This window comes from Mesorhizobium sp. B2-4-6 (genome assembly GCF_006442775.1).
In the GTDB taxonomy this organism is placed as follows: Bacteria; Pseudomonadota; Alphaproteobacteria; order Rhizobiales; family Rhizobiaceae; genus Mesorhizobium.
Map to the genome: position 1 here is coordinate 226,969 of NZ_VFVI01000006.1, position 57,671 is coordinate 284,639.

Genomic DNA, 57,671 nt, shown 5'->3' on the forward strand with positions numbered 1-57,671 from the left:
TTCAGCGCCGGCAGCTTTTCGAACAAGCCGATGAACGGCCGGCCGAGCCCGGCAAGCTTCAACGCGGCGCGGAAGCGGGTCGGGTAAGGCAGCACGAAAGCCAGCATGGCACGCGTCAGCCGGTCGAGCAGCGGCCGTTTGTAAGTCTCCTGGATATGCGCGCGGGCATGGTCGACCAGATGCATGTAGTTCACGCCAGAAGGGCAGGTCGTCATGCAGGCAAGGCAGGACAGGCAACGATCGATATGGGTGACGATCTCCTTGTCCGCCGGCCGACCGTTCTCCAGCATATCCTTGATGAGGTAGATGCGGCCGCGCGGCGAATCCAGCTCGTTGCCGAGCGTCACATAGGTCGGACAAGTGGCGGTGCAGAAGCCGCAATGCACGCATTTACGCAGGATCTTTTCCGCTTCCGCGACATGCGGGTCGGCGAGCTGCGCTGCTGAGAAATTGGTCTGCATGTCGCGGTCCTAAGCCATGCGGCCGGGGTTGAGAATCTGCTTGGGATCGAACTCGGCCTTCAGCCGCGCCGACAATGCCGCAAGATGCGGCGGTTGCGGCTCGAACACCGGTAAGGCCGCGCGATGCGGGGCGGACGCCCGCACCAGCGTCGCGTGGCCGCCGCCATGCTTGCGGATCAATCCGCGCAGCAACTCGGCCTCCGGATCGTCCTCGCGCATCGACAGCCACGCCAGGCCGCCCTGCCAGTCGTAGAACGCGTCGACCGCCGCTTGCATGCGCAGCGCCATCACCATGTGATGCGCCTCAGACGGCGCCATCGAGGCGCGCCAGACCGGCCGCGCGCCGCCATCGGCGAAGGGCCGGCAATCGCGGATGTCGCGCCAGATCGTCTTCGACGCTTCGCCCGCGATCTCTTCGAGCGGACCCGCCTTGCCGAGCAACTGCTTCAACGCCTCGATGCGATAGACGACCGAAGGCCCAAACCCCTCGACCCGCAGCAGCGTGGCGGCATCGCTGCCGTGCTTGCCGCTGGCGACGCGCGCGGCGATGCGCTCCGGCAGATGCGCGGCGCTCGACACTTCGGCGCTGGAGCCGAGCGCCAGCGCCATGGCCGCGACCGCTGCATCGTCGAGCAGGCCGCGGATGGCCAGGGTCACTTCGGTTTCCGCCGCCGGCAGGACTTTGAAAGTCACGTCGGTCAGCACGGCGAGCGTGCCCCAGCTTCCCGCCATCAGTTTTGAGAGGTCGTAGCCGGTGACGTTCTTGACCACGCGGCCGCCCGATTTGAACGCCTCGCCGCGCCCCGAAACAGCGGCAACGCCAAGGATATGGTCGCGCGCCGCGCCCGACTTGAGACGGCGCGGTCCGGACAGGTTCGAGGCAAGCAGGCCGCCGATGGTGCCTTTACCCGGCTCGCCGCCGTGCAGCGGGCCGTAGTCCATCGGCTCAAACGCAAATTGCTGGCCGTTTTCGGCAAGCAGTTTTTCGAGTTCGGCGAGCGACGTGCCGGCGCGCGCCGACAGCACCAGTTCGGCCGGCTCGTAGAGGGTGACGCCGGTGAGCTTGGAGAGGTCGAGTGTATGCTCGGTCTGCAGCGGACGACCGATGCCGTGCTTCGAGCCGTGCCCAAGGATTTCCAGCGGCGTTTCTTCCGCCGCTGCCCATTGGACCGTGGAGAGGACTTCGGCGGGTGTGGATGGGGTGAAGGTGGTCATGGCTCCAGTTCCTCGCTCCCCGCAAAGCGGGGGAGAGGTGGCTCGGGCGAAGCCCGAGACGGAGAGGGGGCCTTCATAGAGCGTCGCCTCCGGTCTTCCTGGCGGCAAAAACAAACCTCAAATCGGCAGCGACGATGTCTTCGGCCAGCCGCCCGTCCAACACCGCCAAGATCGTCTCACAAACGCTCTTTGAATTCTTCAGAACATCGACGTTCCAGAATCGTAACACCGAGAAGCCTTCGCCGCGCATAAACTCGTCGCGTCGTCTGTCATAGGAGCTTTCGGCATGCTGGCTTCCATCCAGCTCAATGATGAGCTTTTTGCTTCGGCAAGCAAAATCCGCGAAGTAAGGCCCGATCGGCATCTGACGGACAAATTTGTAGCCGCCCAGCTTTTTGCCCTTCAGCTCGGTCCAGAGAATTGCTTCCGCCTGATTGTCACCGCGGCGAAGCTCCCGCGCTCGGGCGATCCTTTCGGGCGAGCGGCGGCTTGGCTGAGAGGGCGTCCCCCTCTCCGTCTCGGGCTTTGCCCGAGCCACCTCTCCCCCGCTTTGCGGGGGCGAGGAACTTTGATCCCCAGCCCTCATCAAAACCTCGGAATGTCCGGAAACGCCACCTGCCCCCGATGCACATGCATGCGCCCCAGTTCGGCGCAGCGGCGCAGTTGCGGAAACACTTTGCCGGGGTTGAGCAGATGTTTGGGGTCGAAGGCGCATTTCACCCGCATCTGCTGGTCGAGGTCGACCTGATTGAACATTTCCGGCATCAGGTCGCGCTTCTCGACGCCGACGCCATGCTCGCCGGTCAGCACGCCTCCGACCTCGACGCAAAGCCGCAAGATATCGGCGCCGAAACTTTCGGCCTTGCCGAGCTCGCCCGGCACATTGGCGTCATAGAGGATCAGCGGGTGCAGATTGCCGTCGCCGGCATGAAAGACGTTGGCGACGCCAAGGCCGTATTTCTGAGAAAGATCGCGCATGCCGGCCAGCACACGCGGCAGTTCCTTGCGCGGAATGGTGCCGTCCATGCAGTAATAGTCCGGCGAGATGCGGCCGACCGCCGGGAAGGCGGCCTTGCGGCCGGCCCAGAAGCTCAGCCGTTCCTCCTCGGATTGCGAGATGCGGCAGGTGGTCGAACCATTGCGATAGGCGATCGCCTCGACTAGGCCGATCAGGTGATCGACCTCGACGCCCGGACCGTCGAGCTCGACGATCAGCAGCGCCTCGACATCGAGCGGATAGCCGGCATGGACGAAATCTTCCGCCGCGTGGATCGCCGGGCGGTCCATCATCTCCATGCCGCCCGGGATAATGCCGGCGCCGATGATATCGGCGACGCACTGGCCGCCCTCTTCACTGGTCGGAAAGCCGATCAGCAGCGCGCGCGCCGTCTCCGGCTTCTTGAGGATGCGCACCGTCACCTCGGTGACGACGCCGAGCAGGCCTTCGGAGCCGGTCATGACGCCGAGCAAGTCATAGCCTTCCTGGTCGAGATGGCTGCCGCCGAGGCGCACCACCTCGCCATTCATCAGCACCGTCTCGATGCCCAGCACATTGTTGGCGGTGAGCCCGTATTTCAGGCAGTGCACGCCGCCGGAATTTTCCGCGACGTTGCCGCCGATCGAGCAGGCGATCTGGGAGGATGGATCGGGGGCATAGTAAAAGCCCTCCTGCTCGACGGCGGTGGTGATGCCGAGATTGGTGACGCCGGGCTGGGCGACCACGACGCGGTTCGGATAGTCGATCGCCAGGATGCGGTTGAAGCGGCTCATCACCAGCAGCACGGCATCTTCGAGCGGCAGCGCGCCGCCCGATAGCGAGGTGCCGGAGCCGCGCGGCACGACGCGAATGTTGCGCTCGTTGCAGTATTTCAGGACGCGGGAGACCTGCGCCACCGTCTCCGGCAGCACGACGACCAGCGGCAGTTGCCGATAGGCGGTGAGGCCGTCGCTTTCGAAGGCGCGCATTTCATTGGCCGCGTCGACGACCCCCTCGCCCGGCACGATGATGCGCATGTCGGCGACGATCTCGGCGCGACGGCGCAGCGTTTCGGCATCTGGCTTGGGCATGGCTAGGCCGGACATCGGGCAGCCTCATCTGGCTTTGACTGGTCAAAATCTTTTACCAGCCTGACGCATCCGTTGCAAACGCTGCTTTGGTCGCGCTCCATGCCAACCGTAAACGCAAGCTTCCGCAGCGGCAATCTGCCGCTGCGGCCCGGGTCGCGCCCGAATGGAGCTTGGCTGCTTATTCGCCCGGATGCTTCGCCGGCTCCGAATGCATCTTGCGTACGCGGCGTACGCCCCACCATACAAGCAGGATGGCGACCGGCACGGAGGCCGCGGTAACGACTTCCGGCGCGAAAGCGTGGCCGAAGACCGAGGCGCCCTTGGCGAGATAGCCGATGAGGCCGACGACGTAGTATGACACGGCGGCGACCGAGAGGCCCTCGACGGTCTGCTGCAGGCGCAGTTGCAGCCGGGCGCGATTGTTCATCGAAGCGAGCAGGTCGCGGTTCTGCTTCTCCACCTCGACATCGACCCAGGTGCGCAGCAGCGTGGTGGCGCGGGTGAGTTTTCGCGACAGGTTGGCCTGGCGCTCCTCGACCGAGCGGCAGGTGCGCATGGCCGGCGCCATGCGCCGCAAGAGGAAGCCCGCCCAGGTGTCGTAACCCTGCACCGGCTCTTCATCCAGTGCTTCCAGTCTTTCGGTGACGATGCCGTCATAGGCGCGGCTGGCGCCGAAGCGATAGAGGCTGGATGCGGCGTCGGCCTCGAGCTCCGCGGCAAGTTCGGTAAGATCGGCGAGCAATGTCTGGCTGTCGCGGGTTTGGACCGCCTTCATTTCCAGCGTGGTCTGCGCCAGGCGGTCCTCGATGCGACGGGCGCGGCCGGACAGCGTCAACGCCATCGGCAGGCCAAGCATGGCGAGCGTGCGATAGGTCTCGATGTCGATCAGGCGCTGCGACAAGGCGCCGGTGCTGGCCGGCGTCAGGCCGCGATCGAGCACCAGCATGCGCGTCAAGCCGTCGCCGTCCTGGCGGAAATCAGTGATGATGGCGGCGGCGCCTCGCTCGACCAGCGAATAGCACAGGCTGGTCGGGTCGAAGCCGGCAACCAGTCTTTCGCTCGTCTGCGTCCATTTGCGGATTTCGAGGCGGATGCCGGAAATCACGGTGCCCGGTGGCGAAAAACCGTTGCCGAAGGGCGAATCCTCCTGCGCTCGGGCGTTTTCGGCCAGCGGCCCTTCCCAAAGATAGGTCGAGAATTCCGTGTGCCGCTCCCAGCGCAGCGTGCCCTTGCCCCATTTCATGGCATGGTGGCGCGCATTGCGCTCGGGCGCGGCGATACCCAGCCGCCGCGACAGCTCCGAAAGCACGGCATGGTCGACAGCGGCGCCGCCCTCGGTCATGAAGGAAAGCTGGATCAGCACCCGCGGTTTCTCGATCAGCGGGTGCGGGCGCGCGTGGACTTCGCCCAGCGCGCCAGGTCGCCCCTCATGCGCCGGAAAGCCCATCACGCTGCCTTGGGCGCGCGGCTGGAATTCGAGTTTGGACGTCTCGTCCGACACGGCTGGTCCCCCTGGTTTCGACCCATCGTGCAATCCGGTCGTCTTGCGGCAATCGGCGGGACGCGTAAACAGCAAATATTGGCGTCCGGGGAGGCCGACGCGCTACGAACTCTGCGACCAGACTGGACGAATTGGATAAATAATTTGACCAGTTGGCAACAGAGGCTTTAATCTGGATCATCTCCATCCCGTTCTCCAGGCGTCTCTTTGAGCGACATTTTCTCCAGGATCGAACATTCGCGCACCGCCGACGAGGTGGTGCAGCAGATCGAGAGCCTGATCCTCGAAGGCGTGCTGCGCACCGGCGACCGGCTGCCCGGCGAGCGCGAGCTGGCGCGCCAGTTCGACGTGTCGCGGCCGATCCTGCGCGACGCGCTGAAGGCGCTGGAGGGCCGTGGGCTGCTGACGACCAAGGCCGGTGGCGGCACGCATGTCGCCGACGTGATCGGCCAGCTCTTCACCAAGCCGGTGACGGACTTGATCTCCACGCACCGCAAGGCGGTGACGGATTATCTGGAATACCGGCGCGAGATCGAGGCGGTGGCGGCCGAGTATGCGGCTCGCCGGGCGACGCCGGAGGATCTGGCCTTGCTCGACCGCATCATGGCGCGCATGGACGAGGCGCACCGGACCGGCGACTTCGACGACGAGGCGGAAATCGACGTCGAGTTCCACCATGCGGTGTGCGAATGCGCGCACAACATCATCCTGCTGCACACGCTGCGCTCCTGTTACCGGCTGCTCTCCGAGGGCGTGTTCCAGAACAGGCTTCTGGTGTTCGGCGTGCCCGGCGCGCGCGAGGCACTGCTCGCGCAGCACCGTGCGATCCATATCGCGATCAAGACCGGCGATCCGATCGCGGCGCGCAAGGCGGCGATGGACCACATCACCTATGTCGAACGCTCGATGGCGGAAGCCGAGCGCAGCGGCGACTGGCAGCGCGTGTCCAGGCTGCGTCTCAGACAGCGCTCGGACGCCGGCGACATCGAACCCACACGAAAACGCTCCTAAGCACAGATTAGCGGGACAACCATGAGCGAAATCCTCACCATCGCCGACCTCAAGGACCTGGCACGCCGCAAGGTGCCGAAGATGTTCTTCGATTACGCCGATTCCGGCGCCTGGACGGAGAGCACCTACCGGGCCAACGAAGAGGATTTCGGCAAGATAAAGTTCCGCCAGCGCGTGCTGGTCGACATGAGTAACCGCTCGCTGGAATCGACCATGATCGGCGAGAAGGTGGCGATGCCGGTGGCGCTCGCCCCGACTGGGCTTACCGGCATGCAGCATGCCGATGGCGAGATGCTGGCGGCGCAGGCGGCGGAAGCGTTCGGCGTTCCGTTCACGCTATCGACCATGAGCATCTGCTCGATCGAGGATGTCGCCTCGGTGACCAAAAAGCCGTTCTGGTTCCAGCTCTACGTGCTGCGCGACAAGGATTTCGTGCTCAACCTGATCGACAGGGCCAAGGCGGCGAAATGCTCGGCGCTGGTGCTGACGCTCGACCTGCAAATCCTGGGACAGCGCCACAAGGATGTCCGCAACGGGCTTTCGGCACCGCCCAAGATGACGCTTGCCAACATCATCGACCTGGCGCTGAAGCCGCGCTGGTGCCTGGGGATCGCCGGCACCCCGCGCCGCACCTTCCGCAACATCGTCGGCCACGCCAAGGGCGTCGGGGACGTCTCTTCGCTGTCGTCCTGGACGAATGAGCAGTTCGATCCGCAGCTGTCGTGGAAGGATGTCGCCTGGATCAAGGAGCGCTGGGGCGGCAAGCTGATCATGAAAGGCATTCTGGACAAGGAAGACGCCTTGATGGCGGCGCAGACCGGCGCCGATGCCATCGTGGTCTCCAACCATGGCGGGCGTCAGCTCGACGGCGCCGCCTCCTCGATCTCGGTGCTGGAAGAAATCGCCGATGCGGTCGGCGACAAGATCGAAGTCCATATGGACGGCGGCATTCGCTCCGGCCAGGACGTGCTCAAGGCGCTCTGCCTCGGCGCCAAGGGCACCTATATCGGCCGGCCCTTCCTCTACGGCCTCGGCGCGATGGGCAAGGACGGCGTCACCAAGGCGCTCGAAATCATCCGCAAGGAAATGGACATCACGCTGGCGCTCTGCGGCAAGCGCCTCGTCACCGAGATGGGCAAGGATCAGCTTCGGCGCTAGCGCGCGGCGAGCGCCTCATCGCGGACATGGCAAGGATAAGCTGCAGCGCTAGGGCGTTGTTCATCGATTGGTCCTAGTTTGCCCGCGGCGACGAACACGAAAAGACAGGTTCCTTGACCGAAACCGGCATCCACTACCTCGACGCAAGCGGGCCGGAAGGCATGCGGCTTTACGCCATCGGCGATGTGCATGGGCGGCACGACCTGCTCGCCGCCATGCACCGGCGCATCGAGAGCGAACTGGAATATGCGCCTGGGGCGGACTGGCGCATCATCCATCTCGGCGACTATGTCGACCGCGGACCGGACTCCAGGAGCGTTCTCGATTTCCTGATCGAGGCGCAGAAACGCGATCCGCGCAATATCATGCTCGCCGGCAACCATGACATCGGCATGCTCGAATTCCTTGCCGATGCCGAGCCGGACGGCCTGTTCATGAATTACGGCGGCGTGCAGACGGCGCAATCCTATGGCGTGGATCTGCTGCGCGACGGCCATTGGTTCGGCAAGGCGGAAGCGATCGCGCGGGGACATATGGCCCTGGTGAAAGCGGTGCCACGCAGCCATGTCGATTTCCTGCAATCGCTGGCTTTTTCGGTGAGTTTCGGCGACTTCTTCTTCTGCCATGCAGGGATAAGGCCGGGCGTGCCGCTCGACCGTCAGAGCCAGCAGGACCTGATCTGGATCCGCGATGCCTTCCATGACCACCCCGGTCTCTTTCCCAAGGTGATCGTGCATGGGCACACGCCGGTACCCGTGGCCGAGGTCAAGGCCAACCGCGTCAATGTCGACACGCTTGCCTGGAAATCCGGAACGCTGAGCGCGCTCGCCATCGATGGCGGCGACAAACGCATCATCGCCGTGCAGGGAAAGGCGTCTTAGGCGCTACCCCCGGCGCGGATGTGCCTCAGATTCCGGATCTAGTTCAGCGAGGCGGTGACGCCGTAGCCGTCGACGGCCCGGTGGTTGGTCGCTGCGTCGGCGGCATAAATGCCCAGGCCGCAGAGCACGATGGCAGACAGCATGACAAAAGACAGGAGAGCTGCTTTCACGGACGTCATCTCTGGTTAAGCTTTCTGCATCTGGGCACGAGGCGGTTACCAATGCGTTGAAACGATAAAATGCGTCTCAATGTTTCGACGATTTCGCGCTTCTAAGCAGATTCTGTATCGCCGGTGTGTCGGCTGGATCACACAAAAGGTTCATGGCGGTTGCACCGACGATACAAAGCGCGCCCTCTTAGGCGAGCGGCCGGACACAAACCAAGAAAGAAGAATGTTGTCCCCAGGCGGAAACCAGCAAGCGTGCCAATTATGCCACGCCTCGTCCAAGGATGGGCTTGGATCAGATCGTGGCCACCCAGGCGCGGGCAACTGCCAGCCCGGCAGCGTCGGCGTCGGCGCCATTGCGGGCCAGTTCGTCGTCGAGCCGGTCGTTCCAGTCGGGATGGCGCTCGGCGATCGTTGCCGCGAAGGACGTGCTCCAGTCGCGCACCATCGGCGTATCCGCCTCGAAGTGGAACTGGAAGCCATAGACGGCGCGGCCGAGGCGGAAGGCCTGGTTTTCGGCGATTGAGCTGCCGGCCAGCCGCACGGCGTTTTCCGGCAGGCCGAACGTGTCGTCATGCCATTCGAAGATCGGGAATTTCTCGGGCAGCGCCGCAAGGACCGGATCCGATTTGGCGGCCGGCGTCAGCGACACCTTATGCCAGCCGAACTCGGTGGCGCCGCCGATCTGGTTGGCGCCGCCAAAGGCGCGCGCCACAAGCTGGCTGCCAAGGCATATGCCGAGCACCGAACGATCCTTGTCGGCGAAATCGCGGGTCAGGTCGAGCAATGCAGGGAAATAGGGACAAATCTCGTCGTCGAGCGCGTTCTGGGCGCCGCCCAACATCACCATGGCGTCATGCTCGCTGCTGTCCTGCGGCAGCGCTTCGCCGTGGTAAGGCTTGCGCAGATCGATGTCGGCGCCGGCTTCCACAAGGGCCGCGCCGATCTGGCCAAGGCCCTCATTGTCGAAATTCTGGACGACCAAAACCCGCATCGAAAACCTGCTGACATGAAAATGCTGGGGCGAGCGATATCATGCGGCCCGTGTTTCAGCCAAGATGCGCAGCGGAGAGAAAGATATGCCACTGCAGAACCGGGTCGATCCCTTCGGCGCTATCCACGCCGTGCCGGAACGTGGCCTGTTCACCGGCAATCGCGGCATTATCCATGACCCCGAGACGAAGACGCTTCTGAAGAAGCGTTGGGCCCTGCCGGCCTGGATCATCTGCGTCTGCCAGTTCCGCAATGTCCGGCGCGAGCCGATGGGCCGCAATCGGCCTGGCGGCAAGGCCGGCTGGACCGAGCTCTTCTTCCTCGACGAGGTGACGGCATTGGCCGCCGGCCATCGGCCCTGTTTCTTCTGCCGGCGCGAACGGGCGACCGATTTCGTGAGCCGCTTCGGCGAAGCATTCGGCATTGAACTCCCCCGCGCGCCGATGGTCGACAAGCGGCTGCACAAGGAGCGGCCGGCTTCGGGCGGACAGCCGCCCGTCGTGACCACATCGCAGCTTGGCGCCCTGCCTGATGGCACGATGATCGCGGACGGCGACGTCGCTTATGCGCTGCGCGCCGGCGCGGCACGTAAATGGTCGTTCGCGGGCTACGCCAGTCCAATTGGCTTCGATCGCCTGGACGACCGGCCACTGCGCCTGCTGACGCCGGCGACCAGCATCGCGGTGTTGCGGCAAGGCTTTGCGCCAGCCTGGCATCCGACCGCCGATACTTGACGACGCCCAGCGCCTCGCCCATTGCCAGGCAGATATTGTGGGATGTCCCGTGAATATCTGCTTAGATTCCCTTGTTTTTTGCAGGTTCTGATCGCAAAACCGCGAGACACTTTTGCGGAACCTGCTTGGGCCATGCGCGCCAATTACAAAATGCAACGCCTGTTCGTGCCGGACGATCTCGGGCCCGGCCTCGAATTCGACGCTGGACAGCAGCAGAGCCACTATCTCGCCCATGTGCTGCGGCTCGGCGAAGGCGCCGAGGTCCTGCTTTTCAATGGCCGCGATGGCGAATGGTCGGCTTCGATCGCCGCGAAGTCCAAGAAGGCGGTCCGGCTGAAGGTGCTCGAGCTGCAGCGGCCGCAGCCGCCGCTGCCCGGTCTCGTTTATTGCTTTGCACCGCTGAAGCAGGGCCGGCTCGATTACCTGGTGCAAAAAGCCGTCGAGATGGGGGCTGGTGAGTTGCAGCCGGTCATCACCCAGCACACGCAGGTGGCAAAGCCCGGCATCGATCGGCTGCGCGCCAATGTCGTCGAGGCGGCCGAGCAATGCGGGATCCTGGCGGTGCCGGAGGTGCGCGAAGCCGAAAAGCTGGAACGGCTTCTTGCCAATTGGGACAAGGAGAGGCGGCTGATCTTCTGCGACGAGGATGCCTCGACCAACAATCCGCTTCCGGCCTTGCAAGCGGTAAGTGAGAAGAAACTTGCGCTTCTGGTCGGACCCGAGGGCGGATTTTCCGACGACGAGCGCAAGATGCTGAGGGCCTTGCCTTTCGTCACCGTCATTCCGCTCGGGCCACGCATCCTGCGCGCCGATACGGCGGCGGTGGCAGCATTGGCCGCGATCCAGGCGACGATCGGCGACTGGTAGGATCTTTCCTTCTCCCCTCGTGGGAGAAGGGAAGGCGAGCCACGCAGATCAAATCCAGTTGAGCCGTGGCTCAGGATTTTTCGCTTGATCGGCTACTGACATTTCGTCCATCTAGCGCCCGGCGGTCGACCGACCGCTGCGGAGGGCATTTTTTATGGCGCGCGACACAACCGATACCCAACCCATCGAAGGCATCGACGAACTGGTTGGCTATCTGGCCGCCGGCAACAAGCCGCGCGACAAATGGCGCATCGGCACCGAGCACGAAAAATTCCCCTTCTATGTCGACGGCAACGCGCCGGTGCCCTATGGCGGCGAACGCGGCATCCGCGCCATCCTCGAAGGCATGCAGCAAAAGCTCGGCTGGGATCCGATCATGGATGCCGGCCGCATCATCGGCCTGGTCGAGCCGACCGGCCAGGGCGCGATCTCGCTGGAGCCCGGTGGACAGTTCGAACTGTCCGGCGCGCCGCTGGAATCAATCCACCAGACCTGTCGCGAGGGCAATGCGCATCTGGCGCAGGTGCGCGAGATCGCCGAACCGATGGGCATCCGCTTCCTCGGCCTTGGCGGCAGCCCGAAATGGTCGCTTGCCGACACGCCGAAAATGCCGAAGTCGCGCTACGAGATCATGACCCGCTACATGCCGAAGGTCGGCACCAAGGGCCTCGACATGATGTACCGCACCTGCACGATCCAGGTGAACCTCGACTTCGAGAGCGAAGCCGACATGCGCCGCAAGATGCAGGTGTCGCTGAAGCTGCAGCCGCTGTCGACGGCGCTGTTTGCCAACTCGCCCTTCACCGAGAGCCGGCCGAACGGCCTGCAGAGCTGGCGCGGCGACATCTGGCGCGATACCGACAACCAGCGCTCCGGTATGCTCGAATTCTGCTTCTCGCCCGATTTCGGCTTCGCCGACTACGTCGAATGGGCGCTCGACGTGCCGATGTATTTCGTCATCCGTGACGGCCATTATCACGACATGACGCGCTACACGTTCCGCCAGTTCATGGAAGGCGCCGCGCGCAACGAGATTCCCGATGGGCTGCCGACGATGGGCGATTGGGCAAACCATCTCTCGACCCTGTTTCCCGACGTGCGCTTGAAGCGTTTCCTCGAAATGCGCGGCGCCGACGGCGGCCCGTGGCGGCGCATCTGTGCCCTCCCCGCCTTCTGGGTCGGGCTGCTCTATGACGAGCAGGCGCTGGATGCCGCCGAGGCGCTGACGGCGAGCTGGACCTACGAAGAAGCCCTGGCGATGCGCAACGCCGTGCCGGAGCAAGGCATTGCGGCGCCATTCCGCAATGCCACCTTGCGCGACGTCGCCCGCGACGTGCTCGCCATCTCGCGCGTGGGGCTCAAGAACCGCGGCAAGAAGAACCGCGACGGCTATGACGAGACCTCGTTTCTCAACACACTCGACGAAGTGGTCGCGCGCGGTACGACCAGCGCCGAGGAGATGCTGTCGGCCTATCACACGCGCTGGGGCGGCTCGATCGAGCCGGTGTTCATGGAGTATGCCTATTAACCGTCCGGGTTCCGCGTGACGGTGGCGCGACGAAAGCCGCTTCAATCAGGAATGGAAACGAACTAGGTTTCTTCCACGAGGATGTTCTCGGAGGAGATGCCAATGCCTTCCTTGTTCGACATATTCGCTCAAGCCCAGAACGGCGCCGGCATGCAGGCGCTGGCCCAGCAATACGGGCTTTCGATGCAGCAGACGCAGGCCGCGGTGCAGGCGTTGCTGCCCGCCTTCTCGCAAGGGCTGCAGCGCAATACCGCCGATCCCTACGGGATGGGCGCCTTCATGACGGCGATGGCAAGCGGCCAGCACGCCCAGTATTTCGAGGACGCCACGAGGGCCTTTTCGCCGCAAGGCATCGATGAGGGCAACGGCATTCTCGGCCATCTGTTCGGCTCGAAGGACCTGTCGCGCGCCGTGGCGAGCCAGGCCGCGCAGGCGACGGGACTGAGCCAGCAGGTGCTGCAGCAGATGCTGCCGGCCTTGGCCTCGATGATGATGGGCGGGCTGTTCAAGCAGACCAACAATCAATTGAGTGGGGGGCAGATGCAGGCCGCCGGCGGTTTCGGTGGCGGCAACAATCCGCTCGGCGAGATCATCGAGGAGATGATGCGGCAGAGCGGCGTTGCGCCGGCGCCGCAGCAACGCCAGGCGCCGCAACCCGCGCCCAATCCCTATGGGGAGAACCCGCTCGGCAAAGTGCTGCAGGACATGTTCGGCGGCGGCGCGCCGCAGCCGCAAAACCAGCCCCAGCAGGCGCCCAGTCCGTACGGCGAAAACCCGCTCGGCAAGGTGCTGCAGGATATGTTCGGCGGCGGCACGACGCAGCAGCCGCAGCAGACTCAACCACAGCAGACGCAAAGCCCCTATGGCGACAACCCGCTCGGCAAGATCTTCGAGGAGATGCTGCGCCAGGGCGGCGGCGGTTTCGGCATGCCTGGGGGACAACCGGCGCCCCAGCCGCAGCCGCAGCAAAGCGCGCCGCAACAACCGCAGACCAACCCGAGCGGCCGGCCGCGAAATCCGTTCGACGACATCTTCGGCAAGATGTTCGAGACCGGTGCCCAGCAGCGCGACGAATATGAAAAGAATGTCGGGACGATCTTCGATCAGTTCAAACGCGACATGGACCGGCGCTAGGTAGCGCGTCGACGGCGAGGTCGTCATCCACGGGCGGAGCGACGCGAAGCGGAGCGTAGACCCGAGGATCCATGCCGTTACCTTCGCCGAAGGGTGCAGCGGAGCAGAATTCTGCACAGTACATCAACGTCACGGCATGGATTCTAGGGTTGCGCGCGTCGCTTCGCTCCTTGCTCCGCCCTAGAGTGACGAACTAAAGAAAAATGCCCGGTCCTGGAGGAGGAACCGGGCAATGTGCAGGCTGGCCGGCGGGGAACCGGCAGGGAGTGTGGGGCCTGCATGAGACTTGGTCGCGCCGAGCCGTGAAAAGGTTCAACGCGACCGGAAATCCAGGCAACGCGGCGGTTCAGGCCACCTGACGAGCGAGATCCTCGATCGTGTCGGCGCGCTCGCTGGCGATGGCGCGCAGCTTCACCGTCGGGTCGCGGCCGAAGGGCACGGCGACGGCGACATGGAGGTCGGCGCGGGTCAGGCCGATATCGGCAAGCTCGGCGTCCGACATCTCGCCCAGGCGATAGAAGGCGCGGCGATTTTTCCAGGCGACATAGGCGTTGGCGAGAGCATTGAGCGCACGCGTCGCAACGGCCGGACGCGTGGTGATGCGCGGGGTCTCGGAAGCGAATTCAATCGTGGTCATGTCAGTCTCTCCTTCCAGGAGTCGAGCGGACGAAACCAGGCAAGCGGCGCCTTGGGAGAAGCGCCGTTCCGGTTTCCATTCATTGACGTGATGCATGTCGTTGCCGCCAAAACCGGGGGCCACTTGTGGGCGACACGCACTGCTTTCATGTGGACGATGCCAATTTGCCATCGCGCGATTGATTAATCCAACGAATGTTTTTAATCTGTAGCATCAACATCAATGATAGGTTGGACCGATGAAAGCGCCGCTCGACCTCGATCAGTTGCAGACCTTCATCTCGATCGCCGATACGGGAAGCTTCACCCGCGCGGCCGAGGAGGTCCACCGCACGCAGTCGGCGGTGTCTATGCAGATGCGGCGGCTGGAGGAGCGGATCGGCAAGCAGCTGTTCGAAAAGGACGGCCGCACCAACAAGCTGACCGAGGAAGGCGACAGGCTGCTTTCCTATGCGCGGCGGCTAATCCACCTCAACCGCGAGACCTTGGCCGCCTTCGACGACCAGCGGCTGGAAGGCACGATCCGCATCGGCACACCCGACGACTATGCCGACCGCTTCCTGCCCGAGATCATGGCGCGCTTCTCGCGCTCCAACCCGCGCGTCGAACTGACGGTCGTCTGCGAGCCGACGCCAGGGCTGGTCGAGCACATCAAGCGCGGCAATCTCGACCTGGCGCTGGTGACGCACAACGACACGCGCGGCCAGTCGGAGGTGGTGCGGCGCGAGCCGCTTTTGTGGGTCACCTCGGCCAACCACGCCACGCATGAGCAGGAAACCCTGCCGATGGCGTTCGGGCGGCCGAACTGCATCTGGCGGCGCGCCGCGGTCGACGTGCTCGACCGCCAGAGTCGCGAGTACCGCGTGCTGTTCTCCAGCTTCTCGGCCACGGTGATCACCGCGGCCGTGCTTTCCGGCCTGGCGGTCTCGGTGCTGCCGGAATGCGCGCTCCGGCCAGGCATGCGCGTGCTCGGCGAGGCCGACGGCTTCGGCCAGTTGCCGGACTGCCGCATCGGCATCATGCGCGGCCAGACATCTCAGCCGGAGATCGTCGACGCCTTGGCCCGCCACATCGCCGAGAGCCTCGACAACATTTCCGTGCCGATCAGCGAGGAGGCGGGAAGCTTCGACTTCGCCGCGCTCGCCTTCGCCAAGATGAAACGGGTCAAGGCGAACCAGATCATGCCTGGCTGGTAAAGTCAGGCGCGAGCTGCCGAAAGTTCCCGGTCGGCGGACGAAACAGCCGGCAGCGCAAGCAATTGGCCGGGCTCCAGCGGCGGCGACAGCAGATAGCCCTGCAACTGGTGGCAGCCCATGCCGACCAGCAAGGTCTTTTGCGCGTCAGTCTCGACGCCTTCAGCGGTCACCTCCACCTTGAGTGCCAGCGCCAGCTCGATCAGCGTCTTGACGATTGCGCGGGCGCTTTGGTCCTCGTCGAGCAGACGCACAAAAGAGCGGTCGATCTTCAGCTTGTCGATCGCCTGACGGCGCAGATAGCTGAGCGAGGAATAGCCGGTGCCGAAATCGTCGAGCACGAAGCGCACGCCGGACTGGCGCAGCGCGGTAATCATCCTGCCGATCGCGTCATTGTGCTCGAGCAGAACGCTTTCGGTGGTCTCAAGCTGCAGGCGAGAGGGATCGAGCCCGGCTTCGCCCAGGATCTCGGCGACCTCGTCGGCAAAGCCGGCGTCACGCAGTTGCGTCGGCGAGATGTTGACCGCGATCCACGGCAATTCGGTCGTGACGGCAAAGCGGCAGGCTTCGCTCAGCGCCCATTTGCCGAGCTCGCCGATGAGGCCGCGCTCTTCGGCAATCGCGATGAATTGCGCCGCCGGCAAGGCACCATGCACTTCATGCCCCCAGCAGATCAGCGCTTCGGCACCCAGTATTTCGCGGCCGTCGGCCCCGAAAACCGGCTGATAAGCGAGCTTGATGCCACCTTCGCCGTCGAGCGCCTTGCGGAGTTCGGATTCGACCTTGCGCTTGCGCAACAGGAGATCGTCCATGTCGCCGGCAAACAGCTCGTAGCGGCCACGACCGTTCTTCTTGGCCTCGTAAAGCGCGATGTCGGCCTTGCGCAACAGGTCGTCCGCGTCGGTGTCCGATCCGGACGACAGCGCGATGCCGACGCTGGCGCTGACGAAGACCTGGTCGTCGATCAGCCGGAACGGCTCGCGCAGCTTCAAGAGCAGCCTTTCGGCGATGTCCTCGGCACTTCCGGCGTCGGGAACGTCAAGCAGGATGACGGCGAATTCGTCGCCGCCGAGTCGCGCGACGGTATCGACTTCGCGGATCGTGTGCTTGAGCCGCGCCGCAGTCTGACGCACGAGCTCGTCGCCGGACGGATGGCCGAGCGTGTCGTTGATATGCTTGAAGCGATCGAGGTCGAGGTAAAGCAGCGCCACGCGCGTCCTGTCCTGGCTGGCGAACAGCAGCGTGCGCCGCAAGCGGTCCTCGAACAGCGCCCGGTTGGGCAGGCCGGTGAGCGTGTCGTGGAAGGCAAGATACTGCGCCTGGTCCTGACTTGTCTGCAGCGCGGCCGAGGCGCGACGCAACCTACGCAACAGGAACACCAGCACACCGCCCGCCAACAGCAGCGCGACCGCCAGGGCAGGAGCGATCTCGCGCACCAAGGCAAGGCCGGGCCGCAGCTGGTCCCAGCCGATATAGCCGAGGATGACGCCGCGCGAATCGACCAGCGGCACGGCGGCTGGGCCAGCCGCCTGTGACAAAGGCACCAGCCGCGCGCCATCAAGCAGGTATTTTCCGGCGAGCTTGCCGATCACCGCGTCGTTGATGAATTCGACGGACACATGCAGATATTCCGTACCCGGCGCCTGGGTGACCCTGTCCGAGCTCGGCACCAGCGGCATCACACTCAAGATCGCCGGCTTGCCGTCGAGCGACACCAAATCCCCGGCCACCATCTTCGCAGGCTGGCCGGACACGCCGAATTCGGGTGGCTGCGCGAGCATGCCGCGCAGTTTTTCGATGGCCGGAAGAAGGATGGGCTGATCCTCGGCATAGTCGGATGCGTCGACCACCTTGCCTTCGCGCATGGCGTGGACCGGATGGTTGGCGCTATCCAGAATGTAGACCCGGTTGTGGCCGTAGTAGGTGTACATCCAGACGCTGAGGTTGTCGGCCATCCAGCCCTGGTTGCTGGCCTTCGCGTTGATGACGGCATCGTCCCAGACCGAAACGCTTTCCTGCTCCCGCCGCACGGCCGCGATCTGGTCCTGCAGACCGTTGGCGATGAACATCTTCTGCCGTTCGAGCGAGGCATTATCGGCCTGGCCGGCCGCGTAGAAGCCGAAGCCGACGACAATGGCCAAAGCGAAGGCGGCGAGCGTCAGCACGATCAGCGTGACCTGACGCGTCAACGGACTGCTGTTGTGGCGTGCGCTCATCACGTCCCCGGCCGGCCCTCCTGGCGCGCCAGTCAAAGCAAATCGGGCTTAAAATCGCGTTATAATATTAGCGAGGTTTCTCCCGGCTTGACGCGCGCCGATAAGCGTTCCCCAATCGCCAGATGAGTGAAGCAGCAACCGAATCACGCAGCAATGCCACCGAATACACGGTGAGCGAGATTTCCGGCGCGCTGAAGCGCACTGTCGAGGACGCCTTCGGCAATGTGCGGGTGCGTGGCGAGATTTCCGGCTATCGCGGCCCGCATTCGTCCGGCCACGCCTATTTCGCGTTGAAGGACGACCGAGCGCGGATCGATGCCGTGGTCTGGAAGACCACCATGGCGCGGCTGAAGTTCCGCCCCGAGGAAGGCATGGAGGTGATCGCCAGCGGCAAGCTGACGACCTATCCCGGCAAATCCAACTACCAGATCGTCATCGACAATCTGGAGCCGGCGGGCGCCGGCGCGCTGATGGCGCTGCTCGAAGAGCGGAAACGACGGCTGCAGGCCGAAGGCCTGTTCGATGCCGGCCGCAAGCGCCGGCTGCCGTTCATGCCGCGCGTCATCGGCGTCGTCACCTCGCCGACCGGCTCGGTGATCCGCGACATCATCCATCGCATCAAGGACCGGTTTCCACTCCATGTGCTGGTCTGGCCGGTGAGGGTCCAGGGCGAGACAACGGCCCGGGAGGTCACGGCTGCGGTCAACGGCTTCAACGCGTTGACATGGGAGGGATCCATCCGTCAGCCCGATCTGTTGATCGTGGCACGCGGCGGCGGCAGCCTCGAAGACCTCTGGGGCTTCAACGACGAAGGGCTGGCGCGGGCCGTTGCGGCGTCCGGCATCCCGGTGATCTCCGCTGTCGGGCACGAGACCGACTGGACGCTGATCGACTTCGTCGCCGACATGCGCGCGCCGACGCCGACGGGTGCGGCCGAGATCGCCGTACCGGTCAGGGCGGATCTGGTGGCGACGCTCGCCAGCCTCGGCGCGCGGCTCAACGCCTGCGCCTCGCGGCATCTGGAGCGCAAGCGCCAGGCGGTGCGCGCGGCGGCGCGGGCACTCCCCTCGCCCGACCAGTTGCTGGCGCTGCCACGCCGCCGTTTCGACGATGCGACCAGCCGACTTGGCCGGGGGCTGACAGTGAATATCGAGCGCAAGCGAGCAACGCTGGAGCGGCAAAGGCTGACGCCGGCGACCCTGTCGCGGCGCCTCAACGAAGCGCGCACGCTGACCGGCCGCGACATTGCCCGGGCGCGAGCCGCGTTCTTCGCCATCGTGCGCGAGCGCCGCGCACGCTTTCAGCGCAATTCTACGCGGCTGTCGCCGGCGCCGATCGTCCGACGGCAGAAGCTGCAGGCCGACGCATTGGCCGGACTGTCGCGCAGGCAGGACCAGGCGACGGCGCGGCGGCTCGACCGGCTGCGCGCGGCTCTCACCCAGGCGGACCGGCTGCTTTCGACATTGTCGCACAAAGCCGTGCTGGCGCGTGGCTTCGCGTTGGTCAAGGACGCTGACGGCGCCGTGATCAAGCGGGTCGCGGAGCTGGCGCCCGGCGTGGCGCTGCAGCTGGAATTCGCCGACGGCAATGCCGACGCCATCGCCACCAGCGGCGGCGCACGGCCGAAGCTGGCCGCCAAATCGCCCGCGAAAGCCAAGGAGCCGGGCAATCAGGGCTCGTTGTTCTGAGGTTTCCATGAGCAACCACGACCCGCATCTTCGCACGCCATCGGGCAAGCCGCGCCTGCGCTCCTTCAGTATCGCGCTCGACGGCACGCCCGGCCGTTTCAACGCCATCACCGACGTACCGGGGGTGTCGGTGGGCTACACGACGCTGATTTCAGGCGACGGTCCGCTGCAGGTCGGCATCGGCCCGGTGCGCACCGGCGTCACCGCGATCCTGCCACGGCCGGTCGCCGATCTCGCGACGCCGGTCTTCGCCGGCGTGTTCAGCCAGAACGGCAATGGCGAGCTGACCGGGACGCATATCATCGAGGAAACCGGCGCCTTCAATTTCCCGGTCACCATCACCAACACGCATTCCTGCGGCGTCACCCGCGACGCCACCTTGCGCTGGATGCACAAGGTGCTGCCAGCCGCGCTCGATACAGGCTGGGGCCTGCCGGTGGCGGCAGAGACCTATGACGGCTTCCTCAACGACATCAACGGCCATCACGTCGGCTTCGAGCATGTCGCCGCCGCGCTCGACGGCGCTAGCGGCGGGGCCATCGAGGAAGGCAGCGTCGGCGGCGGCACCGGTATGATCACCTTCGGCTTCAAGGCCGGATCCGGCACCGCTTCGCGCGTCGTCGAATGGCAGGACAGGCGCTATACGCTGGGTGTCTTCGTGCAGTCGAATTTCGGCCAACGGCGCAATTTCACCATTCGTGGCCGGCGCATCGGGCCGGAGCTTGTCGACCCGGCGGTCCGCGAGGCGACGGCGCGCGCCGAAAAGGGTTCGATCATCGCTGTCGTCGCCACCGACGCGCCGTTCCTGCCGCATCAGATGAAGCGGCTCGCCCGACGGGTGCCGCTGGGCATCGCCATGACCGGCGGCTATGGCTACCACAGTTCGGGCGATATTTTTCTCGCCTTCTCGACCGCCAATCCGGAGGCCGCCCAGGCGGCTTCCGGCCGCATCGCCCGCGCTGAGTTCGTCCCGGACGTCGACATCGACCCGTTCTTCGACGCGGTCGTGCAAGGTGTCGAGGAAGCGATCCTCAACGCATTGGTGGCGAACGAGGATATGACGGGGCGCGACGGCAATTTCGTGCCGGCGCTGCCTAAGGCATGGCTGAAGGAAAAATTCGGATAGAGCGTTTCACGGGAACGCTCTATCTTTTTGTTTTTACACAATTCCGGACGGAAAACCGTTACACACTTTTCCTGGAATTGCTCTAAGCCGGCCTGTGGCAGGCGGCTGTTTATTCCGCCGGCTTGTCGGGCTTCGCTTCGCTGGTGCCCTCTTCGGCGGCCTCCTCAAGGCGCGACGCGATCAGTTCCTGGATGTCGCCGACCTCTTCCTGGATGTCCTCCAGGAGAATGCCCGCCTCGGCAGCCTTGGCGCAGCACTCCTTGGCAAGGGTCTCGGCCTGCTCGATCTTGATCGGCGAATGCTGGCATTGGACTTTCTCGCCAATCCATCCGCGCAAGAACTCGATCGCATGTTCACTCATACTGCTTCTTCCCTAGCGGCTAAGCCGGTTGGTAGCCATGAACGTCCGCCCCCTCCATTCGAGCCGAGTCGGCCTCCAACGGCAAGACATCTTGCCCGTGGTTCGCGAAACGGAAGGAATGGAAGGGTTGAAGGTGCACGTTCAGATCGTTGAGAATGATGGGATTGCTGGCCGGGACCGACAGAAGGCCGCCGTTGTTGTTTTTGCTGTCTTTTTCTATGTTCGACAGCGCATTTGTATCACGATGGGTAGCACAGGCAGTGTCACAGCTTTCCGGTCAACGTTGCCCCGTCTTTAGCCGGAGCAGGCGCTATATAGTGGCATCCTCATGCGATGTCGACTCGGGGCCCTTCATCGGGGCGGCTACCTCCCCAGAAGATTGCGCTCGACGGTCCTCAGATGCGTCAGCATCGCGTTGCTGGCGCCTTCGGAGTCGCGCGCCAGCAAGGCATCCAGGACGAGCTGGTGCTCGCTGCAATAGGTGGCGCGGCGTTCCTCCGAGAAGGAACGCTTCTTCATCTCGAACCACGGCCGCTGATTGCGCAGGACGCGCATGAGATTGTGGATCTCCTTGAGGAAGTCGTTGCGCGAGCATGCAAATATACGGTGATGAAATTCCGCGTCCCAGTGCTCGAACGTCGGCATGTCCTGAGATGCGCAGGCGATCTTGTGCGCCTCGCGCACGGCGTTCAATTCGCCCGCGCTTGCATTGGTCGCGGCGAAGGATGCCGCCGCCGGCTCCAGCAACTGCCTGATCTCCATCATGTCGGCCGGGCTGGTCCCTTCCATCCGCGCGACGGTCGCGGCCATGGAATCGGGATTGGCTGCCGTCAAAAAAGTTCCGCGACCCACATGCCGTACGACCGTGCCGTCATCCTCGAGCAGGCCGACGGCGCGGCGTACCGTGTTGCGCGCCACACCGAACTCGCTCGCCAGGTCACGCTCGGGCGGCATACGGCCGTTTTCCATCCATTCGCCCAGCGAAATCCGTTTCTTCAAGGCGATGGCGATGTCGTTGGCAACCAGCTTCGGCATGTTTGGCAGCGTTTATCTGATCCAATAATGTACCATTCATTAGCAGCTTTTCGCGCGGCCGTCCATCATGCAGGCCTGCAAACAGGCCCGCATTTGCACGGCCGCGAGCATTGGAATTATTTCACGCAGCCAAACCGAATCCGGCTTGCGGCCTAAGCCAGCTGGCGCTAGCGTGTTTCAAAAGAGCGGAAAATTGGCTCAAAATTGGTTCACGGGAGGAACTTCATGCGGGTCGCGACATTCTCGCTCGCCGGCGAAAGGCGGGTCGGCCTGGTCGATCTTGCCGCCCAGACCGTCGCCCCCTTCGATTTCCCCGTCGAGCGCGCCGAGACCGGATTGCTGGCGCTGATCGAACGCAACGGAGCCGGTCTGCCGCGCACCCTCTCGCCGGTCCCGCTGGCGGGCGTAGAGATCGAGGCTCCGATTCCACAACCGCGCCGCAACATCTTCTGCGTCGGCAAGAACTATCACGAGCATGCGCACGAATTCGCCCGCTCAGGCTTCGATTCCAGCGCCGGCGCCGGCGCGGTGCCGAAACACCCGATCATCTTCTCCAAAGTGCCGGAATCGGTCGTCCCCAACCACGCCAGCGTGTTGATCGACTCCTCCGTGTCGACGGCGATCGACTATGAGGCGGAGCTCGCCGTCATCATCGGCAAGGGCGGGCGCGGCATCTCGAAAGAGGAAGCCCTCGACCACGTCTGGGGCTATACGATCGTCAACGACGTCACGGCGCGCGACCTGCAAGGCAAATACAGCCAGTGGCTGATCGGCAAATCGCAGGACACGTTCTGTCCGATGGGTCCATGGGCCGTCACCAGGGACGAATTCGATCTCGCCAGCGCCGGCATCCGCTGTTTCGTCAACGAGGACCTGCGCCAGGACTCCAGGATATCGCTGCTCATCTTCGATATCCCGACCATCATCGCCACGCTGTCGCAAGGTATCACGCTCAAGCCCGGCGACATCATCGCCACCGGTACACCCGTCGGCGTCGGCATCGGCTTCGATCCGCCCAGATATCTCAAGCCCGGCGATGTCGTGCGCATCGAGATCGACGGCATCGGCACGCTGGAGAACCGCTTCGTGGAGAGGCCGCAATGACGACCGTGACTGTCGGCCAGGTCGTCGGGGAAGTTATAGGCGAAGGCGCGGCCGTGGTGATGATCCACGGCCTCGGCGGCACCTCGAACATGTTCCAGCCGCAGATGGGGGCGCTGTCGGGCTACCGCGTCCTCCGGCTCGACCTGCCGGGCTCGGGCCGTTCGCCTCGCCCGATCGAACCGCTTACCACCGAAGGGATGAGCGAAGCCGTGATCCGCGCCATGGCCGGCATGGGCGTTACCTCGGCGCACTTCGTCGGCCATTCGATGGGCACCATCATCTGCCAGCAGATCGCGGCGACACAGCCCTCCTTGGTAGCTTCGCTCGCGCTGTTCGGCGCCTTGGCTGAACCGGCCGAAGCGACACGGCAAGGCTTGGCCAACCGAGCCCGTCTGGCGCGCTCGGGCGGCATCGCCGACATCGCCGATCAGATCGTCGCCAACGCGATCTCGGCGCACACCAGGGAGACATCGCCCGCGGCAGCGGCCTTCGTGCGGGAATCGATCACCCGCCAGGACCCCGAATCCTATGCCCGCACCTGTGAGGCCCTGGCCAAAGCGACAGCTGTCGATGCGCGCCGGATCTCGGCGCCGACCCTGCTCGTCACCGGCGATGCCGACACGGTCAATCCGCCAGGCGTCGCCCAGGCGCTTGCCGACAAGATCAAGGGAGCCGTATTCTCGTCGCTCGATCGGTGCGGACACTGGGCCACGGTGGAAAGTCCGCGCGAGAGCAGCTCGAAGCTCGCCGATTTTTTGAGACGGGTTGATAGGTGAGGATTTCGGATCGGGCGTAGACTTACGCGCTCGGCAAGTTGGGAGGCTTGTTATGGCAGACGAAAGCTGGGCCGGAAACGGGTCGGGAAGCACGCTCTTCACCAATGTGCGCGTGCTCGACGCATCAGGTGAATATCCCTACACCGGCGAGGTGCTGGTGCAGGGCGACCGCATCAAGCAGATCACCAAGGGCTCGTCCCGCTTCGGCTCCTCCGCGTCGTCTTCCTATTATGGCGGCGCGCCAGGGGGCGTCACTGTGATCGACGGCATGGGCGCGACGCTGATGCCCGGCATGATCGACGCGCATCTGCATCTGTCCTGGAACAACGCGCCCGGCATCGATCCCATCCAGATGATGGAGATCGAGGAGCACATGCTGGTCACCATGGAGATGGCCAAGCTGGTGCTCGATGCCGGCTTCACCGCCGGCCGGGGCGCGGCCGCTGCCAAGCCCCGGCTCGACGTCGTCGCCAAGAAGTTCATCAACCAGGGCCGCTTCCCCGGACCGCGTTACCTCGCGGCGGGACCGGAGATCACAACGGTCGGCGGCCTCGGCGATTCCGCGCCCTCGCATATTCCGCACGAGGGCCTCAATCTCGGCATAGTCGTCTCCGGTCCGGAGGAAATCCGCCGCACGGTGCGCCAGCTGATCAAATACGGCGTCGATTCAATCAAGCTCAACCTATCCGGCGAGAGCATCACCGGCATGGGCGCCGAGGAGACGCCGATGTCCGAGGAAGAGGTCGCCATGGCCGCCTCCGAGGCGCGCTGCCGCAACAAGGTCCTGTCGGCGCACGCACGCTCTTCCGGCTCGGTCAAGCAGTGCGTGCGCCACGGCATCCAGAACATCTACCACGCCTCCTTCGCCGACGAGGAAGCGCTCGACATGCTCGAGGCGGTCAAGGACAAGCATTTCGTCGCACCGGGCATCGCATGGCTGATCAACACCGCGCGGTACGCCGAGCAATGGGGCATCAAGCCCGGCTCGCCGCTGTCGCTCGAATATGAGCGCGAGCTTGAAATGTGCATCGACACGATGAAGAAGATGCACCGGCGCGGCATTCGCGTGTGCATCGGCGGCGACTACGGCTTTGCCTGGACGCCGCAAGGCACCAACGCCAAGGACATCCAGACCTTCGTCGAGATGCTCGGCTTCTCGCCGATGGAGGCGATCCAGGCCGGCACCAAATATGGCGGCCAGATCATGGGCATGGGCGACGAGCTCGGCCTGATCAAGGAAGGCTATCTCGCCGACATCCTTTTGATCGACGGCGACCCGATCTCGGACGTGCGCATCCTGCAGGACAAGAACCGCATCCTCGCCATCATGAAGGACGGCAAGTTCCACAAGGCGCCGCGCATGAACGAGCAGCGCCGGCGGCTGACCGCATGAGCATACTCGACCAGCCATCGTCCTCGCCGCTGTCGGGCGGCGGCATGACACGCAACCAGGCCTGGGGCCTGGTCGGCCTGCTGGCTGCGGCGATCGTCGCCTGGCTGGTCTTCGCCGTCTGGCCCGCCTGGTTGAATGCGATCCTAATTTCCAAGAAGGCCTTCGTCAGCGCCATCCTCAATGGCCTGACGCTCGCCGGCCTCTATTTCCTGGTCGCCAGCGGGTTCACCCTGATCTTCGGCCTGATGCGCAACATCAACCTGGCGCACGGCTCGCTTTACCTGCTCGGCGCCTATATCGGCTACGAGGTTACCAACCGCACCGGTTACTGGCTGCTCGGCGTCGCCGCCGGCTTTGCAGTGCTGGCCATCATCGGCGTCGTCATGCAGGTTTTCGTCTTCCGCCGCCTGGAGGGCGACGACCTCCGACAGACCCTCGTCACCATCGGCATCTCGATCGTCGCGGCGGACCTGATGCTGGCGGTGTGGGCCGGCGGCACCTACCAGATCGCCACGCCGGAATGGCTCGACGGCGCCTTGACCCTGCCAATCATCACAGCAGTGCGCTCGAACGGCGCCTCGGTCTTCCTCACCTATCCGCTCTACCGCGTGGTTGTGCTGGCGGCGGCGATCGTCATCGGAGTCGGGCTCTGGCTGATGCTCAACAGGACCCGCGTCGGCATGATGATCCGCGCCGGCGTCGACGACCGCGCCATGCTGTCGGCCTCGGGCGTCAACGTGCATGCGGTGTTCGCCATCGTCTTTGCGGTCGGTGCCGGGCTTGCCGGTTTCGCCGGCGTGGTCGGCGGATCGGCCCTCTCGGTCGCACCCGGCGAGGACGTGCGCTATTTGCTTGCCTCGCTGGTCGTGGTGATCGTCGGCGGCATGGGCTCCATCACCGGCGCGGCGATCGGAGCGCTGCTCATCGGGCTGGCCGAGCAGATCGGCCTAGTCTATTTCCCGACCTATGGCGTGGTGCTCACCTTCGTCATCATGGTGGTGACGCTGGCGGTGCGGCCGCAAGGCATCATGGGGAAGGCGAGATGAGTCTGACCACGGCCGCCGACGGCGCGGTGCCGCAACAGAACTGGCTGGACAAGATCGGCGCGGGTCACGTCATCCTTGCCGTCGCGCTCGTTCTCTATCCGCTGGTGGCATCGGATTTCTTCCTGACGCAGATCGCCGGCTACTCGATGATCTTCGGCGTGCTGGCGCTGTCGCTGATGCTGCTGGCCGGCTATGGCGGAATGCTCAGCCTGGCGCAGATCACGGTCGCCGGGATCGCCGCCTACGCCGTCGCCATCCTCGGCAGCAACAATTCCAACGTGCTGGGCTTCGGCTGGCCCTGGTGGATCGTCGTCCCCTTCGCGGTTGCCGCGGCGGCGGTGTCGTCGGCGCTGATCGGCTGGATCTCGGTGCGCACGGAAGGCATCTACACGCTCATGATCACGCTGGCGATCGCGACAGCGACCTTCTATTTCGCCCAGCAGAACTACGCGATCTTCAATGGCCATTCCGGCTACGCCGGCATCCACGCGCCGGTCTTCTGGGGCATCGACTGGCGTGACCCGAAACCCTTCTATTACCTCTGTCTCGGCCTTGCGGCGCTGTCCTACGCGGCGGTGCTCTACGGCTCCCGCTCCACCTTCGGCATGACCCTGCAGGCGATCCGCGACAATCCGCGAAGGATGCGGGCGCTGGGCTATCATGTCACCGCGCACAAGGTCTTCGCCTGGCTCCTGGCAGGCATCCTCGCCGGGCTGGCGGGCGTGCTTCTGGTGTGGTTCAACGGGCGTGTCTCGCCCGGCACTATCGGCGTCGACGTGGCGATCGACATCCTGATCATCGCCGTCATCGGCGGCCTGCGCCACCCGATCGGGCCGTTCGTCGGCGCGATCGTCGTCATACTGATGCAGACCTTCGCCATCGACATCGTCGGTGCCGAGCGTTTCAACACGCTGATCGGCCTGGTGTTCCTGGCGATCGTCTTCGTCTCGCCGGATGGAATTCTTGGGTTGTGGGGGAGGATCAAGCCACATCTTGCCCAAGGATCCTTGCGCGCCAGCCCCTAGCGGCCGGCGCGGATGAAGCACTGCTGACCAATCAAACGGGAGGAACCGAAAATGCACAGACGTACACTGCTGGCCCTGGCGCTGTTCACCGGGCTGACCGCGCCTTCGATGGCGCTCGCCGCCGACGACACGATCAAGATCGGCCTGCTCGCCACTTTCGAGGGGCCGTTCACGGTGCTCGGCGAGGACGGCGAACGCGGCGCCATGACGGCGGTCGCCGAGACCAACGGCACCGTCGCCGGCAAGAAGATCGAGATCGTCAAGGGCTCGTCCGACGCCTCGCCCGACAGCGCCGTGCGCGCCGCGCGCAAGCTTGTCGAGCAGGACGGCGTGAAGGTGCTGGTCGGCCCGCTTTCGGGCGATGAAGGCCTCGCCGTCAAGGACTATGCCAAGACCAAGCCGGACGTGACGTTCATCAACGGCACCTCGGCAGCGCAGGACACGACGCTGCGCAATCCGGCCGAGAACTTCTTCCGCTTTTCCACCGACGGGGCGCAGTGGATGGCCGGCCTCGGCACCTATGCCTTCAACGACAAGGGCTACAAGAAGGTCGCCACCGTCGCCGAGGATTACTCCTTCCCCTACACGCAGGTGTTCGGCTTCATGGCCGAGTTCTGCAAGGCCGGCGGGCACGTGCCGTCGAAATCCTGGGTGCCGATCGGCAACAAGGACTTCTCCTCCGTCATCGCGGCGATTCCCGAGGATGTCGACGCCATCTATGTGGCGCTCGGCGGCGCCGACGCCGTCAACTTCCTGACCCAGTACCAGCAGGCCGGCGGCTCGGCTCCGCTCATCGGCGGCTCGATCACCGTCGACCAGACGGTGCTGACCTCGAAGGGCAAGCTGAAGGATGTGCTGAAGGGCACGCCGTCTGCCGGCCCGACCGCCGACACCAATGACGCGCCGGCCTGGAAGGCGTTCGTCGACGCCTACAAGAAGCAGCCGGGCGCCTTCCCCTCGCCCTCGCTCTTCGCCCATGGCTACTATGTGAACATGAAGGCGACGCTGCTGGCGCTGGACCAGGTCGGCGGCGACGTTTCCGATGGAGGCAAGAACTTGCGCGAGGCGTTGTCGAAGCTGTCCTTCGACACGCCGACCGGCAAGGTGTCGCTCGACAAGAACCGCAACGCCATCGCCGACATCTTCCTGACCGAGGTCACCGAAGGTTCGGACGGCAATCTCCTGAACAAGCTGGTCAAGGTCGTGCCGCAGGTCAACCAGACGCTCGGCATTCCTGAGGACGAGTTCATGAAGCTTGGGGCGGTCAACCGCGACAATCCGAGCTGCCCGTAACGGCACGCGCCAAGGGCATCGTCAGTGACTGAAAACCTGGCCGCGAACCGTCTGCAGAGCACCAGTGCCTACGCGCTGGAGCTCGATGGCGTGGCGCGGCATTTCGGAGCGCTGGTGGCGCTCTCGGGCATCGACATGAGGATCGCGGCCGGCGAGCGGCGCGCGGTCCTCGGCTCCAACGGCGCCGGCAAGACCACCCTCTTCAACGCCGTGACCGGCGACTTCCTGCCGACGGCCGGACGCATCCGCTTCTTCGGCGAGGACATCACCGACCTGCCGCCGCACGAGCGCATCCGCCGCGGCCTGCGCCGCACCTATCAGATCTCGCAGCTGTTCAAGGGGCTGTCGGTTCTCGATTCCATCTTTCTCGCCTGCCGAGGCGTCTCGCGCCGGCGGTTTTCGCTGCTGAGGCCCGCCGCCGACGACGTCAACATGGTGCAGGCGCGATCGATCCTCGAGGCGGTTCATCTCGAAGCCCATCGCGGCGCACTGGTGGCCACGCTCAGCCACGGCCAGCAACGCCAGTTGGAAATCGCGCTGGCCCTCGCCGGCGCGCCACGCCTCATCCTGTTCGACGAACCGGCGGCGGGTCTTTCGCCGACCGAGCGGCGCGACCTCGTCGCCATCCTCAACGCGCTGCCCAAGCATATCGGTTTCATCGTCATCGAGCACGATCTCGACGTCGCGCTGCGCGTGGCGGACTATGTGTCGATGATGCACAATGGGCACCTGTTCAAGCAAGGCACGCCGCAGGAAATCGAGGCCGATCCGGAGGTCCAGCAGATCTATCTCGGAGGCAAGCATGGCTGAACGCTCCGCCGGCAAAAGCCCCAGGGCGGTGCTGAAGATAGAAGACCTGCAGGTCTTCTACGGCGAGAGCCATGCCTTGCAGGGGATCTCGTTGACATTGGAGAGCGGCGTGCTTTCCGTCGTCGGCCGCAACGGAATGGGCAAATCGACGCTGTGCAATACCATCGTCGGATTGAAGCGCGCGCGCTCCGGCTCGATCCGCTTCGACGGCCGTGAGATCATCGCGCTCGAACCGCACGAGATCCACCGCCTCGGCGTCGGCTACGTGCCGCAAGGGCGGCGCGTCTGGCCGAGCCTGACGGTCGACGAGCATCTGCGCCTTGCCGGCGGCAATCGGCGCGACGCGAACTGGACGGTCGAGCGCGTCTACCAGACCTTTCCGCGCCTGGCGGAGCGCCTCCACAATGGCGGATCGCAGCTGTCGGGGGGCGAGCAGCAGATGCTCGCCATCTCGCGCGCGCTCCTCGGCGACCCGAAGCTTCTGGTGATGGACGAGCCGACCGAGGGGCTGGCGCCGATCATCGTCGACCAGGTCGAAAAGATGCTGGTCGACCTTGCCGCCGAAGGCGAGATGGCGGTGCTCGTGATCGAGCAGAACATCGGCGTCGCCACCGCCGTCTCCAGTCAGGTCGCGATCATGGTCAATGGCCGGATCAACCGGCTGATGGACGCGGCCGCGCTCGCCGTCGACCGCGACCTGCAGCAGCGGCTGCTCGGCGTCGGACGCCACGCCGAGGAAGCGCCTGTCACGCCGACGGAAGCGGCGCAGGCAAAGGAGCAGCTGGCGGCCGTCTATCGCGTCGACCGCGCGGCCGCTGGATCGGTCGAGCCGGCCGTGGGCGACGGCGTCTATCGGCCCGTCACCCAATTGCCCAACCGCTGGAACGTGCCGGTCGCCGAACTGAGGCAGGCGGCCGTCGACAAGGCGGTGCCGCAGGACGACCCGAGGAAGGTCTTCGCCATCCCTTTTGCCGAGCGCATCGGCAAAACCGTGCTGGTCGTCGGCACCTTCGACACCAAGGGCAAGGAATTGCGCTTCGTCGCCGACCGGTTGAAGTCGCTCGGACTGCCTGTGCGCACCGTCGACCTGTCGACGTCGGGAAAGCCGTCGAGCGCGGACGTGCCCGCCATGCAGGTGGCCGGCATGCACCCGCGCGGATCCTCGACCGTCTTCACCGACGATCGCGGCGGCTCGGTCAGCGCCATGGCGGAGGCTTTCGCGCGCTGGATCGAGCGCGAGCCGCGCATCGGCGGCGTCATCTCGGCGGGCGGCTCCGGCGGCACGACGCTGGCGACGTCGGGCATGCGGGTTCTGCCTGTCGGCATCCCCAAGCTGATGGTCTCGACGGTGGCTGCGGGCGACGTCGCCAAATATGTCGGCGGCGCCGACATCATGATGTTCCATTCGGTCGCCGATGTTCAGGGGTTGAACTCGATCACCGAGCAGGTGCTGTCCAACGCCGCCCACGCCATGGCCGGCATGGTCGCACAACTGCCCAATGCAGAGGCGTGGGACGCCAGGCGCAAGCTGGCGCGTCCTGCCCTCGGCATCACCATGTTCGGCGTCACCACGCCGGCGGTGCAGGCGGTGACGAAACGGCTCGAAGCCGACTATGACTGCCTCGTCTTCCACGCCACCGGCATCGGCGGACGCGCCATGGAGAATCTCGCCGACTCCCGCCTGCTGTCGGCCTTCCTCGATCTCACCACGACCGAAGTGGCCGACATGATCGTCGGCGGCGTCTTCCCGGCGACCGAGGATCGTTTCGGGGCGGCGATCCGCACAAGGCTGCCCTATGTCGGCTCGGCCGGCGCGCTCGACATGGTCAATTTCGGGCCGCGCGAGACCGTGCCGGAAAAGTTCCGCGGCCGCAAATTCGTCATTCACAATCCAAATGTCACGCTGATGCGCACAACCCGCGACGAGAACCGGGCCTTCGGCGAATGGATCGGCGGGCGGCTCAACGCCATGGACGGACCGGTGCGCTTCCTGCTGCCCGAGGGCGGAGTGTCGCTGCTCGATGCGCCCGGCCAGCCCTTTCACGATCCGGAAGCCGACAACGCTCTGTTCGAAGCGATCGAAAAGACCGTTCGCCGGACGCCGCAACGCCATGTCGAGCGCGTGCGCGCGAACATCAACGACGCCCCCTTTGTCGATGCGGTGATCAACGCGTTCCACGCGATCACCCCGAAGCTGCAGAGGCGGGCATGAAGCAATGGACTTCGGGCCACCGCAGGTGGATGTTTGAAATTGGTGCCGGTCGCCTCGCGCCGACCGGATCGTGCTGGGAGGATAGGTGATGGACGCGCAGAGCTTTGGCGCTTTCCTGTTGTGGCTGATCGTTGCCGCGGTCGTCGTGGTGATCGCCGTCTACATCCTGCGATGGCTCTATCGCCGCTCGACCAAGGAGACGGCGTTCGTGCGGACCGGCTTCCTGGGCGAGAAGGTGGTGGTCAATGGCGGCGCCTTCGTTATTCCGGTGCTGCACGAGATCACCCCGGTCAACATGGGGGTGCTGCGCATCGAGGTTCGCCGCGAGGACGCGCTGGCGCTGATCACCAGGAACCGCATGCGCGTTGACCTGATCGCGGAGTTCTTCGTTCGCGTCGGTGCGAGCCGCGAATTCGTGACCGCCGCGGCGCAGACGCTCGGCCGCCGCACGCTGCAGCCCGAGAGCCTGCGCGAATTGCTGGAGGGCAAGTTCGCCGGCGCCATGCGCACCGTCGCCGCCCAGATGACGCTGGAGGAGATGCACGAACTGCGCGGCGACTATGCCGCCAAGGTGCGCAGGCTGGCCGAGGAGTCGCTGGCCGCCAACGGACTCGAGCTGGAGAGCGTCGCCATCGTCGATCTCGACCAGACCAGCCTCGAATATTTCGACCCGTCCAACGCCTTCGATGCCGAAGGCCTGACGCAGTTGACGGAGTCCATCGAGACCAGGCGCCGCATGCGCAACGAGATCGAACAGCGCACCTTGGTCGACATCCGCAACCAGAATCTCGACACGCAGCGCAAGGTGCTGGAGATCGAGCGCGACACCGAATATGCCCGCCTCGAACAGGAGCGCGAAGTGGAGATAAGGCGCGCGGCGCAGCGCTCCGAGCTCGCCAGGGAACGGGCCGTGCGCGACCAGGAAGCCGAACAGGCGCAGCTTTTCGCGCGCGAGGCGGTGGAGAAATCGCGCCTCGCCCAGGAGCGGAGCATCACCGAGGAACGCATCCGCAGCGAGGAGGACACGCAGCGCCGCGAGATCGCGCGCCGCCGCGCGCTCGACGAGGCCGAGATGAAGATGCGCGAATTGACCGAGCGCGAGCAGATCGCTCTCGGCCTGGCGTTGGAGAAGGCTCGCATCGAGCGCGAAGGCGCGCAGAGCGGGCTCGAGATCGAACGCAAGAAGGCGCTCGAAATAGCCGAGCTCGAACGCCAGATCGCGCTGGCGGAAAAGGCGCTCGAAGTGACCAGGGCGGAGGCGGAGAAGCGCCGCGCGGAGATCGTCGAGAGCCAGGCGACCGAGACTGCGCGCATCGTGCAGGAGCGTGCCGTCGACGAGGTGCGGATCGCCAGGGAGCGCCATCTCGAAGCCCTGCAGATCGCCAAGCGCCAGGCCTTCGAGGAAGCCGAGATCTCGGCTGGAGAAGAGGTCGAGCGAGCCCGCATCACCACCGAGCGCGGCATCGAGGAGGCTCGCCTTATCAAGGAGCGCGATCTTCGTCAGCTCAGCGTCGACCGCGACCAGAAGATCGAGATCGCCGAGATCCAGAAGGCTATCGACATCGCCAAGAAGACGCAGGAACGTTCCTCGGCGATCGCCGCGTCGGAAGCCGTTCGCGCCAAAGCCATCCAGGCCGAGGAACAGGCCCTGACCGCCCGCGAGCGCGAGATCGCCGAGCGCCGCAAGCTGACCGACCTGATCGCCGCCCAACGCGAGGCCGAGCGCGAGGCCCTTCGCGTCACCGCCGCCGCCGACGCCGAGATGAAGGCCGCGAAGAGCCTGGCGGAGGCACAGAAGATCGCGGCCGTCGCCGCCGCGGAATCGGAAAAGATCCACGCCCTTGCCGCCGCCCAGCGCTACGAGGTCGACGCGACCGGCCATCGGCAGATCAACGAAGCGGAAAACCTTCTCTCCAGCGAGGCGCGCGCCGGGCGCCTGCGCGGCAAATTGCTGGATCACATGGAAGGCATCATCCGCGAGAGCGTCAAGCCGATGGAGAAGATCGACGGCATCAAGATCCTGCATGTCGACGGCATCAACGGCGGGTCGGGCGGCAACCGCAACGTCACCGACGAGGTGATCGATTCGGCGCTGCGTTATCGGGTGCAGGCGCCGATGATCGACAATCTGATGAAGGAGATCGGCATCGAAGGCGGCTCGCTCGGACGGATGACCGACGTGCTGCGCGATGCCAAGGACATTTCGAACCTCGCCCGCGACAAGCGACAAGAAGGGCAAGGCAAGGGCAAGGGCAAGACCGTCAAGGACGATGATGACGACCGCGACCATTGAGGTGAGGGCGGTGTTTCCTTGCCAAGTGGTTCCCCCACTCCGTCGCTGCTTCGCAGCGCCACCTCTCCCCCCTCCGGAGAGAGAGGAAAGGAGCCAGTTGGAATCGCCTCGCGCCTTTCCTCTCCCCCGTCGATCGGGGGAGAGGTGTCGAGCGAAGCTCGACGGAGTGGAGGTCGACCCGGCGCGGCGCGAGACAATAAATGCTCGGACCGCCATGCCCACAGCCGGCTCTCAAGCATGACCAAGGTCTATGTCTCCTCGGTCATCCCGGCCCCGGCCGCGGACGTCTGGAAGGTCGTGCGCGACTTCAACGGCTTGCCGGACTGGGCGCCTTTCGTGGCCGAGAGCCGCATCGAGCAGAACGCGCATGCCGACCGGATCGGCTGCATCCGCAGTTTCACGCTCAAGGACGGCGGACGGATCCGCGAGCGACTGCTGGCGCTGTCGGACTACGACCTCTCCTGCAGTTACGCGATCCTGGAGAGCCCGATGCAGGTGGAGAACTATGTCGCCACCTTGTCGCTGACGCCGATAACCGACGGCAATTTGACGTTGGCCGAATGGCAGGCCGAGTTCGATTGCGCCCCCGGGCGCGAGGCGGCGCTGACGCAGCAGATAGGCAGCGGCGTGTTCCAGGCCGCGCTCACCGCGCTGAAGCAGCGCTTCGGACGCTGACCCGCCGCGAATGGTCCAAGTCCGCCAGAGCACGATCATCGATGCCCCGATCGAGGAGGTCTGGGCCATGCTGCGCGATTTCAACGGCCACGACCGCTGGCACCCGGCCATCGCGTCGAGCGAGATCGATGGCGGCGAGCCGGCCGACGCGGTCGGCGCCGTGCGCCATTTCCGTCTGGCCGACGGCGGCGAACTGCGCGAGCAGCTTCTGGCGCTGTCCGACAAGGAGCGCCGGCTGAGCTACTGCCTGCTCGAGGCGCCGCTGCCGTTGATGGGCTATGTCGCGTCGATACGGCTGAAGCCGGTCACCGACGGCAACGCCACCTTCTGGGAATGGCGCTCCGAATTCCACCCGCCGGCGCATCGCCGTGACGAACTGGTGAAGCTGGTCGCCGAAGATATCTATCGTGCCGGCTTTGCCGCGATCCGCAATCTCCTCGGGCGCCGCGACGCCGCCATGCCGGCCGAGGCAAGGCCGTCGCCGGCAATCATGCCGTCGAGGCCAACAGGCGTGGCATCCCGTTCGATCCCCGCGCCGTCGGTCCTAGCACCGCCCCGGGACACACGAGAAACGACGCGCGCGATCCTTGTCGAGCGCTATGGCGGACCGGAGGTTCTGCAGCTGAAGGAAATCGCATTGCCGCCGCTGGCGCCCGACCAAGTGCGGATCCGCCACACGGCGATCGGCGTCAACTTCATCGACGTCTATTGCCGCACCGGCTTCTTCGATCTCTTGCGGCTGCCTGGCATTCCCGGCATGGAAGCGGCAGGTGTCATCGAGGCTGTCGGCGCGGCAATATCCGGCCTTTCGGTCGGCGATCGGGTGGCCTATGCCTGCCCGCCGGTCGGCGCCTATGCCGAGCGCCGCAACATGACAGCCGACCTGTTGGTGCGGCTGTCCGACGACATATCGGACGAAGCCGCCGCCGCCAGCCTGCTCAAGGGCGTGACGGCCAGCTTCCTGTTGCATGACATCCATGCCGTTCGGCCAGGCGAGGTCGTGCTCATCCACGCCGGCGCAGGCGGCATCGGCCAATTGCTGGTGCAATGGGCACGCCATCTCGGCGCCATCGTGATCGCAACCGTGTCGAGCGATGACAAGGCGCGCATCGTCGAGCGTCTCGGCGCGCACCATGTCATCGTCTACTCCCGGGAGGATTTCAGCGAGGCGGTGATGCGGCTGACCGCCGGCGCAGGCGCCAACGTCATTTACGATGCCGTCGGTGTCGATACTTTCGCCGGCTCGCTCGCGGCCCTTGCCACACGCGGTCATCTCGTCAGCTTCGGCCAGGCATCGGGACCGGTCGGCGCCTGGGACATCGACCGCCTTGCCTCGAAGTCGATCACCGTTTCGCGGCCCAATTATGCTCACTACACCGACACGCCCGAGAAGCTCGCGCCGCATGTCGACCGCTTCTTTACGGCATTTCGCCAACGCGCCGTCAGGATCGCGCAGCCCGTGGCTTACGGCCTGGCCAAAGCGCGGACGCCCACCAGGACCTGGAAGCCCGCAGGACCAGCGGTGCGCTCGTTTTGTTGCCGTAGCCACCGATCGGGTCGCTCGTGCGCTTGTCAGGAGCGATGAAAAGCTATTGACGCCGATGCGCATCAGGATTTCCGATTTCCACTTCTCGAGCGAGCTCTCCGATTTCCATTCGGCGGCATAGTCTAATAGACTGCCTCATAGGCTTTGCATTGATCGAGCATGCTGCGATCGCCGAGGAACTTCAGCTCGCCGAGCTTGTGGTCGCGGTAGACTTCGCAGAAGCCGGCGGGGAACCAGCCGCGCACGGTCTCGTTGGCCATCATCCGCTCGATTGCCTCGCCGAGCGATTGCGGCAGCCGGGTGAAGCCGCGTGCGGCGAGCGTCGCCGGATCGAGCAGCGAAAGATCTTCCTGCGTCGCCCGTGGCGCCTCGAGCTTTTCCACGATGCCCTGCACCCCGGCATGAACGATAGCCGCGAGCGCCAGATGCGGCGATGCCGCGGCGTCGGCCGCGCGGAATTCGATGTTGTACTGCCTGGCGACGCCCTCCGGATCGCGCGCTGTGGTCGGGCATATCCGCACCGACGCCTCCCGGTCGCGGACACCGAGATTGTTGAAGGCCGCGCTCCAGCGATGCGGCGTCAGCCTGAGATAGGAAACCGACGATGGCGCCGTGAAGGCGACGATGCCGTCGAGATATTTCAGCACTCCCGCGACGAACGCTTGCGTGACCGCGGACATGCCGTGCGGACCATTCTCGTCATAGGTCGCCGGACGGCCGCTGGAATCCTCGAAGCTGAGATGGATATGGACCCCGTTGCCGACGCCGTCGGGATGGCGGATCGGGGTGAAGCTTGCCTCGTCGTCGAAGCGCCGGGCCGTGGCGCGGACCATCTCGCGCAGGACAAGACCGGCATCGGCCATGCGCACGCCGCGCTCCGGGCTGATCGTCACCTCGTATTGACCGACGCTGTATTCTTTCATCACCGTGTCCGGCTTCAGGCCGGCCGCCTTGATCGCCGCCATCAGCGTTTCGGCGAATGCCGCCCGGTTGCGGTAGCCCTCCATCGAATAGGCGCCGCCGCCATCGCCGGCCTTGAGGTGGAACTCGTGTTCGAAGGCACCGACCAACCGGACACCCGCGACGTCCTCCAGCTTTTTTAGCGCCGATTTCAGGATGGAGCGCGTGCAGCACTCCCAGGGAGTGCCGTCGAGGGTCAGGATGTCGCCGAGCATGAAGTCCTCGGCCGGGCCGCCATCCTCGAAATCCACCGTCACGCGGCTGTCCCGGTCGGGCACCAGCAAGAGGTCGCCAAGCGAACCATACGGGCTTTCGGCAATCGCGTCGAAGCAGGTGATCTGCACGTTGGTGGGCGTCCATCCCACGCCGCACCCTGCCCTTTTTTCGAGGAGATCGAGAGGAAATGCCTTGCCCCGAACACGCCCCGAAACATCGCATGTGGCGACGAAGAGCAGGGGTTCCCTTATCATTTTGTCGACTTCCTTTCCTTGTCCAGCCGCAGGGCGTCCCAGGCGCGGATGCGGCTGCTTGTGGAATTCCAGTCCCGTTCGGAAATGTGGGTGATCATCGCGTCTACCGTGACCATGGCGGCGATGTAGGTGTCCCATGCCGTTCCGTTGTCGATCGAGAGCGCGATGACCTCGGTCGCCTCGCTGGAGACCGGCGACATCCATTTGTCGGTGAAGATCAGGACTTCGATGCCGCTCGCCTGCTTGGCGGTGCGCGCGAGTTGCTCAAGGCGCGGCTGATAGCGACGAAAATCGAACACCACGAGCACGTCGCGCGCCTTCATCCGCAAGATGTATTCCGGCCAGACTTCCGGATCGGGCGGGATGTGGAAGACGTCGCGCCGGATCTGGCGCAGATGGCGTGAGAAATGCTGCGCGATGGGATCGCTGATGCGGCCGCCGATCAGATAGATCGCCCGCCTTTCGTCCGCCACCATGCCGCAGATACGCTCGAACTGCACTTGCGTCAGCGCGGCGGGAACCGCGCGCACAATCTGGCTCGCGCGTTCGACATAGGCTTCGAGGAAATTCGCGCCATGGGAGCTTTTGCTGTGCAGCTCCACCGGCGAGCGATGCCACTCCTTGAGCTCGCCGATCAGCTTGTGCTGGAAATCCTGGTAGCCCTGGCAGCCCAGCTTGGCGACGAAGCGCGTGATCGAAGGCGCCGACACGCCGGTCTTGTCGGCGAGCGTCTGGATCGTCTGCAGCCCGGCAAACGGATAGTCCGCCAGCAGCGTCGAGGCCAGCTTGCGCTCGGCCGGCGTCAATGCGCTCTCAAGCTCTTCGATCTGTGCCCTGAGTTCCATTCCCGCCTTCCTCCCACGCAGAAAAAATTTAGTCAATTGTCATTTTAGATTTGACATTGATGAAAAACTTTCATCATCCTTGCCCAGAGAGAAGGCATCATGAATATTTCCGATCAACCACCGAAGCTTCTCGGCGACGCCGATCCCCTCCCCGTGGAGATCGTCAATCCCGCCGGCAACGGCGATGTGCTCCTTGTCTGCGAACATGCCGGCCGCGATATCCCATCCTCCCTGGGAGATCTCGGCATCGCGGCCAGCGAGATGGACAGGCACATCGCCTACGACATCGGCGCGCGCGATCTTGCCTTGACACTCTCCGAGCGCCTCGATGCGCGCCTCATCGCGCAGCGATACAGCCGGCTGGTCATCGATTGCAACAGGCCGACGGATGCCGACGACTCCATACCGCCGGTCAGCGATGGAACGGAAATCCCGGCCAACAGGAACCTGGAGGACCGGGAACGGGCGCAGCGTGCCACGGAGATTTTCGAGCCGTTCGACCGCGCGCTGGCGCAGGCGATCCGGGATCGCCGGCCGAAGGCCATCTTCGCGATCCACAGCTTCAATCCGGTGCTGCGGGGCGTGTCGAGGCCGTGGGACATCGGCTTCCTCTACAGGAAGGACGAGCGGACCTCCCCGGCGCTCAAACAATATCTCCTAGCAGCCGCGCCGGATCTTTCGATCGGCATGCAGGAGCCTTACGCGATCAGCGATCAATCCGATTGGTTCGTACCTGTGCATGGCGAGCGCAACGGCATTGCCCACAGCCTGATCGAAGTACGAAACGACCACATTTCGCACCCTGAAGGCGTGGCGCGTTTCGCGGACCTTCTCGCGGGCGCGATCGGCGATTTCATGAAGAGAGGCGACTAAGGAATGGAACTGACACGCAACGTTCCGCTGGTGCCGGAACAATCCTGCATCCTGTTCATAGATGTGCAGAATTTCTCGGCGCATCCGGACGGCGGCGAGTTCAAGGACCTCGGCAAAGCCGAATTCGAGGAAAAGTACGGCTGGTTCTTCAAGCGCATCAAGGGCGAAACCATCCCGAACATGAAGCGCCTGCTGGATGCCTTCCGAGCCGAAGGGATCGAGGTCATGCACACGACGATCGAAAGCCTGACCAAGGATGGCCGCGATCGCAGCCTGGATTACAAGATCACCGGCTTCCATGTGCCGAAGGGATCCTGGGACGGCAAGGTCATCGACGAACTGGCGCCCGCGGACGACGAGATCTGCCTTCCCAAGACGTCCTCCTCGGTCTTCGTCTCCACGCATATCGACTACATCCTGCGCAATCTCGGCGTGCGCCAGCTCGTGATATCCGGGCTCCTGACCGACCAGTGCGTGGAAAGCGCGGTCCGCGACGCCTGCGACCTTGGATATCTCGTCACGCAGGTGACCGATGCCTGCGCGACCTATTCGCAGGAACGCCACGACAATTCGCTTCGTACCATCAAGGGCTATTGCCGCCAGGTGACCACCGACCAGCTTCTCGACGAATTGCAGGGGCCAGCGAAATGAGCGACATGATTTCCGCCGTCTGGAAGGCCGTCGAAGAGGACCGGGATTATGTCGTCGGACTGACCCGGGACATCGTGCGGATACCATCGGTCAATCCGAAATTTCAGACCGACCCCGCCATCAACCGCGAGGCCGACGTACAGACCCATCTCGCAGGCGAACTGGAGGCGCTCGGCTTCGACGTCGACCGTTGGGACGTGTTTCCGGGCCGGCCGAACTTGGCGGGCGAGTGGGCAGGCAGCGACGAGAAAAGCCTTATTCTTTGCGGCCATGTCGACGTCGTGCCGGTGGGCGATCAGTCGAAGTGGAACTGCGATCCGTTCGGCGGCGACATCAAGGACGGCCGCATCTGGGGCCGGGGCGCGATCGACATGAAGGCCGGCGTCGCCGCCTGCGTGGCGGCGGCCCGCGCGGTCCGCAAGGCGGGCGTCAAGCTCGACGGCCGGCTCGCCATCCACACCGTGGTCGACGAGGAGGCCGGCGGCTTTGGCGCGATGGATCTCGTCAAGCGTTCGCGCCTGGCGAAAAGCGCTATTATCGCCGAGCCGACCTGGGGCAACATCGTGCCGGCCGAAGGTGGGCTCACCTGGGTGCGCGTGACGATTTTCGGCAAGCAGGCGCATGCCGGCTGGCGCTTCAACTCGATCTGGCCGCAGCCGCATGTCGAGGGCCGTCTCACGCCCGGCGTCAATGCGATCGAACTCGCCACGCGCTTCCTGATGGCGCTGCGCGATTTCGAGACCTCGCGCTGCCGGGACAATTGGCACCCGCTCGTGCCCGCCGGCCTCGCCACGATCAATCCGGGCGTCATCCGCGGCGGCGCGGGCATGGGTCCCGACGGCACGCCAGCGATCATGACCAACGCGGCCATCATCCCCGATATCGTCACCATCGACCTCGATTACAAATTCATGCCGCAGGAGAAGTTCGAGGACGTGAAGGCGGAGTTCGAAAACTTCGTCCACCACTTCGCCGCCTCCGACGCCTGGATGCGGGATCATCCGCCATCGATCGAATGGGATCTCTTCGGCCTCAACTTTCCGCCGATGAACACCCCGGTCGACGCACCGCTCGTGCAATCGCTCAATCAACGCGCCACGGAGGTGCAGGCCAAGGCGCCCGCGATCAAGGGTTTCGAAGCCGTCACCGATGCGGCGCATTACGCCGGCGCCGGCGTGGTGCCGGTGATCTACGGACCGGCCGGCGACGGCTTCCACGGCGACAATGAATGCGTGGAGATCGAAAGCCTGATCGAGACCACGAAGGTCATCGCCGCGGCCATCATCGACACGTGCGGCGGCGCCTGAACCGACCGACCCGCAATCCAACAAAGCAAAATATCAAGGGTAACGAGACGCATCCGGAGGATCCCGGCTCTACCGTTACGGAGACGGCTAGGAGCCCTTCCGCGACATCGGCGAGACCGCCGCGGTCAAGGGTTGCGGCGAGGCAGCGCTCGCCCTGCGTTTCACTCGGCACGGGCCTGTGATCGCCGAATATCCCAACCGGTGTCTGGACCGATCCCAACCGGCGTCTGGACCGATCCCGGCACGGCGCCTTACACCGCCGGCATCTTGATCGGCTCGAAGCCATGGCGGCCGACGCTCTGGGAGAGTTCGCCGCGCTGGCGCTTGGCAGTCTGGCGAAAGCCTACGACACATGCCTGCAGATGCTCGGCCCCGATACGGATGAATGGGCATGGGGCACCTGCACGAGGCGCTTTTCGAGCACCCGGCTGGAGCGGTCGCCGATGCCAAGGGCCAATGGAATCTCGGCCCCTTCCCCTTCAGTGGCAACGACACAGCACACCGATGAATGGCTGCTACCGAGCCACCGACTTCCGGCTCACCATCGGCGCCTCGTTACGGATCGTCGTCGATGTCGGCGACTGGGACAACAGCGTCTGCATCAATACGCTGGGCCAGTTCGGCTATCCGCGGTCGCAGCATTGCGGCGACATGGCGCCGCTCTGGGCCGCAGGCGATTACGTGCCGCTCGTCCATACCGATAAGGCCGCCGAAGTCGCGGTGGTGCTGACCTTGAAGCTCGTGCCGCAACGCGCCGCATAGGCCTGGCGCGAGCGCGACGGTCCGAACCGCGAATTCGGCAGTATTCCTGACATCTAGCGAAAAGCCCGATGGTACCGTTGGCTGGGATCGAACCAGCGACCTCCGGATCCACAATCCGGCGCTCTAACCAGCTGAGCTACAACGGCACGCCTGCCTGAGCTGGATCGAGGAAGCTTCTTTCCCGGCGATCCGCTCTGTCGTTCGGCGATGCGTCAAATACGGGCTATCGGATTCTAATTCAAGGGCCTTGATAAGGTAAAGGCCGGGTTTCCTCATCCGCCTTCGTGAAGGCAAAAGAAAAGGCCGGCGGGAGGAGGTGCCGGCCTTTTCCTGTTACGAGCCAGCGGGAGGAGGTGCTGGCTGGTCACCCCGGAAACGGAGGGAGGAGGTTCCATTTCCGGGTATCTGGTTGTTCAACCCTATCGCACGACTATTTGTCTGACGAAATGCGACGTTTTGATGCATCGCAGGGTTGTGCGCGAAAATCAGGCAGCCTTGGCGTCCTTCATCGCCTTCTCGAAGGCGCTCTTTACCGGCTTGGAGACGTCCTCGACCGCCTTGGTGGTAACGGCCTGGAACTCCTTGGCCTGCTCGACGGCCATTTCGACGCGCTTGCGCAGGAAGGAGGTCTGCAGCTCGACGACTTCCGAAAGGGTCTTGGCACCGACCAAGGCTTCGAAGTGCGAGAAGCTGGCCTCGGCATTGGCGCGCATCGCGGCGATGGCCTTCAGCGAAACGTCGCTGGAAATGGTCTTGGCGGTCTCGTAGGTCGACTCCAGAACCTTCTGGGTCTCCTCGGCGCCGGTCTTCAGCTTGGCATAGGCTTCCTTCGACTGCTCGACGCCCTTCTCGGCGAAAGCGCGGATCTGGTCGGTGGCTTTGGAAGCATCGAAGCTCGGGAATTCAACGTTCTCGATGGTCTCTGCGGTCTTGGCGGTGGTCTTGGACATTTTCCAACCTTTCGGGGCAGCGGCTTTGACAGAAAGCCGTCTCGTTCATGTATGATGGCAATATAAAGGATTTTTTGTGCATTGCAACATCTTTGTTGCACCGCACCATAAAATCTTCCCCTACGTTAGTCATGAGAGCCGTTAACCAAGAGCCCAGAGATTTCGACCGATGCAAGCCCAGGCTTGTGGACCTCTGGGCCGCGGGCTTTTATTAACAAAGCGTTAACTGAAAAATGCCCGCTCCGGAGGGTTGGCCAGCGCATGCCGCCTGAAAACTACTCCTTCCTCGACGTTGCCGTGCTCGACGCGGTGCGCCAGCGCTTTGCTGCGGGCGATGCCTTGGCCATTTTGTCGGTCGACCTCGAACAGGTGATCTGGGCGAACGGTCCGGGGGCGTCGGTGTTCGGTTATCCGGATATCGAGGCCATCATCGGCGCCTCGGCGCGGCTGCCGCTGGTCGCGCGCCGGCAGATCATGGCGACCAGCGGCTTTCCCAACATCGGCAGCGATCGCGCCATCACGGTAAGGCTGGCCACCGGCATGGTAAGTCGCGCCGCAGGCTTCCTGGCCAGCGCAGTGGCGATGCCGGACGGCGAGACGGCAATCATGCTGGCAGTGCCGGCGGCGCAGATCAGTTCGCGCAGCGCCGGCGAAATCGCCAGCCGTGCAATCGGCGGCTTTACCGAGGCCGGGCATTTCATTGCCTTCGTCGACGCGCAAGGCGATGTCGAAGCAGCCTCGGACGGCTTTGCGGCGCTCGGCATCGAGCCGCGGACGCTGGCTGCGCTGGTTGCGGATGTGGCAAGCAGCGGCGACCGCGTCGTCAAACGCCTTGTGCCAGGCACCAACACCTCCTATCCGGCCGGGTTTGCGCGGCTCACCGATACGCGCCATCTGCTGGTGGTGATCGACGAGGACCAACTCGACGACTCCGATGGTGACCAAGACGATCAGCCGGTCGCCGACCAGGGCGATCAACAAGTTGCGGCGCCCGAGGCCGGCCAGCCGTCTACCCGGACCGACCATCAGGCCGCCGCCGACCCCGGCCGGCAGGCCGCCGATGCCGGCGCCGGCCAGCACGATCATTGGTACTTCAATGCCGGCAACGAGGACGGTGGGCATACTCAGCCGACAGCGCCGGCGAAGAACGCACCGGAGGGGGCCGCAACGGCCGAAGGTCAAGGGCGGGATGGCGGCGAAGCCGCCACATTGGCCCAGCCGACCCCGCCCCGCTACATCGACCGCTCCGCGCCGCCATTGCGCTTCGTCTGGCGCACTGACGCCGAAGGCAGGTTCAGCGCGCTGTCGCCCGAATTCGCCGACATCGTCGGCCAGCCTGCCGCCGATGTGATCGGCCGCCGCTTCAAGGATGTTGCGGCAACTTTCGGCCTCGACGCCTCGGGCGAGATCGCCGGCCTGCTCGACCGGCGCGATACCTGGTCCGGCCGCTCGGTGCTGTGGCCGGTGGCCGGAACCGGCCTGAAGATCCCGGTCGATCTGGCGGCGCTGCCCGTCTATGGCCGCAGCCGCGCCTTCGAGGGTTTTCGCGGCTTCGGCGTCGCGCGCGGCGCCGACGCCGTGGCCGATCCGGAAGCGCTTGGCATGGCCCTGGTGCCGAATGCCACACCAGCCGGAGCCGAGCCGCCGGCCGAGCAGCCAGGCACGAAACAGACCGAACAGTCGAAGCCTGAAGACCCCTTCCAGGGCGAAGTGCCGGCATTGACCATCGTGCCGAAGCCGGAGCGGCGCTTTGCCGACAAGGTGATAAGGCTGGCCGAGCATCGTCAGCCGGCCAACGACAAGCAGCCGGGAAGCGACACGCCGGCAAATCAGAGGAGCCTGTCGATCCTCGAGCGCAGCGCCTTCCGCGAGATCGGCGAGCGGCTGCGCAAGGATAGCTCCGCGCCTGTCGAGGAACGCGCCGCCGAAGCCGACAAGCAGCCCGATGCGGCCGGCGAGGGCGCGGCGACGGTGAAGGAACCGGCTAACGAAACGAGGACCGACGCAAACCAGCCGCTTGCGCCCGACACAGCGGAGGACGACGGTTCCGAGCGGGAAGCGAGCTTGGCATCCGCAGCGCAAACCCCGGAAGCTGACGACGCGAAAGCCGATGCGGAGACCGCGGAAGCGGAGACCGAAGCGGAAGACCAGGAAGATCTGGCGCGGCTCGATGGCATCGATGGCGTCGCCGAGGCAGACGACACCGGCCAGGCCGAGACCTCGGCGGTTTCCGGCTCGCTGCTCAACTTTGCCGATGAGGAGAAATCCACGGAAGACGCCGGCGTCGCGCCGGTTTCCCAGCCCGAGCAGGCAGAGGGCGCCCGTCAGGCCGACGAATCTGCTTCCACGGAACCGCGGCAGCCGATCGAACAGCCTGCGGCAAAGCCGGTCGCGGACGGGCAGTCCGGCCCTGATGCGACGGCCAACGACGACAGCATGACCGCCGACGATTTCCGCGATGCGCAGGACAATGAGGATTGGGCAGGCTCCGACGCGGATGCCGCCGCCGCGGCGGAAGAACAGCCGGAAGAAGGGGCAGTGCCGGCGCGGCCGCGCCTCGACGTGCCGCCGCTCAAACTGTCGGGTTTCGTGCCGTCCGCTTTTTCGACCGGAGAGGAAGCCAAGGCGCCCGGTGCATCCATCCTCGCCAGGCTGCCGGTGCCGCTGCTCATCCATTCGGGCGACGTGCTGCATTATGCCAACGAAGCCTTCCTCGAACTCACCGGCTACGATGCGCTGGACGACCTCGCGGATGCGGGCGGCCTGGGCGCGCTCTTCGCCGATCCATATGCCGAGGACACCGCGGCGGACGAAAGCGACCACTCGCTGAAGCTCAAGACCCGCAACGGCCAGGAATTTCCGATCGATGCGCTGCTGCGCTCAGTCCCGTGGCGCGGCGGCAAGGCGCTGATGCTGGTGGTGAGGCGTTCCGGTGAGGACGACGCGGCGCATTTCACCGCCGCCAATGACGAACCGGCGCTGCAGCCGGACGTGCCGGAACTGAAGTCGCGCATCGCCGAAATGCGCACCATCATCGACACCGCCACGGACGGCGTCGTGCTGATCGGCCGCGACGGCGACATCCGCTCGATCAGCCGGCCGGCGGAGGCGCTGTTCGGTTTCGACAGCGACGAGGTCGCCGGCAAGCCCTTTGCCTCGCTGTTCGCCATCGAGAGCCAGCGCGCGGCGCGCGACTATCTCGCCGGCCTTTCGGAGCCGGGGGTGGCGAGCGTGTTGAATGACGGTCGCGAGGTCATCGGCCGCGAGGCGCAGGGACGTTTCATTCCGCTGTTCATGACCATCGGCCGGCTGCCCAATGACAGCGGCTTCTGCGCCGTGGTGCGCGACATCACGCAATGGAAGCGTGCCGAGGAAGACCTGACGCAAGCGCGCGCCGTGGCCGAGCGCGCCTCCTCGCAGAAGACGGATTTCCTGGCCCGCATCAGCCATGAGATCCGCACCCCGCTCAACGCCATCATCGGCTTTTCCGAGCTGATGGTGGACGAGAAATTCGGCCCGATCACCAACGACCGCTATCGCGACTACCTGCGCGACATCAACCGCTCGGGCAACCATGTGCTCGACCTCGTCAACGACCTGCTCGACATCTCGAAGATCGAGGCCGGTCAGCAGGAGATGGATTACGAGGCGGTGTCGCTCAACGACACGCTGGCCGAGACGGTGGCGATGATGCAGCCGCAGGCCAATCGCGAACGCGTCATCATCCGCTCCAGCTTCGCCTCGCGGCTGCCGGAAGTGGTGGCGGACCTGAGAAGCGTGCGCCAGATCGCCCTGAACGTCCTGTCCAACGCCATCCGCTACACCCAGGCCGGCGGCCAGGTGATCGTCTCGACCGCTTACGAAGCCTCGGGCGATGTCGTCATGCGCGTGCGCGACACCGGTATCGGCATGACCCAGGCCGAGATCGAGCAGGCGCTGAAACCGTTCAAGCAGATCAATGCGTTGAAGCGCGGACGCGGCGACGGCACCGGGCTCGGCCTGCCCCTCACCAAGGCCATGGTGGAGGCGAACCGCGCCCGTTTCGCCATCACCTCGACGCCTGGCGAAGGAACCCTGGTCGAGGTCGCCTTCCCATCGACCCGCGTGCTCGCGGAGTAACCTGCCGACGAGCCGCGCCAAAGAAAAAGGCGTCCTGGAGGACGCCTTGAGAAATGGGATGCTGTCACAACGGGGGCTTGAGCTGAACCTCAGGGACGAGGATCGGGATTTCTCCCTCAAGTTACACGCGACTATCGGGGTCGTCCCTTAACAAGTCCTTACCGGGTGCCAAAAAAATTTACGAATGTGTACCACCCGTGAAATCTAGGTAAATTCGCCGGACAGATTTCGTTAACCACGACATGCCATCAGCTCGCAAGCTGCGGCAGGTCGCGGAACAGTTCCAGCGCTTCCGGATTGGCGAGCGCTTCCTTGTTCTTCACGGTGCGGCCGTGGACCACGTCGCGCACCGCGAGTTCGGTGATCTTGCCCGACTTGGTGCGCGGGATGTCTGTGACGGCGACGATCCTGGCTGGCACGTGACGCGGGCTGGCGCCGGTGCGGATCCTGGCGCGAATGCGCTTTTCCAGATCCTCGTTGAGGGTCACGCCGGCGGCCAGCCGTACAAACAGCACGATGCGCACGTCGTTGTCGAAATCCTGGCCGATGCAGAGCGCCTCGAGGATTTCCGGCATCTGCTCGACCTGGTTGTAGATCTCGGCCGTGCCGATCCTGACCCCGCCCGGATTGAGCGTGGCGTCGGACCGGCCGTGGATGATCATGCCGCCATGGGCCGTCCATTCGGCGAAGTCGCCATGGCACCAGACATTGTCGAAACGCTCGAAATAGGCCGCGTGATATTTGTTGCCTTCGGGGTCGTTCCAGAAACCGATCGGCATCGACGGGAAGGTCTTGGTGCAGACGAGCTCGCCCTTATCCTGCCGGATCGGCTTGCCGTCGTCGTCCCACACGTCGACCGCCAGGCCAAGGCCTGGGCCCTGGATCTCGCCGGTCCAGACCGGCTCGGTCGGCACGCCGAGCACGAAGCAGGACACGATGTCGGTTCCGCCCGAGATCGAGGCCAGATGCACGTCCTTCTTGATGCCGTCATAGACAAAGCGGAAGTCCTCCGGCGACAGCGGCGACCCGGTGGAGGAGATGGTGCGCACGCTTGACAGATCGTGGCTGGCGATCGGCTTCAGACCGGCCTTGCGGACCGAATCAATGAATTTGGCCGAGGTGCCGAAATAGGTCATCTTCTCGGCATCGGCGAAATCGAACAGCACATTGCCGTCGGGGTAGAAGGGCGAGCCGTCATAGAGCAAAAGCGTAGCACCCGAGGCCAGCCCCGAGGCCAGCCAGTTCCACATCATCCAGCCGCAAGTGGTGAAATAGAACAGGCGATCGCCATCGAGCAGGCCGGCATGCAGCCGGTGCTCCTTGACGTGCTGGATCAGCGTGCCGCCGGCCGAATGCACGATGCATTTCGGGATGCCGGTCGTGCCCGAGGAGAACAGGATGTAGAGCGGATGCGCAAAGGGCAGCCGCTCGAAGCTGACAGTCCTGGCGGCAAAGGGCGAGAGCGCGTCTTCGAGCGCGGCTGCCTTGTCGACGGTGGCGGCCACATCGCTCGAGGTGCCGAGATAGTCGACGATGAGCACCTTGCGAACGCTCGCAAGTTTCATGGTCACGGCGCGCACCTTGTCGGCCACCTCGATCGCCTTGCCGTTGTACCAATAGCCGTCCGGCGCGAGAAAGACGACCGGCTCGATCTGGCCGAAGCGGTCGAGAACGCCCTGCTCGCCGAAATCGGGAGAGCATGACGACCACACCGCGCCGATCGAGCTTGCCGCCAGCATCGCCGCAATGGTCTCGGGCATGTTCGGCATCATGGCGGCGATGCGGTCGCCGGCCTTGACGCCGAGCGACAGGAAGAGCTGCTGCAGGCGCGAGGTCAGCGCATGGAGCTCGTTCCAGGAAAGCCTGCGCTCGACCTGGTCCTCGCCGCGGAAGACGATGGCCGGGCCGGCGCCGGTGTTCTGCAAAAGGTTCTCGGCGAAATTGAGCCTGGCGTCGGGAAAGAAGCTGGCGCCGGGCATCTTCTCGCCGTCGACGAGGCGCCGCTCGCCCTTGTCGCCGACAAGCCCGCAGAAATCCCAGACCAAGCTCCAGAACGCTTCGCGGTCGTCGATCGACCAGCGATGGAGTTCGGCATAGCCGGAGAACGACAACCCGGCCTTCGCCTCCGCGGCCTTCATGAACACGGTTAAGGGCGCTGCGTCGATCAGTTCCTGCGTCGGGGTCCACAAAGGTGTGTCGGCGGCCATGATCACTCCTCCCAAAGCGCGTCGCGTTCGAGCCCGTCAAGCCCAACGCCGCCTATGCCATCGTCCCGGAAACGGCGCGCTTGCGGATCGGGATCGTGCGGACCGCTTATGCATATTGCAGCGCAGCGGAGCAAGATTTTGTTCGGGGGACTCATGGCTGCGGCTGCGCAAATGCCATCGCAAGGCCATAAAGACTTGAAAAGCGTCGGCGCTCGGTTACACCCGTCGGGCGATTTGTCGGCAATGAAAGCATACGGGGCAAAATGCCATCATCTCTGATCCGGCGCGGGGTGTGGGGGATCGGCGTTGCCGTGCTCATCATCGCGCTCGCGGTCGCGGCGCTGCCGCTGATTGCCTCGACCCGCATCGTGCGCGACCGCATCGCCTGGGAATTGAGCGCCTGGAGCGGCTTCAGGGTGACGATCGACGGCTCGCCGCGCATCGAGGTGTGGCCGAAGTTCCGCGCCATCCTCAGCGACGTGACGCTGTCGCAATGGACCGAGACCGACGCGCCTCCGGTCGTCGAGGCCGATCGCGTGGAGGTCGATCTCTCCGCCATGGCAGCCTTGCGGGGCAACGTCGCTTTCTCGACCGCGAGGCTGGTGCGCCCGACGATCAGGGTCCAGCGCATGGCGAGCGGCTTCTATCTGCCGCCGCTTCCGACCGGGGGGCGCATCACGCGTTCGATCGACACCGCGCGCGGCGTGGTCACCGCCAACCCGCAGAAGCCGGATCTCGGCAAATTGCCGTCCGATCCGTTCGGCACCGTCGAGTTCCGCGATGGTCGCGTGGTGACTTCGGTTGACGGCAAGGACGCCGAAATCCTGAGCAGCCTGAACGGCCAGGTGAACTGGGAAGCGATGAACAGCGAAGCATCGATGACCGCGACCGGTATCTGGCGCGGCGAAAGCGTGCAGCTCGATTTCTCCTCGACGAAACCGCTGGTGCTTTTTGCCGGGGGAGCCGCGCCCGTCACTCTTTCCTTCAAGGCGGCACCTGCGACGTTCTCCTTCGACGGAACGGCCTCGATGTCGGACAATGGCTATCTGGACGGCCAGGCGAAATTTGCCGCGCCGTCGCTGCGGCGCGTGCTGGAGTGGTCGCAGGCAGGCATCGCGCCCAGTGCTGCGATCGGCGCGGTCTCGATCGCCAGCAAGGTGAACGCCTCGGCGGGGCGCGGGAAATTCGAGAACACCACCGTCACGCTCAACAACAATCCGGGCATGGGAGCGCTGGATTTCTCCTTCGCCGAGGGCAGTCCGGTGATAGCCGGCACGCTCGCCTTCGACACGCTGGACCTGAGATCCTTCCTGTCGGCTTTCACGCCTGTCGCGCCCACCGGCGAGGACGGCCCCGGCGACATCGACACCAGCTTCGCCGACCGCATCAACCTCGACCTCAGGCTGTCAGCGGCCCATGCCACGGTGGGACCGGTCCAGCTTGCCGACGTCGCGGCCACCGCGCAGGTCAAGAACGGCCTTGCCGTCTTCGACATATCCGACGCGTCGGCCTTCAACGGCAACATCCAGAGCAGCCTGCGCTTCGACCGCAAGCCGGAAGGCACGCAGGTCGAGATGCGGCTCCTGGCATCGGATGTGGATACGGGAGCCTTTGCCACGGCGGCGGGAATGACGCGACTGGTGCCGGCTGGCACCGGGACGGTGTCGATCATCCTCAAGGGACCGGGCAAGGCCTGGAACTCCATCTTCGAGAATGCCGACGGATCGTTCTCGGCGACTTTCGGGCCGGGCACGCTCAACGGGCTCGACCTGCCGGCCTTCCTCAAGCGCAACCAGCAAGGCGGCTTCTTCGCGCTCGACGACGTCGCCAATGGCTCGCTGCCGATCGACGGCGCCGAGATCAAGGCGAGCATTTCTAAGGGAGTGGCGCGCCTCGACAAGGCCGAGATCAATTCGCAAAAATACAAGATCTGGCTGTCCGGTATCGCCTCCTATGTCGGACGCGGGCTGGCGCTTTCGGGCGGAGTGGTGCCCAACGGGCAGCCGGCACAGCAGCCCCGGGCCAACGGCCAAGCGACCAGTCCGGCTCCCGCGCCGCCGAGCCAGTCGCTGTTCTTCGTCGGCGGCAACTGGAGCGCGCCGTTCATATCGCCGATCGCTCCCGGCGTTTCGGGCCAGTAGATGCGGGGGCGCAAAGCGCCCTTGCTCCTATCACTCAACCGCGTTGCGCGGCCTGCTCGTCGAGCTGGCGCTGGATCTCGCGGCGCTTGTTGGCGATCGAGGCGATGATGACGCCTACCGCCACCACCGCGATCAGGATGGTGCAGGCGGCGTTGATTTCCGGCGTCACGCCGAGGCGCACCTGGCTGTAGATCTTCATCGGCAGCGTGGTGGCGCCGGGACCCGAGGTGAAGCTCGCGATGACCAGATCGTCCAGCGAGAGCGTGAACGCCAGCATCCAGCCGGAGATGATCGCCGGCAGGATGACCGGCAAGGTGATCTGGAAGAAGGTCTTCACCGGCGGCGCGCCGAGATCCATCGCCGCCTCCTCCAGCGAGCGGTCGAAGGAGACCAGCCGCGACTGCACGACGACGGCGACGAAGCACATTGTGAGCGTGATGTGGGCGAGCGTGACGGTGAGGAAGCCACGGTCAAGGCCGACAGCGACGAAGAGCAGCAGGAGCGACAGCCCGGTGATGACTTCCGGCATGACCAGCGGCGCAAACACCATGCCGGAAAACAACACCCTGCCGCGGAAGCGCGTGAAGCGCGTCAAGGTCAGCGCGGCCAGTGTGCCGAGCACGGTCGCCACCGTCGCCGAGATGACGCCGACGCGCGCCGTCACCCAGGTGGCGTCCATCAGGCCCTGGTTGTGGAACAGCGACACGTACCATTTGGTCGAGAAGCCGCCCCAGACGGTGACGAGCTTCGATTCGTTGAAGGAAAAGACGATCAAAAGCACGATCGGCAGATAGAGGAAGGCAAAGCCCAGCACGATCGAGGTGATGTTGAAACGGCTCCAGGTCGAGTTCATCTGCCCTGCTCCTGTGCCTTGGCCTGCGCCTGCTGGAAGAACATGATCGGGATGGTCAGCACCAGAAGCAGGATGACGGCCACCGCCGATGAGACCGGCCAGTCGCGGTTGGAGAAGAATTCATTCCACAGCGTCTTACCGATCATCAGCGTCTGCGAGCCGCCGAGGAGGTCGGGAATGACGAACTCGCCGACCGCCGGGATGAATACCAGCAGGCAGCCGGCGACGACGCCGGGCAGCGACAGCGGGAAGGTGATCTTCCAGAAGGCGCCGGTCGGAGGACAGCCAAGGTCCTGCGCGGCCTCGATCAGCGAATAATCCATCTTCTCCAGCGAGGAATAGAGCGGCAGCACCATGAAAGGCAGGTAGGAATAGACGATGCCTATGAAGATCGCCGTGTAGGTGTTGAGGATCACCAGCGGCTGGCTGATCAGGCCCGTGGCGAGCAGGACTTGGTTGAGCAGGCCCTCGGGCTTCAGGATACCGATCCAGGCATAGACGCGGATCAGGAACGAGGTCCAGAAGGGCAGGATCACCAGCATTAGCAGGGTCGGGCGGATCGTGGCCGGCGCCCGCGCCATGCCGTAGGCGATCGGATAGCCGACGATCAGGGTGAGTATCGTCGAGATACCCGCGATGATCAGGCTCGTCACATAGGCGTTGAAATAGAGCGCGTCCTGGGTGAGCCAGGTGTAGTTGTCGAAGTTGAGCTCGCGGACGCCGGCGAAAAATCCCGAAACGCCGTCCTTGAAGCCGAGCACCGGCGTATAGGGAGGCATCGAGATCGCCGTCTGCGACAGCGAAATCTTGAAGACGATGATGAAGGGAACGAGGAAGAAGAACAGCAGCCAGAGATAGGGGATGATGATGACGAGGCGGTTGACGAAGCCTTTCGCCAGCCTCGCCGGCAGTGTTGCGGTTTCAGTCGATGGAGCGGCAGTCGCTGCGATATCCGTCATCTCAGCCTCCTACCTGGCCAGCACGACGCCGGCATCGGGCCGGAAGGAGACCCAGGCACGGTCGTTCCAAGTGAGCGGATCCTCGGTGACGCGCGAGGCGTTCAACGCGCTTGCCCGCACGATCTGACCGTCGTCCAGCCTGATGTGGTAGACGGTCATGTCGCCGAGATAGGCGACGTCGTAGACCTCGCCTTCGAGCGCGTTGACGGCATCGGCCGGCTTTTTGGAGGAAACCCTGATCTTCTCCGGCCGGATTGCGAAGACGATGTCGGAGCCGGCAGCGGCGTTGCTGCCATTGTCGACGACGATCTCAGCGCCGGTCGCGCCGGTGATGCGCGTGGTGCTTGCCGTGCGTTCGGCAATCTTGCCTTCGAACATGTTCACATTGCCGACGAAATGCGCCACGAAGCGCGAGGCCGGCGCCTCGTAGATCTCGGCGGGCGTCGCGACCTGCATCACCTCGCCCTTGTCCATGATGGCGATGCGGTCGGCCATGGTCATAGCCTCTTCCTGGTCATGCGTGACGACGACGAAGGTGAGGCCGAGCTCCTGCTGCAGGTCCATCAGCTCGAACTGCGTTTCCTCGCGAAGCTTCTTGTCGAGCGCGCCGAGCGGCTCGTCGAGCAGCAGAACCTTCGGGCGCTTGGCGACCGAGCGGGCAAGCGCCACGCGCTGGCGCTGGCCGCCCGAGAGCTGGTGCGGCTTGCGCTTGGCGAACTGCTCGAGCTTGACGAGCTTCAGCATCTCGGCGACGCGCTTTTCGACATCGGCTCCGGGCATGCCTTCCTGCTTGAGGCCGAAGGCGATGTTCTTTTCCACCGTCATATGCGGGAACAGCGCGTAGGACTGGAACATCATGTTGACCGGCCGCTTGTAGGGCGGGATGCCGCGCAGGTCCTGGCCGTCGAGCAGGATGCGGCCAGCCGACGGTTCCTCGAAGCCGGCGAGCATCCTGAGCAGGGTCGACTTGCCGCAGCCGGAAGCGCCGAGAAGGGCGAAGAATTCGCGCTCGAAGATGGTCAGCGACAGATTGTTGACGGCGGTGAAGTCACCGAACTTCTTGGTGACCTTATCGAACTGGATATACGGCTTGGCGTTCGGGTCGTTCCATGGCGCGAAATCCCTGCGGATGCTGCCAAGCGATTTCATGGTCCCCACTCCGTTACTTTCTTAAAAATTCCCCAAAGGAAAGCGACCCCGGCAGTTGGCTGCCGGGGTCGTATCTCAATGCTTACTGGCCTGTGACGATCTTGGTCCAGCTGCGCGTGATGACGCGCTGTGTCTTGGGATCGTACGGCGCAACCGTGTACAGCTTCTTCGTCGTCTCTTCGTCCGGATAGACCGAAGGATCTTCCAGGATCGCCTTGTCGATGAATTGCTGCGAGGCCTTGTTGCCGTTGGCGTAGAGCACGTAGTTCGACGACTTGGCGATGACTTCGGGCGTCATCATGTAGTTGATGAACTCGAGCGCTTCGGCGACATGCGGCGCGTCAGCGGGGATCGCCATCTGGTCGAACCACATCTGGGCGCCCTCCTTCGGCACCGAATAGCCGATCTCGACGCCCTGTTTGGCTTCCTCGGCGCGGTTACGCGCCTGGAAGACGTCGCCCGACCAGCCGATCGCCATGCAGATATCGCCATTGGCCAAAGCGTTGATGTATTCGGACGAGTGGAACTTGCGGATATAGGGCCGGACCTTCAGCAACGCTTCCTCGGCCTTGGAAATATCGTCCTGCGAGGTGCTGTTGGGATCGAGGCCGAGATATTTCAGCGCCGCGGGAATGATGTCGGCCGGAGAGTCCAGCACGTACACGCCGCAATCCTTCAGCTTGGCCAGCTTGTCCGGATTGAAGAAGACGTCCCAGCTGTCGATCTTGTCGGTGCCGAGCGCGGTCTGCACCTTCTTGACGTTATAGCCGAGGCCGACCGTGCCCCACATGTAGTTGACGGAATATTCGTTGCCCGGATCGTATTTGGCGGTGCGCTCGGAAATGACGTCCCACATATTGGAGATGTTGGGCAGTTTCGACTTGTCGAGCTTCTGGAACACGCCCGCCTGTATCTGGCGCGCCAGGAAGTTGGCGCTCGGCACGACGACGTCATAACCGCTGCCGCCGGCAAGCAGTTTCGTCTCCAGGATCTCGTTGGAATCGAAGGTGTCGTAGACGACCTTGATGCCGGTCTTCTTGGTGAAGTCTTCGATGATCGAGCTGTCGATATAGTCCGACCAGTTGTAGACATTGACGACGCGGTCTTCTGCATGGCCACTTAAGGTGAAAAGCGTCAGAAATGCCGACGTCGCCGAAAGCCAGAGCGCTTTGCGGATCATGGTGTTCTCCTTTGGTGAGTGTTCCCTCGCCGGCTCGTCGCGATATGGCGGGGCGGCGTTGGTTTAAGACTATTGAGCTTTCCGGAGAGCGACAAGCGTGAACTGTCCACGCCAGGCTCGATCACGGCATCAGGGTTCGAGACATTCCAGCCTTCCCGGCGAGGCACCCGGGCAGCGTCAACGGCATTCACCGCGGCGTATGCAGAGCTATGACGATGCTGTCCGGTCCCGAGCAGGCCGGCGGAGACACTTGGCAAGATACGCCTGTCTTGTTGTTGCCGTAATCGCAGCCTGCCCGCCCGGCAACTGGGTTGTCAATGGGGAAGGCTGCCTATCGTCAATTGGGCGACGGCAGGCCGGTGACGCCGGGACGCGCCGGCCGCGTCTGGCGCTTGAACTCCAGGCCGATATGGACGAGCAGCGCCGTGACCACGACCGCGCCGCCGATGATGGTGCGCACCGACGGCACTTCGGAATGGACGAGCCAGACCCAGATCGGCCCAAGGATCGGCTCGAAGGTGCCGAGCAGCGCCGCGATCGCCGCCGGCACCAGCCGCGCGCCCATGGCAAAAAAGGCGAGGCCGATCCCGAGATTGATGACGCCGAAGGCGAAGAGGAAGCCCATGTCGCGCCCGGAGACCGCGAACTCCGATGCCTGGGAAGCGGCGAAAGCGCCAGCGAGCAGCGCCGCGAGACAATTGGCCGGCACCATGCGCACATGGGCAAAGCGCCGAGTGATCACGGTTGCCACCGAGAACATGACCGCGATCAGCAGCGCCAGGCCGTCGCCGATCGGCGAGACGGCGCCGCCCAGGGATTCCGAGACCATGATGGCGACGCCGGCGATGACGGCGGCAATCGCGATCCAGGTCGCCGGGCTGACCCGTTCGCGAAACAGGAGCCAGGCAAGAAGCGCCGCCAGCAGCGGCACGCCGGCCTGCATCAAGAGGATGTTGGCGACGGTCGTGTAGGCAAGCGCCACCACGAAGCTGGTCGAGGCGGTGGCGAAGCAGAAGGCGACGCCGAGGCCGGGCAGGCCCATATGCCGGAAGAGGTTCAGGGTACCGCGCCAACCGTCGCGCCACAGCATGAAGGCGATGAGAAAGGCCACGGCCCACAGCGAACGCCAGAACACCACCGTCCAGCTGTCGCCGACATGGATGAAACGGGCGATGGTGCCGCCGAAGCTCCACATAAGCGCCGAAAGGAAGACCAGGAGCATGCCGATCCGCTCCTCGCGCGGCGAGACGGCTGGCAAAGCGACAGGCGACGGGGCGACAGGCGACGGGGCGGTATCGGTCATGGACATGACTTGTCAGCGAGTTGCGTGCGACACGATGCACCAAGGACAACAGGGATGCTGTGTCTCAAACGACGGGACTGTGTCTCAATCGCGTAGCGCAAAGTGGAAAGCCATGCGTGATCCAGCATTCGCTCAAATGTAGGACAACCTCTTCGCGGTTTACTTTGATACAGTCAGTCCCCAGAACCGATGCGCAGGCTCGGGCGACGTATCATCCCTGAAAATCGAAGGCGCTGAGGCCCGTCACCATCTCGTCGAGGCCGAGCGGGCGCGTCACCGGCGGCTCGGCGCGCGCAAGGCAGCCTACGCGCTCGCAAAGCCGGCAGGCGGGGCCTACCGGCGTGGCGAAGCCTTGCCCGGACTTGCCGGCGGCTCCGGCCGGCAGCGCCGCGCCATAGACAATCTCGTCGCGGAAGCCGATATCGCAGCCGAGCAAGAGCGCGGTGCGCCGCGGCCGTTCGGAGAAGGCGCCTTGCGGACCTTCCAGCGTGCGGGCGATGCACAGGAACTCGGCGCCATCGGGCATTTCCAGCGCCTCGACCAGGATCTGGCCCGGTTGCGAGAAGGCCGCATGGACCGGAAGCTTGGGGCAGCCGCCGCCGAAGCGGCTCTGCGGGTAGCCCTGGCTGCCGGCCTTGCGGAAGCGGTTCCCGGCATTGTCGACTTCCAGCATGAAGAACGGCACACCCGATGCGCCCTGCCGCTGCAGCATGGTCAGTCGATTGGCCGCCTGTTCGAAAGAGACGCCGAAGCGGGAACGCAAGACGTCGATGTCGTAGCGGGCGCGAACGGCCGCC

General features: G+C 64.6%; 48 protein-coding genes and 1 tRNA gene (2 of these 49 only partly in view). 27 read left to right on the plus strand and 22 right to left on the minus strand.

What is annotated here, in order from left to right; genetic code table 11:
• From glcF to FJ957_RS17820, 5 genes are all read right to left on the minus strand, one after another.
• On the minus strand, nucleotides 1–461 hold the start of the coding sequence (gene glcF, locus FJ957_RS17800) for a glycolate oxidase subunit GlcF (protein ID WP_140833502.1). It extends 865 nt beyond the left edge of the window; the window shows 461 of its 1,326 coding nt (coding positions 1–461); the start codon lies at nucleotides 459–461; its stop codon lies off the left edge, out of view.
• A 9-nt stretch (nucleotides 462–470) separates the two neighbouring features.
• Complete coding sequence (gene glcE / locus FJ957_RS17805; RefSeq protein WP_140833507.1) at nucleotides 471–1,676, minus strand: glycolate oxidase subunit GlcE; 1,206 nt, start codon at nucleotides 1,674–1,676, stop codon at nucleotides 471–473.
• A gap of 73 nt (nucleotides 1,677–1,749) precedes the next feature.
• Nucleotides 1,750–2,214 (minus strand): DUF559 domain-containing protein, encoded by a 465-nt coding sequence (locus FJ957_RS17810; RefSeq protein WP_246685870.1) that lies wholly within the window; start codon nucleotides 2,212–2,214, stop codon nucleotides 1,750–1,752.
• Between the two features lie 47 nt (nucleotides 2,215–2,261).
• Entirely contained in the window at nucleotides 2,262–3,758 is a 1,497-nt protein-coding gene (locus FJ957_RS17815) for an FAD-linked oxidase C-terminal domain-containing protein (RefSeq protein WP_140833515.1), read from the minus strand.
• 163 nt (nucleotides 3,759–3,921) lie between these two features.
• Complete coding sequence (locus FJ957_RS17820) at nucleotides 3,922–5,244, minus strand: DUF3422 family protein (protein WP_140833518.1); 1,323 nt, start codon at nucleotides 5,242–5,244, stop codon at nucleotides 3,922–3,924.
• A 207-nt stretch (nucleotides 5,245–5,451) separates the two neighbouring features.
• On the opposite strand from FJ957_RS17820, the gene FJ957_RS17825 reads away from it, so the two are divergent.
• From FJ957_RS17825 to FJ957_RS17835, 3 genes are all read left to right on the plus strand, one after another.
• Entirely contained in the window at nucleotides 5,452–6,255 is an 804-nt protein-coding gene (locus tag FJ957_RS17825; protein WP_140833520.1) for an FCD domain-containing protein, read from the plus strand.
• Between the two features lie 21 nt (nucleotides 6,256–6,276).
• Entirely contained in the window at nucleotides 6,277–7,413 is a 1,137-nt protein-coding gene (locus FJ957_RS17830; RefSeq protein ID WP_140833522.1) for an alpha-hydroxy acid oxidase, read from the plus strand.
• 113 nt (nucleotides 7,414–7,526) lie between these two features.
• Nucleotides 7,527–8,294, plus strand: a complete 768-nt coding sequence (locus tag FJ957_RS17835) for a metallophosphoesterase (protein ID WP_140833525.1) — start codon at nucleotides 7,527–7,529, stop codon at nucleotides 8,292–8,294.
• Between the two features lie 38 nt (nucleotides 8,295–8,332).
• Here the strand turns inward: FJ957_RS17835 and FJ957_RS32465 are convergent, their stop codons facing one another.
• On the minus strand, nucleotides 8,333–8,464 hold the full coding sequence (locus FJ957_RS32465; RefSeq protein ID WP_263481599.1) for a hypothetical protein: 132 nt from the start codon (nucleotides 8,462–8,464) through the stop codon (nucleotides 8,333–8,335).
• Between the two features lie 292 nt (nucleotides 8,465–8,756).
• Nucleotides 8,757–9,455 carry a type 1 glutamine amidotransferase gene (locus FJ957_RS17845; protein WP_140833526.1) on the minus strand — a complete coding sequence of 233 codons (699 nt, stop codon included), beginning with the start codon at nucleotides 9,453–9,455 and terminating at the stop codon, nucleotides 8,757–8,759.
• An 85-nt stretch (nucleotides 9,456–9,540) separates the two neighbouring features.
• On the opposite strand from FJ957_RS17845, the gene FJ957_RS17850 reads away from it, so the two are divergent.
• The 4 genes from FJ957_RS17850 to FJ957_RS17865 all read left to right on the plus strand — a co-directional run bounded on the left by FJ957_RS17850 (nucleotide 9,541) and on the right by FJ957_RS17865 (nucleotide 13,717).
• Nucleotides 9,541–10,188 carry a hypothetical protein gene (locus FJ957_RS17850; RefSeq protein WP_140833528.1) on the plus strand — a complete coding sequence of 216 codons (648 nt, stop codon included), beginning with the start codon at nucleotides 9,541–9,543 and terminating at the stop codon, nucleotides 10,186–10,188.
• A 132-nt stretch (nucleotides 10,189–10,320) separates the two neighbouring features.
• Nucleotides 10,321–11,055 carry a 16S rRNA (uracil(1498)-N(3))-methyltransferase gene (locus FJ957_RS17855; protein ID WP_140833530.1) on the plus strand — a complete coding sequence of 245 codons (735 nt, stop codon included), beginning with the start codon at nucleotides 10,321–10,323 and terminating at the stop codon, nucleotides 11,053–11,055.
• A gap of 154 nt (nucleotides 11,056–11,209) precedes the next feature.
• The gene (locus tag FJ957_RS17860; protein ID WP_140833532.1) at nucleotides 11,210–12,583 is read left to right on the plus strand and encodes a glutamate--cysteine ligase; all 1,374 of its coding nucleotides are present in this window, start codon (nucleotides 11,210–11,212) and stop codon (nucleotides 12,581–12,583) included.
• A 102-nt stretch (nucleotides 12,584–12,685) separates the two neighbouring features.
• A complete protein-coding gene (locus FJ957_RS17865; RefSeq protein WP_140833535.1) occupies nucleotides 12,686–13,717 on the plus strand; it encodes a DUF937 domain-containing protein in 1,032 nt (343 codons plus the stop codon).
• A gap of 346 nt (nucleotides 13,718–14,063) precedes the next feature.
• Here FJ957_RS17865 and FJ957_RS17870 read toward each other — a convergent pair whose 3' ends face one another.
• Complete coding sequence (locus tag FJ957_RS17870; RefSeq protein WP_140643878.1) at nucleotides 14,064–14,354, minus strand: DUF1127 domain-containing protein; 291 nt, start codon at nucleotides 14,352–14,354, stop codon at nucleotides 14,064–14,066.
• Nucleotides 14,355–14,592: 238 nt separating this feature from the next.
• Here FJ957_RS17870 and FJ957_RS17875 point away from each other — a divergent pair, with 238 nt between their 5' ends.
• Nucleotides 14,593–15,549 carry a LysR substrate-binding domain-containing protein gene (locus FJ957_RS17875; RefSeq protein ID WP_140833537.1) on the plus strand — a complete coding sequence of 319 codons (957 nt, stop codon included), beginning with the start codon at nucleotides 14,593–14,595 and terminating at the stop codon, nucleotides 15,547–15,549.
• Between the two features lie 2 nt (nucleotides 15,550–15,551).
• Here the strand turns inward: FJ957_RS17875 and FJ957_RS17880 are convergent, their stop codons facing one another.
• Nucleotides 15,552–17,762, minus strand: coding sequence for an EAL domain-containing protein (locus FJ957_RS17880; protein WP_140833539.1), 2,211 nt, complete (start codon nucleotides 17,760–17,762; stop codon nucleotides 15,552–15,554).
• Nucleotides 17,763–17,884: 122 nt separating this feature from the next.
• Here FJ957_RS17880 and xseA point away from each other — a divergent pair, with 122 nt between their 5' ends.
• On the plus strand, nucleotides 17,885–19,450 hold the full coding sequence (gene xseA, locus FJ957_RS17885) for an exodeoxyribonuclease VII large subunit (protein WP_140833542.1): 1,566 nt from the start codon (nucleotides 17,885–17,887) through the stop codon (nucleotides 19,448–19,450).
• Nucleotides 19,451–19,457: 7 nt separating this feature from the next.
• Nucleotides 19,458–20,576 (plus strand): P1 family peptidase, encoded by a 1,119-nt coding sequence (locus tag FJ957_RS17890; protein WP_140833544.1) that lies wholly within the window; start codon nucleotides 19,458–19,460, stop codon nucleotides 20,574–20,576.
• A gap of 109 nt (nucleotides 20,577–20,685) precedes the next feature.
• Here FJ957_RS17890 and FJ957_RS17895 read toward each other — a convergent pair whose 3' ends face one another.
• Nucleotides 20,686–20,937, minus strand: a complete 252-nt coding sequence (locus FJ957_RS17895) for a DUF768 domain-containing protein (protein WP_140643874.1) — start codon at nucleotides 20,935–20,937, stop codon at nucleotides 20,686–20,688.
• A 363-nt stretch (nucleotides 20,938–21,300) separates the two neighbouring features.
• The gene (locus FJ957_RS17900; protein ID WP_140709083.1) at nucleotides 21,301–21,972 is read right to left on the minus strand and encodes an FCD domain-containing protein; all 672 of its coding nucleotides are present in this window, start codon (nucleotides 21,970–21,972) and stop codon (nucleotides 21,301–21,303) included.
• Between the two features lie 225 nt (nucleotides 21,973–22,197).
• Between FJ957_RS17900 and FJ957_RS17905 the strand changes: the two genes are divergently transcribed.
• The 11 genes from FJ957_RS17905 (at nucleotide 22,198) to FJ957_RS17960 (ending at nucleotide 36,184) form a co-directional block, all read left to right on the plus strand.
• Nucleotides 22,198–23,076: a fumarylacetoacetate hydrolase family protein gene (locus FJ957_RS17905; protein ID WP_140833546.1), complete on the plus strand. Its 879-nt coding sequence runs from the start codon at nucleotides 22,198–22,200 to the stop codon at nucleotides 23,074–23,076.
• Nucleotides 23,073–23,852: an alpha/beta fold hydrolase gene (locus FJ957_RS17910; protein WP_140833549.1), complete on the plus strand. Its 780-nt coding sequence runs from the start codon at nucleotides 23,073–23,075 to the stop codon at nucleotides 23,850–23,852. Before FJ957_RS17905 ends, FJ957_RS17910 begins: the two co-directional genes overlap by 4 nt.
• A gap of 52 nt (nucleotides 23,853–23,904) precedes the next feature.
• Nucleotides 23,905–25,245 (plus strand): amidohydrolase family protein, encoded by a 1,341-nt coding sequence (locus FJ957_RS17915; protein ID WP_140833553.1) that lies wholly within the window; start codon nucleotides 23,905–23,907, stop codon nucleotides 25,243–25,245.
• Between the two features lie 44 nt (nucleotides 25,246–25,289).
• A complete protein-coding gene (locus FJ957_RS17920) occupies nucleotides 25,290–26,291 on the plus strand; it encodes a branched-chain amino acid ABC transporter permease (protein WP_181180612.1) in 1,002 nt (333 codons plus the stop codon).
• Nucleotides 26,288–27,316 carry a branched-chain amino acid ABC transporter permease gene (locus FJ957_RS17925; RefSeq protein ID WP_140833558.1) on the plus strand — a complete coding sequence of 343 codons (1,029 nt, stop codon included), beginning with the start codon at nucleotides 26,288–26,290 and terminating at the stop codon, nucleotides 27,314–27,316. The genes FJ957_RS17920 and FJ957_RS17925 overlap by 4 nt, the downstream gene beginning before the upstream one ends.
• Nucleotides 27,317–27,367: 51 nt before the next feature.
• On the plus strand, nucleotides 27,368–28,609 hold the full coding sequence (locus tag FJ957_RS17930; RefSeq protein ID WP_140833560.1) for an ABC transporter substrate-binding protein: 1,242 nt from the start codon (nucleotides 27,368–27,370) through the stop codon (nucleotides 28,607–28,609).
• A 24-nt stretch (nucleotides 28,610–28,633) separates the two neighbouring features.
• On the plus strand, nucleotides 28,634–29,419 hold the full coding sequence (locus FJ957_RS17935; protein ID WP_140833562.1) for an ABC transporter ATP-binding protein: 786 nt from the start codon (nucleotides 28,634–28,636) through the stop codon (nucleotides 29,417–29,419).
• Nucleotides 29,412–31,631, plus strand: a complete 2,220-nt coding sequence (locus FJ957_RS17940; RefSeq protein WP_140833565.1) for an ABC transporter permease — start codon at nucleotides 29,412–29,414, stop codon at nucleotides 31,629–31,631. Before FJ957_RS17935 ends, FJ957_RS17940 begins: the two co-directional genes overlap by 8 nt.
• Before the next feature lie 88 nt (nucleotides 31,632–31,719).
• Entirely contained in the window at nucleotides 31,720–33,924 is a 2,205-nt protein-coding gene (locus tag FJ957_RS17945; protein ID WP_140833567.1) for a flotillin family protein, read from the plus strand.
• Between the two features lie 237 nt (nucleotides 33,925–34,161).
• A complete protein-coding gene (locus FJ957_RS17950; RefSeq protein ID WP_140833569.1) occupies nucleotides 34,162–34,599 on the plus strand; it encodes an SRPBCC family protein in 438 nt (145 codons plus the stop codon).
• Between the two features lie 10 nt (nucleotides 34,600–34,609).
• A complete protein-coding gene (locus tag FJ957_RS17960; RefSeq protein ID WP_210243246.1) occupies nucleotides 34,610–36,184 on the plus strand; it encodes an SRPBCC family protein in 1,575 nt (524 codons plus the stop codon).
• Between the two features lie 83 nt (nucleotides 36,185–36,267).
• On the opposite strand, the gene FJ957_RS17965 is transcribed toward FJ957_RS17960, so the two are convergent.
• Nucleotides 36,268–37,575, minus strand: a complete 1,308-nt coding sequence (locus FJ957_RS17965) for a glutamine synthetase family protein (RefSeq protein ID WP_140833571.1) — start codon at nucleotides 37,573–37,575, stop codon at nucleotides 36,268–36,270.
• Nucleotides 37,572–38,420 carry a MurR/RpiR family transcriptional regulator gene (locus tag FJ957_RS17970; protein WP_140833573.1) on the minus strand — a complete coding sequence of 283 codons (849 nt, stop codon included), beginning with the start codon at nucleotides 38,418–38,420 and terminating at the stop codon, nucleotides 37,572–37,574. Before FJ957_RS17970 ends, FJ957_RS17965 begins: the two co-directional genes overlap by 4 nt.
• 99 nt (nucleotides 38,421–38,519) lie before the next feature.
• Here FJ957_RS17970 and FJ957_RS17975 point away from each other — a divergent pair, with 99 nt between their 5' ends.
• The 4 genes from FJ957_RS17975 to FJ957_RS17990 all read left to right on the plus strand — a co-directional run bounded on the left by FJ957_RS17975 (nucleotide 38,520) and on the right by FJ957_RS17990 (nucleotide 42,013).
• On the plus strand, nucleotides 38,520–39,293 hold the full coding sequence (locus tag FJ957_RS17975; RefSeq protein ID WP_246685871.1) for an N-formylglutamate amidohydrolase: 774 nt from the start codon (nucleotides 38,520–38,522) through the stop codon (nucleotides 39,291–39,293).
• Nucleotides 39,294–39,296: 3 nt separating this feature from the next.
• Entirely contained in the window at nucleotides 39,297–39,944 is a 648-nt protein-coding gene (locus FJ957_RS17980; protein WP_140833579.1) for an isochorismatase family cysteine hydrolase, read from the plus strand.
• Nucleotides 39,941–41,251, plus strand: a complete 1,311-nt coding sequence (locus FJ957_RS17985) for an ArgE/DapE family deacylase (RefSeq protein ID WP_140833581.1) — start codon at nucleotides 39,941–39,943, stop codon at nucleotides 41,249–41,251. The genes FJ957_RS17980 and FJ957_RS17985 overlap by 4 nt, the downstream gene beginning before the upstream one ends.
• Before the next feature lie 504 nt (nucleotides 41,252–41,755).
• On the plus strand, nucleotides 41,756–42,013 hold the full coding sequence (locus tag FJ957_RS17990) for a penicillin acylase family protein (RefSeq protein WP_181180607.1): 258 nt from the start codon (nucleotides 41,756–41,758) through the stop codon (nucleotides 42,011–42,013).
• Nucleotides 42,014–42,082: 69 nt separating this feature from the next.
• Here FJ957_RS17990 and FJ957_RS17995 read toward each other — a convergent pair.
• Together FJ957_RS17995 and FJ957_RS18000 are read right to left on the minus strand one after the other, a co-directional pair.
• A tRNA-His gene (locus tag FJ957_RS17995) sits at nucleotides 42,083–42,159 on the minus strand.
• A 339-nt stretch (nucleotides 42,160–42,498) separates the two neighbouring features.
• On the minus strand, nucleotides 42,499–42,963 hold the full coding sequence (locus FJ957_RS18000; RefSeq protein WP_140833585.1) for a phasin: 465 nt from the start codon (nucleotides 42,961–42,963) through the stop codon (nucleotides 42,499–42,501).
• Between the two features lie 261 nt (nucleotides 42,964–43,224).
• Between FJ957_RS18000 and FJ957_RS18005 the strand changes: the two genes are divergently transcribed.
• Entirely contained in the window at nucleotides 43,225–47,082 is a 3,858-nt protein-coding gene (locus FJ957_RS18005; protein ID WP_140833589.1) for a PAS domain S-box protein, read from the plus strand.
• A 248-nt stretch (nucleotides 47,083–47,330) separates the two neighbouring features.
• Here the strand turns inward: FJ957_RS18005 and FJ957_RS18010 are convergent, their stop codons facing one another.
• Nucleotides 47,331–49,289 (minus strand): acetoacetate--CoA ligase, encoded by a 1,959-nt coding sequence (locus tag FJ957_RS18010; protein ID WP_140833594.1) that lies wholly within the window; start codon nucleotides 49,287–49,289, stop codon nucleotides 47,331–47,333.
• Nucleotides 49,290–49,552: 263 nt separating this feature from the next.
• Here FJ957_RS18010 and FJ957_RS18015 point away from each other — a divergent pair, with 263 nt between their 5' ends.
• Nucleotides 49,553–51,430 carry an AsmA family protein gene (locus FJ957_RS18015; protein ID WP_140833598.1) on the plus strand — a complete coding sequence of 626 codons (1,878 nt, stop codon included), beginning with the start codon at nucleotides 49,553–49,555 and terminating at the stop codon, nucleotides 51,428–51,430.
• Between the two features lie 34 nt (nucleotides 51,431–51,464).
• On the opposite strand, the gene FJ957_RS18020 is transcribed toward FJ957_RS18015, so the two are convergent.
• The 6 genes from FJ957_RS18020 to FJ957_RS18045 all read right to left on the minus strand — a co-directional run.
• On the minus strand, nucleotides 51,465–52,283 hold the full coding sequence (locus FJ957_RS18020) for an ABC transporter permease subunit (RefSeq protein WP_140679326.1): 819 nt from the start codon (nucleotides 52,281–52,283) through the stop codon (nucleotides 51,465–51,467).
• Complete coding sequence (locus FJ957_RS18025; protein ID WP_140833601.1) at nucleotides 52,280–53,242, minus strand: ABC transporter permease subunit; 963 nt, start codon at nucleotides 53,240–53,242, stop codon at nucleotides 52,280–52,282. Before FJ957_RS18025 ends, FJ957_RS18020 begins: the two co-directional genes overlap by 4 nt.
• 9 nt (nucleotides 53,243–53,251) lie before the next feature.
• Nucleotides 53,252–54,391: an ABC transporter ATP-binding protein gene (locus tag FJ957_RS18030; RefSeq protein WP_140833603.1), complete on the minus strand. Its 1,140-nt coding sequence runs from the start codon at nucleotides 54,389–54,391 to the stop codon at nucleotides 53,252–53,254.
• Between the two features lie 82 nt (nucleotides 54,392–54,473).
• A complete protein-coding gene (locus FJ957_RS18035; protein WP_140833604.1) occupies nucleotides 54,474–55,571 on the minus strand; it encodes a polyamine ABC transporter substrate-binding protein in 1,098 nt (365 codons plus the stop codon).
• A 337-nt stretch (nucleotides 55,572–55,908) separates the two neighbouring features.
• Entirely contained in the window at nucleotides 55,909–56,874 is a 966-nt protein-coding gene (locus FJ957_RS18040; protein ID WP_140833606.1) for a DMT family transporter, read from the minus strand.
• A 211-nt stretch (nucleotides 56,875–57,085) separates the two neighbouring features.
• Nucleotides 57,086–57,671 carry the end of an XRE family transcriptional regulator gene (locus FJ957_RS18045; protein ID WP_140833607.1) on the minus strand. 857 nt of this gene lie beyond the right edge of the window, so only the last 586 of its 1,443 coding nucleotides appear in the window; the start codon falls outside the window, past its right edge; the stop codon is at nucleotides 57,086–57,088.

Bases quoted from the DNA above. Each gene is read 5' to 3' on its own strand.
- FJ957_RS17940 (WP_140833565.1), top strand. From the start codon at position 29,412: ATGGCTGAACGCTCCGCCGGCAAAAGCCCCAGGGCGGTGCTGAAGATA.
- FJ957_RS17980 (WP_140833579.1), top strand. From the start codon at position 39,297: ATGGAACTGACACGCAACGTTCCGCTGGTGCCGGAACAATCCTGCATC.
- FJ957_RS17880 (WP_140833539.1), bottom strand. From the start codon at position 17,762: ATGAGCGCACGCCACAACAGCAGTCCGTTGACGCGTCAGGTCACGCTG.
- FJ957_RS17855 (WP_140833530.1), top strand. From the start codon at position 10,321: ATGCGCGCCAATTACAAAATGCAACGCCTGTTCGTGCCGGACGATCTC.
- xseA (WP_140833542.1), top strand. From the start codon at position 17,885: ATGAGTGAAGCAGCAACCGAATCACGCAGCAATGCCACCGAATACACG.
- FJ957_RS17970 (WP_140833573.1), bottom strand. From the start codon at position 38,420: ATGGAACTCAGGGCACAGATCGAAGAGCTTGAGAGCGCATTGACGCCG.
- FJ957_RS17945 (WP_140833567.1), top strand. From the start codon at position 31,720: ATGGACGCGCAGAGCTTTGGCGCTTTCCTGTTGTGGCTGATCGTTGCC.
- FJ957_RS18015 (WP_140833598.1), top strand. From the start codon at position 49,553: ATGCCATCATCTCTGATCCGGCGCGGGGTGTGGGGGATCGGCGTTGCC.
- FJ957_RS17965 (WP_140833571.1), bottom strand. From the start codon at position 37,575: ATGATAAGGGAACCCCTGCTCTTCGTCGCCACATGCGATGTTTCGGGG.
- FJ957_RS18020 (WP_140679326.1), bottom strand. From the start codon at position 52,283: ATGAACTCGACCTGGAGCCGTTTCAACATCACCTCGATCGTGCTGGGC.
- FJ957_RS17875 (WP_140833537.1), top strand. From the start codon at position 14,593: ATGAAAGCGCCGCTCGACCTCGATCAGTTGCAGACCTTCATCTCGATC.
- FJ957_RS17815 (WP_140833515.1), bottom strand. From the start codon at position 3,758: ATGTCCGGCCTAGCCATGCCCAAGCCAGATGCCGAAACGCTGCGCCGT.
- FJ957_RS17920 (WP_181180612.1), top strand. From the start codon at position 25,290: ATGACACGCAACCAGGCCTGGGGCCTGGTCGGCCTGCTGGCTGCGGCG.
- FJ957_RS17895 (WP_140643874.1), bottom strand. From the start codon at position 20,937: ATGAGTGAACATGCGATCGAGTTCTTGCGCGGATGGATTGGCGAGAAA.
- FJ957_RS17890 (WP_140833544.1), top strand. From the start codon at position 19,458: ATGAGCAACCACGACCCGCATCTTCGCACGCCATCGGGCAAGCCGCGC.
- FJ957_RS17865 (WP_140833535.1), top strand. From the start codon at position 12,686: ATGCCTTCCTTGTTCGACATATTCGCTCAAGCCCAGAACGGCGCCGGC.
- FJ957_RS17850 (WP_140833528.1), top strand. From the start codon at position 9,541: ATGCCACTGCAGAACCGGGTCGATCCCTTCGGCGCTATCCACGCCGTG.
- FJ957_RS17990 (WP_181180607.1), top strand. From the start codon at position 41,756: ATGAATGGCTGCTACCGAGCCACCGACTTCCGGCTCACCATCGGCGCC.
- FJ957_RS18000 (WP_140833585.1), bottom strand. From the start codon at position 42,963: ATGTCCAAGACCACCGCCAAGACCGCAGAGACCATCGAGAACGTTGAA.
- FJ957_RS18025 (WP_140833601.1), bottom strand. From the start codon at position 53,242: ATGACGGATATCGCAGCGACTGCCGCTCCATCGACTGAAACCGCAACA.
- FJ957_RS17910 (WP_140833549.1), top strand. From the start codon at position 23,073: ATGACGACCGTGACTGTCGGCCAGGTCGTCGGGGAAGTTATAGGCGAA.
- FJ957_RS17985 (WP_140833581.1), top strand. From the start codon at position 39,941: ATGAGCGACATGATTTCCGCCGTCTGGAAGGCCGTCGAAGAGGACCGG.
- FJ957_RS17950 (WP_140833569.1), top strand. From the start codon at position 34,162: ATGACCAAGGTCTATGTCTCCTCGGTCATCCCGGCCCCGGCCGCGGAC.
- FJ957_RS18035 (WP_140833604.1), bottom strand. From the start codon at position 55,571: ATGATCCGCAAAGCGCTCTGGCTTTCGGCGACGTCGGCATTTCTGACG.
- FJ957_RS17905 (WP_140833546.1), top strand. From the start codon at position 22,198: ATGCGGGTCGCGACATTCTCGCTCGCCGGCGAAAGGCGGGTCGGCCTG.
- FJ957_RS17830 (WP_140833522.1), top strand. From the start codon at position 6,277: ATGAGCGAAATCCTCACCATCGCCGACCTCAAGGACCTGGCACGCCGC.
- FJ957_RS17975 (WP_246685871.1), top strand. From the start codon at position 38,520: ATGAATATTTCCGATCAACCACCGAAGCTTCTCGGCGACGCCGATCCC.
- FJ957_RS17870 (WP_140643878.1), bottom strand. From the start codon at position 14,354: ATGACCACGATTGAATTCGCTTCCGAGACCCCGCGCATCACCACGCGT.
- FJ957_RS17860 (WP_140833532.1), top strand. From the start codon at position 11,210: ATGGCGCGCGACACAACCGATACCCAACCCATCGAAGGCATCGACGAA.
- FJ957_RS18030 (WP_140833603.1), bottom strand. From the start codon at position 54,391: ATGAAATCGCTTGGCAGCATCCGCAGGGATTTCGCGCCATGGAACGAC.
- FJ957_RS17960 (WP_210243246.1), top strand. From the start codon at position 34,610: ATGGTCCAAGTCCGCCAGAGCACGATCATCGATGCCCCGATCGAGGAG.
- glcE (WP_140833507.1), bottom strand. From the start codon at position 1,676: ATGACCACCTTCACCCCATCCACACCCGCCGAAGTCCTCTCCACGGTC.
- FJ957_RS17915 (WP_140833553.1), top strand. From the start codon at position 23,905: ATGGCAGACGAAAGCTGGGCCGGAAACGGGTCGGGAAGCACGCTCTTC.
- FJ957_RS18005 (WP_140833589.1), top strand. From the start codon at position 43,225: ATGCCGCCTGAAAACTACTCCTTCCTCGACGTTGCCGTGCTCGACGCG.
- FJ957_RS18010 (WP_140833594.1), bottom strand. From the start codon at position 49,289: ATGGCCGCCGACACACCTTTGTGGACCCCGACGCAGGAACTGATCGAC.
- FJ957_RS17930 (WP_140833560.1), top strand. From the start codon at position 27,368: ATGCACAGACGTACACTGCTGGCCCTGGCGCTGTTCACCGGGCTGACC.
- FJ957_RS18040 (WP_140833606.1), bottom strand. From the start codon at position 56,874: ATGACCGATACCGCCCCGTCGCCTGTCGCCCCGTCGCCTGTCGCTTTG.
- FJ957_RS17925 (WP_140833558.1), top strand. From the start codon at position 26,288: ATGAGTCTGACCACGGCCGCCGACGGCGCGGTGCCGCAACAGAACTGG.
- FJ957_RS17845 (WP_140833526.1), bottom strand. From the start codon at position 9,455: ATGCGGGTTTTGGTCGTCCAGAATTTCGACAATGAGGGCCTTGGCCAG.
- FJ957_RS17900 (WP_140709083.1), bottom strand. From the start codon at position 21,972: ATGCCGAAGCTGGTTGCCAACGACATCGCCATCGCCTTGAAGAAACGG.